This is a genomic window from Streptomyces sp. ADMS (assembly GCF_033441795.1).
In the GTDB taxonomy this organism is placed as follows: Bacteria; Actinomycetota; Actinomycetes; order Streptomycetales; family Streptomycetaceae; genus Streptomyces.
Genome location: NZ_JAVFVX010000065.1, coordinates 1 through 44641, shown reverse-complemented (window position 1 = coordinate 44641; position 44641 = coordinate 1). Strand labels below are relative to the sequence as shown.

Below are 44641 nucleotides of genomic sequence, written 5' to 3'. Positions count from 1 at the left end.
GGTGCCGTTGTCTGACTCATCGAGATCACCGAGTGCCCTTCGCGGCGAACTCGGCGATCTCCTCGACGTTGGACTTGTCGACGAAGGCCGGACCGGTCAGCACGGGCTGCTCACCGCCACCGCTGTAGTTGCCGTTGTTCTTGAAGAGCCACATCGAGTCGACGGCCAGGTAGCCCTGGAGGTAGGGCTGCTGGTCGACCGCGAACTGGATGTCGCCCTTCGTGATGGCGTCGGTCATCTCCTTGTTGAGGTCGAAGGTCGCGACCTTGGCCTTGCTGTTGGCGTCGCCCACCGACTGCACCGCGGTCAGCGCGTAGCTGGCGCCGAGCGCGACCACGTAGTCAATGGCCTTGTCCTGGTTGAGCTTTGCGGTGATCGTCGACTTGACGGACGGCATGTCGGTGCCGTTGACGTTGAGGGTCTCCAGCGTGCCGGTGAACGTCTTCTTCACACCGTCGCAGCGCTGGGTGAGGCCGACGTTGCCCTGTTCCTGGATCACACAGACGGCCTTCTTGGAGCCGAGTTCGTTCAGCTTCTTGCCGAACGCCTCGCCCGCGACGGACTCGTCCTGGCCGAAGAACTGCTGGAGACCCAGCGTCTTCCAGTCACTCAGACCCGAGTTGAGGCCGACTACGGGGATACCCGCCGCCGTCGCCTTGGCCACGACATCCTTCATGGCGTCCGGCTTGGCCAGTGTGATGGCGATGCCGTCGACCTTCTGGTTGATCGCGGTCTGGACGAGGGTGGCCTGGTTGCCCGCGTTCGGGTCGGCCGAGTAGACGAGCTTGATGTTGTCCTTGTCCGCGGCGGCCTGGGCACCCTTGCGGACGATGTCCCAGAAGGTGTCACCGGGCGCCTGGTGGGTGACCAGGGCGACGGTCATCCGAGGGGTGGTGGCCTTGCCCGCGGAAGCGTCGGTGTCACCCTCCTCGGAGTCCTTGCCACCGGAACTGCTGGAACAGCCCGCGAGAACCAGGGCCGTTGCCGCGGCAGCGGCAACAACGGGGGCGATTCTGCGGGAGCGAGAAGAGCGAGCCATCTTTCCTGCACCTCACTGTGCGACCGGGGAGAGGGTGGGGATCTTAGCGATCCCGGGCCCGGGTCCCGGAGGTCCGGGCCGTGTGCCACGAACACGGCAAGTCGTGTTGGGACCGAATCCAAATCCTTGGAACTGTCCGCTGTCAATACTTTGTTAAGACATCATTTCACTAGCAGGTCAGAATGTAAGAACAAACCCTTGACAGCGTCACCCTCCGAGTCCTACACCTGGGAGACGACAGGCCCCTCGGGACCCGCATCCTCCGCAGCTCGAAGGAGCATCGCATGACCGAGTCAGCACCGCTCTTCGACCTGGTCACCAGGGGCCGCAGCGGAGTTGATCTTTCTCCGTCGCGGTCCGGCGCAACGCTGACCCTAGTGCAGACGTTCGGAAAATTTCTCGGTGGGTCGGCTGCCGACGTGGTCGTCTCGGCGGCCCGTACGGGCCACTCCTCGGCCGTGGTCACCCGGACGGGCGCGGATCCTTTCGGCGACTGTCTCCACCATGCGCAGAAGGAACCCGGGGCCGACGACCGCCGGGTGACACCGGTGGAGGGTCCGGCGACCCCGGTCACCTTCTGCGCGCTCCGTTCGCCGGAAGATTTCCCGCTGCCTTCCTGCCGCCGACCGACCGCACCTGGCCTGCGGGTACGCACCGAAGAGCCGGACCTCTCCGGTATCCGGGCCGCCCGCGTCTTCCGGATCACCGGTGCCGGTCCGAGCGAGGAACCGAGCCGCTCGGCCGCGCTCGCCGCCCTCAGGGCCCGCGACCGGACGGGCATCACGGTCCTCGGCCTGGACCGGCGTCCCATGTTCTGGGAAAAAACTGCCGACGCCCGCCCGTACTACGCCGAGAGGCTGCGCCACGCGACCGTGGCGGTGGACACCCCCGACGAGTACGAGATCGCCACCGGTGTGCGTGAACCGCGCGCCTGCGCCGGGGCGTTGCCGGCGGCCGGGGTCGAGCCGGCCGCCGTCAGACAGGGACCCAGGGGCGGATTGGCGGTGCCCCGCGACCGTCCGGGGGCGGGTGAAGCGTCCGGCGGTTTTCCGGGCCACGCCACTGCTGTCCGACCGGGAGCCGGAGCGGACCATGCGGTACGCCCACACGACCGGCGCCCTCGTCGCCTCCCACCCCGCCCGCTCGTCCACGATACCGACCCGGTCCGGGGTCGACGGCTTCCTCATGAGCCTGCCGTGAACAGGAGAGACAGACCATGACCCCCGCCCACCACCTCCCGGCAGGCAAGGCCCTCGGCGGTCCGTACGTCGTCGACGTCAACCCGGAGAAGGCCGGTTGGGGCTACTCCGGCCTCCGGGTGCTGGAACTGCCCCCGGGCGGCTCCCACACCCTCTCCACCGGCGACAGCGAGTGGATCGTGCTGTCCCTGAGCGGCGCCTGCACAGTCGACGCCACGGACGATTTCGGCCACTCCACCTTCGAGCTGCACGGCCGCGACAGCGTGTTCAGCGGCGTCAGCGACTTCGCGTACGTGCCACGGGACGCCCGTACGACCATCACCTCCCCCGCGGGCGGGCGCTTCGCGCTCACCGGCGCCCGCTGCACCCGGCGGCTGCCCGCCCGCTACGGGCCCGCCTCCTCCGTCCCGGTGGAACTGCGCGGCACCGGTAACTCCTCCCGGCAGGTCAACAACTTCGGCGCGGCCGGCGTGTTCGAGTGCGACAGGCTGATCGCCGTAGAGGTGATCACTCCCGGCGGGAACTGGTCGTCCTTCCCGCCGCACAAGCACGACGAGCACCGGCCCGGCGAGGAGTCCGTCCTCGAGGAGATCTACTACTTCGAGTTCGCGGACCACGAGGGAACACCGGGGCTCGGCTACCAGCGGGTCTCCCCGTCCGGCCAGGGCCGGAACACCGATGTGCTGGCCGAGGTGCACGACGGGGACGTCGTCCTCATCCCCGACGGCTGGCACGGGCCCTCCATGGCCGTGCCCGGCCACCACATGTACTACCTCAACGTCATGGCGGGCCCCGAGCCCGACCGTGCCTGGCTGATCTGCGACCACCCCGATCACGCCTGGGTCCGCGGCACCTGGCCCGACCAGCCCGTCGACCCCCGCCTCCCCCTCTACACGGCCCCGGAGAAGTCCTGATGAGCACCACCCCTACCCGCCGTCTGACCGTCGCCCAGGCGCTGGTGCGGTTTCTGTCCGTCCAGTACACCGAGCGCGACGGCGTACGCCACCGGCTGATCTCCGGCACGTGGGGCATTTTCGGCCACGGCAATGTTGCGGGTCTCGGTCAGGCGCTCCTGGAGGCCGGTGAGGACGCGATGCCGTTCCACCAGGGCCGCAACGAGCAGGCGATGGTCCACGCGGCCGTCGGTCACGCCCGCCAGCTGAACCGGCTCTCGACGCAGGCAGTCACCACGTCCATCGGTCCGGGCGCCACCAACCTCGTCACCGGTGCCGCCCTCGCGACGATCAACCGTCTCCCGGTGCTCCTGCTCCCCGGCGATTACTTCGCGACGCGCACCGCCGACCCGCTGCTCCAGCAGCTGGAACACCCGGTCGAGGCGGACCTCTCCGTCAACGACACCCTGCGCCCGGTCTCGCGATACTTCGACCGGGTGACGCGGCCCGAGGCGCTGATCCCGTCCGCGCTGAACGCCGTACGCGTTCTCACGGACCCGGTGGAGACCGGTGCCGTCACGCTCGCGCTGCCGCAGGACGTGCAGGCGGAGGCGTACGACTGGCCGGAGGAGTTCTTCGCCGAGCGCGTCTGGCACATCCGGCGTCCCGCGCCCGACCCGTACGAGCTGGCCGAGGCTGTGCGGGCCGTACGGGCGGCCGAGCGCCCCCTGATCGTCGCGGGCGGCGGGATCCACCACAGCCAGGCCGAGGAGGCGCTGAAGGCCCTGGTGGACGCCACCGGCATCCCCGTGGCCTCCACACAGGCCGGCAAGGGCTCCCTGCGCCACGACCACCCCGCCGACCTGGGCGGCATCGGCCACACCGGCACGGCCGTCAGCGACGACCTGGCCCGCACCGCCGACCTCGTCATCGGCGTCGGCACCCGCTACACGGACTTCACGACCGCCTCGAACACCCTGTTCCAGAACCCCGGCGTACGGTTCCTGAACCTCAACATCGCCGCCTTCGACGCCCACAAACTGGCGGCGCGGACGCTCGTCTGCGACGCCCGCACGGGCCTCACGGCGCTCACCGAGGCGCTGGCGGAGACCGGACACCGGGTGGGGCAGGCGTACGAGGACGAGTACCGGGCGGGCCGGGAGCGCTGGGACTCGGTCGTCGAGGCCGCCTTCCGGGGCGACGACTCGGCCGTGCCCACCCAGACACAGGTACTGGGCGCCCTGGACTCGGTCGTCGGCGACGACGATGTGATCATCAACGCGGCCGGTTCGCTCCCCGGCGATCTGCACAAGCTGTGGCGGGCCCGCAGCCCCCGCCAGTACCACCTGGAGTACGGCTACTCCTGCATGGGTTACGAGATCCCGGCCGGGATCGGCGTCCAGCAGGCCGCTCCGGACACCCCGGTCTGGTCGCTGGTCGGCGACGGCACCTATCTGATGATGCCGACGGAGATCGTCACCGCTGTCCAGGAGGGCCTGCCGGTCAATCTGCTCCTCATCCAGAACCACGGGTACGCCTCCATCGGCGGGCTCTCCGAGTCGGTCGGCGGCGAGCGCTTCGGCACCCCCTACCGCTACCGGGCCGCCGACGGCACCTTCACCGGCGCCCCGCTGCCGGTCGACCTCGCGGCGAACGCGGCCAGCCTCGGCATGGACGTCCTGCGCGCCAAGACCCTCGGCGAGCTGCGCACGGCCCTGGCGGCGGCCCGCGCCTCGGACCGGCCGACCTGCGTGTACGTCGAGACCGACCCGGCGCCGACCGCTCCCCCGGCGGAGGCCTGGTGGGACGTACCGGTCGCCGAGACCGCCACCCGCGAGTCCGCCGTACAGGCCCGCGAGGAGTACGACCGCCAGGTCGCCGACCGCCGCCGGCACCTCTGACTCACCGGGCCCCCTCCCTCCGAGGGGGTCCGCACCCCCTCGAAAGGCCCGCACGATGAAACCCATCACTCACCGGATCGACGGCAAGCCCGTGGAGAGCACGTCCGGCCGGTTCGGCGCCATCCACGACCCGGCCACCGGCGCGCAGGAGAAGCAGGTCGCCTCGGCCTCCGACGGCGGCATCAACCTCGTTCTCCCCAGCCACTCCTGACGCGCCGTCATTCTCTGACGCATCGTCATCATCCGAAGGGAGGTGCCCCGGTGGCGACACCCGGTGATCGTGCCCGTGCGATGTCCGGCTCCCCGCTCGACGCCCTGGACTTCACGCTGGACCGCTCCAGCCCGGTCCCGCTCTACTACCAGCTTGCTCAGCAGCTGGAGGCGGCGATCGAGCACGGGGTCCTGGCGCCGGGCAATCTCCTGGGCAACGAGATCGACCTCTCGGTCCGCCTGGGCCTGTCCAGACCCACGGTCCGCCAGGCGATCCAGTCCCTGGTGGACAAGGGCCTGCTGGTGCGCAGGCGAGGCGTCGGTACGCAGGTGGTGCACAGCCAGGTCAAGCGCCCGCTCGAACTGAGCAGTCTGTACGACGACCTGGAGGCGGCCGGGCAGGGGCCCACCACCCAGGTTCTGCGCAACGAGTGGCAGCCGGCGTCCGCCGAGGTCGCCGCGGCTCTCGGGGTGAGGGAGGGCAGCGAGGTCGCCGTACTGGAGCGGCTGCGCTGCACGCACGGAGAGCCGGTGGCGTTCCTCTGCAACTACCTTCCCTCGGGACTCCTCGAACTCGACGCCGCCCGGCTGGAGTCGACGGGCCTGTACCGGATGCTGCGCGCCACCGGCATCACCCTGCACAGCGCCCGCCAGACCGTGGGCGCCCGCTCGGCCACCGCGGCGGAGGCAAAACGCCTGGAGGAGCAGGAGGGTGCCGCCCTTCTCACCATGCAGCGCACGGCGTACGACGACACCGGACGGGCCGTGGAGTTCGGCACGCACATCTACCGGGCGTCGCGCTACGCCTTCGACTTCCAGTTGCTGATGCGGCCCTGAGTCCCGTCCCCGCCACCTGCGCCCTCTTCTTCCGTCCCCGTCTCCTCCGTGAGGTGGGCGAAGTCGGTGACGACGGGGGCGAGCCGGCCGCTCGTCCACAGGGGAAGCTGGTCGCGGTGGTGGGCGTTGCCGGGGATGCCGTTCGCGCCCAGGGGGACGATCCAGAGGCTGCTGTCACGGTCGGCGAGGTCCCACACGTACCGGGCGGAGGGGCCGCGCGAGCTGACGTCGGTGATGCCGGGGACGCTGGAGGTGGCGAGGACGCAGTCGTGGTCGCCGCCGAGGCCGGGCCACTGCTCCTCGCCGCCGGGGAGGACTCGTAGCGGGGCGAGGCGGTGCAGTTCGCCCCAGGTCACCGGATCCGCTCCGGCGGTCTCCTCCAGCGCCCCGACGAGGATGCCGGAGAGGTCGAGGCCGGGCAGCAGGTCGGTGGTCAGGAGGTTGTCCAGCGCGAACGCGACCTTGCCGGTGAGGTTCAGCCAGGGCTCGAACACCGCCGGATACGGCAACGGCCCGGCGAGGCTCCGCAGTTGCGGGGCCTTGGCGATGCGGCGTACGACGGCTGAGCGCAGGCGTGCGTAGTCGGCGGCGACCGTACTGCCGGCGTCCATGCGGCGGTCCCAGGCGAGGAGGCTCTCGCGCAGGCACGCGGCGGCGGGGGTGCGGGGGACGAGTCGTGCGACCTGTTCCAACAGGGGTGCGGTGAAAGGGAGTTGAGCGTCCATGTGGACGGCTCCCATCTCCGGGGCCGTCCACTCGTGGGACCGGCGGAGCAGTTCGGTGATGCGGTCGGCGCGGTGCGGCGGGGCGAACTCCGTGCCGAGGGGGGTGGCGAGGCCCCGGGCGTTGGCCATGACGGCCAGGTCGTCGACCTCGGCGCGCGGGGTGTCGTGGCGTCCCCGCCAGTCGTGCCCCGGCTGCCGGGCGGGCACGACCCGCAGCGTGTTGTCGCGGTGGCGGACAGGGACGTACCCGGCGACGCGGTGCAGCAGGCCGCCCTCCGTGTCGGCGGCGTGGACGACGTTCACGGGCTCGATCCAGCGGTCGAAGGCCCGGTCGACGTCGGCAACCGTACGGGCGTGCAGGAGGGCCGGGATCGCGGCGAAGCCGAGGTCGGCGGTGACGCGGGGCGGGTAGCGCAGGCTGATGACGGTCGCTTCGGCGCCGCTCGGGCCCGTGAGGTTGCCGGTGTCGCCGATGATCACCGGGCCACGTGCCGTCTCGATCACGTCGACGTCGACCGGGTCGCCGCCCGCGACCTCGACCGTCTCCCGGCGCCGGTGGAGCACGGGTCGCCAGCCGTCCGGGCCCAGCGCTTCGACCCGCCCGTCGTCCGTGCCGCGCAGCTTCTCCTCGTACAGGTCGTGGTAGTCGGCCATGGCATTGGTGATGGCCCAGGCGACCGTGCCGGCGTGGCCGAAGTGAGCGATGCCCGGGACGCCGGGGACCGCGAAACCAACGACGTCGAACTCCGGGCATGACAGGTGGAGTTGCTGATAGAAGCCGGGGTTCTGGAGGGGCCTGTGGGGGTCGCCCGCGATGATCGGGGCACCGTGTGCGGTGCGATGTCCGGGGACGAGCCAGCCGTTGGAGCCGGCGGTGCCCGGGCCGTCCGTGGCGAAGAGTCCGAGGGCGTGGATGCCGAGGCGGCGGGCGACCTCCTCGCGCCACAGCTTGGTCGGGAAGCCCGCGAACAGGATGTGATGGGCGAGCCAGACACCGAGGGGCGTCCACGGCCGCCAGGGCGTCGGCGTGAGCCCGGTCGCCGGGAACTCGGGCGCGGCTGCGGCCCCCTGCTCCAGACCGGCGTTGACACCGTCGACGTACGCCGTGACCCAGGCGGCGGTCGCAGGGTCGAGGGCGTCGAAGCAGCGCCGGGCGGTGTCGTCGAGGCGTGCCCGGCGGGCGAGGAGGTCCCAGGAGAGTGCGGGGGCGCCGAGAATGGCGGCGGCGGTGCCCTGGGAGCGGTGGCGTTCGACCTCGATCTGCCAGGCTCGGTCGCAGGCGGCGTTCCGGCCCTGCCCGTGGGCGAGCTGGAGGGGATCCGCGGCACGGAGGTGCGGGATGCCCCAGGCATCACGGTAGGTACGACTCCTGCTCGGCACTGGCCACCCCTTGACACCCGACACGGTAAGTTAGCTTAGGCTAAGCTAACTTCATGGGAAGCGGCTCGTGCACGCACGCCGTCAGGGGAAGGCACCACGCCATGGGCACACCAGTCGTCGGCTCCTATCCGATGCCCGACACCTCAGCCGTACCGCGCTCGACGCGTCCCTGGACCATCGATCCGGCGCGCGCCGCCCTGCTCGTCCACGACATGCAGAACCCGTTCGTCCAGGCGTTCCCGAAGGACTGCTCCCCCGTCGTGGAACTGGTCGAGAACATCGCCACCCTGCGCGAACTCGCCGGCACGCTGGGCATGCCCGTCGTCTTCAGCGCGGAAACCAACGCGGCCTCGATCGTCCCCCGGCTCGCTCCTCGCGTGGGCGAGCACCTGCTGCTGAACGTGCGCCACAACGCCTTCCTGCGCAGCCATCTCGGCCGGCTGCTGCGGGAGACGGGACGCGACCAGCTCGTCCTGTGCGGAGTCCGCGCCCACCTCGGCATACTGCTGACGGCGGCGGACGCCTTCATGCACGACATCCAGCCGTTCATCGTGGCGGACGCGGTGGCCGACTTCTGCGCGGAGGACCACGCGATGGCCCTCAAGTGGGTGGCGCGCACCGGCATCGTGTGCGCCACCGACCAGTTGCTGCGGGAACTGCTCCATGGAAAGGCCGCCGCACAAGGCTTCTGACGATACGTCAACACCCCAGCACCCTCCCGGCTACTGGGAACAGGGGCGCCCCGGGTACTCGGCGCTCTCCGGTACGCCCGCCGCGCGCATCCGGCGCAGCACCTCGCCTCGGACCGCCTCGTCGTCGATGTGGAAGGGGCAGTTGATGTCCCGGTCGAAGACCAGGACATCGTCGACGGTGTCCCAGAGCACCCACCTGGGTGCGTGGGGCGAGTCCTGCCACAGATGGGCGTAACCGCTGATGCCGTCGTTCGTCGTCGGAGCACTCACAGCGTCTTCTCCTCGGTCTCCCGGCCGTCGACGAGTGTCGCCACGACCTCGATGTCCCCGATGCGCGAGCTGTCGACGCTTCGGGGATCGTCTCCCAGCACGACCAGATCGGCGCGCTTGCCCGGCGTGACACTTCCCGCGCTGTCCTCCCAGTGGCAGGCCCAGGCGCCGTCGACGGTGTACGTACGCAGTGCCTCGTCGACGGTGATGCCCTCGTCCGGCCCGATCGACTGCCCTGACAGCGAGGCCCGTTCCACCATGAACTGCACGGCCCGCAGGGGCGACCCGTCCGCCACCGGCCGGTCGGAACTCCCCACCAGCCGGATGCCGTGTTCCAGGAACCCCCGCCCCCGGTAGAGCCAGGGCGCCCGCTCCTCCCCCATGATCGACGCGTAGTCGTCTCCGAAGTACCGCAGGAAGTTGGGCTGTACGACGGCCGTCGCGCCCAGCCGTGCCAGCCGGGGCAGCTGATCGGGCCGGATCAGCCCGGCGTGCTCGATCCGGTGCCGGGCGCCCGGCCGGGGCCGCAGCCGCTGCGCCTCCTCCAGCGCGTCCAGCGCGACGTCGGCGGCGCGGTCGCCGATGGCGTGCACGGCGAGCTGCCAGCCCGCGAGATGCCCGTCCACGACGGTCCGTGCGAGGTGTTCGGGGGACTCCTGCAACTGCCCTGCGGTGTCGAGTCCTTGATAGGGGCTGCTGAGTGCCGCGGTACGGGCCATCATGCCGCCGTCTGTGTACACCTTCAGCGCGCCGACGGACAGCCAGTCGTCGCCGAAGCCGGTGCGCAGCCCGAGGTCGAGGGCGCGCGGGATGCCGTCGGCCTCGTGCGCGGTGACGGAGTGGAGCCGGTCGGCGGCCACCATCAGCTGGACCCGCAGGGGCAACAGGCCCCGGTCCCGGGCGAGTTGGTAGGCACCCAGCTCGACCGGGCTGTTGCCGAGCAAGGCTCCGCCGATGCCCGCCTCGGCGCACGCCGTGACTCCCTCGGCAAGACAGGACCGGGCGGCCCGTCCGATCGCCTCCGCCAACTCCTCCTGGGAGTGCGGCAGTCGAAGTGCCCGCGCCGCTCCCATGGCCCCCTCGGCGAGGAAGGCGCCCTCGTGCGGGACCACGCCGGGGAGCAGTTCCAGCACCGGGCCGCTGACCGCGCAGCCGTGTCCGGAGTCGTGCATCAGGAGCACCTTGCGCCCGCCGGCGGCCCTGTCCAGCTCGGCGAGGGTCAGATGCCGGCCGAGCCCCCGCTGGTCGTACCCCGCGACGTCCACCCAGCCGCCGGGCGGTACCTGCGCGGCGGCCTCGGCCACGACCGCGAGCACGTCCTCGATCCGGACACACGGCGCCACCGTGGGTGTGGCCGCCTTGAACCCCGTCCAGGCCAGATGCACATGGCTGTCGATGAACCCGGGCAGCACGGTCGCACCCTGGAGGTCGACCACCCGCTGTGCGGGCAGCCCGGTCACCGCGTCGTCCAGGCCCACGATCCGGCCGCGCCAGATGCCCAGGTCGTGGGCGACGGGGTGGCCGGGGTCCATGGTGAGGATCCGGGCGTTGGTCAGTCGCGTGGTGAGCATGGGGAGTCAGTTCCTCGTTCCGGGTCCGAAGCCGATCAGATCCATCCGGTCCGGTCGTGGCTTCAGCCGGTCCGCTCCATGCGTTCCGCCAGGCTCTTGGGCCGCATGTCCGTCCAGTTGGTCTCGATGTGGTCCAGGCACTCCTGGCGGGGCGCCGGACCGTGGACGACGGTCCAGCCGGCCGGTACGTCGACGAAGTCGGGCCACAGGCTGTGCTGGCCCTCCTCGTTGACGAGCACGGAGTAGACGCCGTCGGGGTTCTCGAAGGGGTTGGTGCTGCCGGCGCTCATGGGGGTTCTCCTCGGTCGGGGTGAATGAACGGGGTCAGTGCTGGTCAAGGGTTTCGGCGCGGCCCACCAGGGCCCTGAGCGCCCGGAACCAGGTTTCCGCCAGGTCCCGGACCGCCTCCTCGGACAGGACGGCCGCGGGCCAGGACCAGTGGGCGGCCAGGACCGGGCCGTCGGCGCGGTCCTCGGTCACGACGTTGAGTTCGAGGGCGTGGCCCTCCCGCATCTCCGGCTCGGCTCCGATGTCGGAGACGTCCTCCTCCGGGGCGTACGACCAGTCCGTCGCCTCGGGGATGCCGAAGCGGCCGAGGTAGTTGAACTCGATCGACGGTGTCGCGAAGCCCGCCAGGACCGGGGCCGTACGGGGATTGAGGTGGCGGAGCATGCCGTAGCCGGCGCCGTTCGCGGGCAGCGAGCCGAGGTGGGCTCGCACGCGGGCGAGCGCCTGCTCGATCTCCGGCCCGCCCGCCAGGGCCGCGTCCAGGTCGACGGGACCGGGATCGAGCAGGACCGGGAAGACGCTGGTGAACCAGCCGACCGTACGGGACAGATCGGCGTCCCGCGCCAGTTCCTCGTCGCGGCCGTGGCTTTCGAGGTCGACCAGGACCGGACCGCCCTCGTCGTCGCCGTGGCGCCGCCGCCAGTCGGCGACGGCGAGGCCGAGGCCGGTGAGCAGTACGTCGTTGACGTTCGCGGTGAAGGCGGAAGGCACCGCGGACAGCAGCGGGCCCGTGTGCCCGGCGGGCAGCCGCAGTTCCAGCCGCCGTACCGTGCCGGCCGTGTCGCGGGCCGGGTCGAGCGGCCTGTCGAGCGGGAGGGGCGTGGCTCCTTCGAGTACGCCGGTCCAGAACGGCAGTTCCGCCTCGCGATCCGGGTCCTGGGCCAGCTCTTCGAGCCTCCGCGACCAGGTGCGGAAGGAGGTGTCGACGGGCACGAGCTCCGTCGGCCGTCCCGCCTCGACGTCGGTCCAGGCGGCGGCCAGGTCGGGCAGCAGGACCCGCCAGGACACGCCGTCGGTGACGAGGTGGTGGGCCATCAGGAGCAGCCTCCCGGGCTCCGCGCCCGCGTCGAACCACACGGCCCGCACCATTCCGCCCGTGTCCGGGTCCAGGGCCGCGCGGGCGGCGTGGGCACGGTCCCCGACGACCGCCCGCAGCTCCTCCGCGTCCAGTCCGGCGACGTCGACCCGCTCGATCCACGTCCCGGTGTCCACCGATCCGGCCGCCGGCACCTCAAGGCTCCAGTGACCGGCTTCCGTACGGACGAGGGTGCTGCGCAGCATGGCGTGCCGGTCGGCGAGCGCCAGCAGCACGGCGGCGAGCTTCGGCCGGTCCAGGGCGGCGGGCGTCTGGACGAGGGCCGACTGGTGGTAGCTCCCGAACGGGCCACCCAGTTCGCGCAGCCAGTGCATGACCGGCGTGAGCGGCACGGTGCCGGTCCCGTCGTCCACGGGACGGACGGCGGCGGAGCCGGTGGTGGTCGCGACTTCGGCGAGACCGGCCACCGTACGGTGGCGCAGCACGAGTCGTGGGGTGATCCGCACGCCCGCCGCGCGTGCCCTGCTCACCAGTTGCATCGCCATGATGCTGTCGCCGCCGAGAGCGAAGAAGTCGTCGTCGACGCCGATCTCGTTCAGACCGAGCACACCGGCGAAGACACCGCACAGTGCCTTCTCCAGCTCGGAGCCGGGAGCGCGGCCCGTGGAGAGGGCGGAGAAGTCCGGGGCGGGCAGGGCGGACCGGTCCAGCTTGCCGTTGGCGAGTTCGGGCAGCCGGTCCAGGAGGACGACGACGGCCGGCACCATGTGGTCGGGCAGATGGCGTCCGACATGGCCACGCAGCCGCCCCGGATCGGGCAGTCGGCCCGGGACGGGGACCACGTACGCCACCAGCAGCTTCCGCGCACCTTCCTGACGTACCGTCACCACGGCCTGCGCGACGTCCGGTTCGGCCGCGAGCACGGACTCGATCTCGCCGGGTTCGATACGGAACCCGCGGATCTTGACCTGGTCGTCGGCCCGGCCGAGGTAGTCCAGGTGTCCGGCGGCGGTCCACCGGGCCAGGTCACCGGTCCGGTAGAGCCGGGAGCCCGGCTCGCCGAACAGGTCGGCGACGAACCGCTCCGCGGTCAGCGCGGGGCGGCCCAGATAGCCGCGGGCCAGGCCGCCGCCGGCCAGGTACAGCTCGCCCGTCACACCGGGCGGCACGGGTTGCAGCCGGTCGTCGAGGACATACGCCCGGGTGCCCGCCACGGGGCGGCCGACGAGCGGCCGGTCGCTGTCGCGCACCCGTGCCACGAGGGCGTCGACGGTGGACTCGGTGGGGCCGTACAGGTTGAACGCCTCGGTGCCGGTCAGCCGACCGAGGCGCTCCCACAGAGACGCGGGTACGGCCTCGCCGCCGACACCGACGACGGCGAGGGGGCAGCTCCCGTCCTCCCGGACCAGGCCCGTCTCGGCCATCTGCGCGAAGAACGACGGGGTGACCTCCAGGAAGTCGAAACCGTGCTCGACGACGGCTGCCGCGAGCAGCTCCGGGTCACGGCGGGTCTCGTCCGACACGACGTGCACACAGTGCCCGTCCAGCAGCCACAGCTGCGGCTGCCAGGACGCGTCGAAGGAGAACGCCCAGGCATGGCCGGCCCGTAGGTGACGGCGGCCGGTGGCGGCCTTCGCCGGTGCGTACAGCGTCTCGCGGTGGCTGTGGAAGAGGTTGCCGACGGTCTCGTGGGTGATGACCACGCCCTTGGGGCGGCCGGTGGAGCCGGAGGTGTAGATGACGTATGCCGGGTTGCGCGGGGTGAGGGGCGCGAGGCGGTCGCCGTCGAGGAGATCGGTCACGTCCTCGGCGGCGAGCAGTTCGGCGGTCGCCGGGGCGTCCAGCTCCAGCACCGGCGTCCCGTCCACGGGCAGTTGCCGCGCGATGCCGCGCGTGGTGAGCATCAGCACCGGGCGGGCGTCGTCGAGGGTGTCGCGGAGGTGGCCGGCCGGTGCGTCCGGGTCCAGCGGCAGATAGGCGGCACCGGCCTTCTGTACCGCGAGGATGGCCAGCAGTGTGCGGGCGGTACGGGGCAGGGCGAGCGCCACGAGCCGCTCCGGGCCTGCGCCCCGCGCGACCAGCAGCCGGGCCAGCCGGTTGGCCTCGGCGTTGAGCTGCGCGTACGTCAGCTCGATGCCGTCGGAGGCCACGGCGGGAGCGTCCGGGGACAGTGCGGTCCGGCGCTCGAAGAGGGCCGGCACCGTGGTCGGCCCGGTGAGCAGCGGGCGGGCGTTCCACTCGGTCAGGACGCGGCGGCGTTCCGCGGGGCCGAGGATGTCGATCCGGCCGATCGGGGTGTCGGGGGCGACGACCACGGCCCGCAGGAGGCGGACGAGGCGCTCGCCGATCGCCTCCGCGGTCGCGGGGTCGAAGAGGTCGGTGCTGTACTCCAGCACACCGTCGACGCCGTCTCCGCCGGCGCGTTCCACGAAGTCGAAGGAGAGGTCGAACTTGGCTCCTGGCGCGCCGGCTTCCTCCCGCCGCGACTCCAGCCCCGCGAGGCCGCCTCCGTCGACGCCCGCGGCCAGGTACACGACCATGACCTGGAAGAGCGGGTGCCGGGACAGCGAACGGGCGGGGCTGAGGACGTCCACCACCCGCTCGAACGGCACGTCCTGGTGATCGAAGGCGGCCAGGTCGGTCTCCCGCACCCGGGAGAGCAGTTCGCGGAACGCGGGGTCGCCGGAGGTGTCTGTGCGCAGCACCAGGGTGTTGAGGAAGAAGCCGACCAGATCCTCCAGGACCTCTTCGGTGCGTCCGGCGATCGGGCTGCCGAGCGGGATGTCCGTACCGGCGCCCAGCCGGGTCAGCAGCGCCGCCACCGCCGCCTGGACGACCATGAACATACTGACGTTGCTCGACCGGGCCAGTTCGCGCAGCCCGGCCGCCAGTTCCGTGTCCAGGGCGATGTCCACCGCGCCACCGCGGTAGCTGGCCTCCAGCGGGCGCGGCCGGTCGACGGGCAGCCCGAGTTCCTCGGGGAGCCCGTCCAGGGTGCGCTTCCAGAAGGCGAGCTGACGGAAGGCCAGGCTCTCCGGGGCCTTCTCGTCACCGAGCAGTGCCCGCTGCCACAGGCTGTAGTCGGCGTACTGCACCGGCAGGGCCGCCCGCTCCGGCGCCCGGCCCGCCGCGCGCGCCTCGTAGGCGGCGGCCAGGTCGCGGGTGAGCGGCGCCTCGGACCACTCGTCGCCCGCGATGTGGTGGAGCAGGAGCAGCAGTACGTGCTCGTCGTCGGCGGTGCGGAGGAGGTGCACGCGCAGCGGCATCTCCCGGTCCAGCTCGAATCCGTACGAGGTGGCGTCGGCGAGCCGCTCGGTGAGTTCCTCCTCGTTCCGGACGGTCTCGGCCGCGACCTCCACGCGGGCCTGTCGCGGCTCCAGGATCAGCTGGTACGCCCGCCCGTCCTCCTCGGGGAAGACGGTGCGCAGCGGTTCGTGCCGGGCGACCAGGTCGTCGACGGCCAGTTGCAGCGCGCCGGCGTCGAGCCGTCCGGTGAGCCGCCAGGCGAGCGGAATGTTGTACGTGGGGCTGGGGCCCTCCACCCGGTACAGCACCCACAGGCGCTGCTGGGCGAAGGAGAGCGGCATCCGCCCCGGTCGCTCGGCCGGGGCGAGAACGGGCAGGCCCGCGCCGGTCTCCTCGCCGCCTGCACGGAGCCGCTCGGCGAGCCGGGCGACCGTGGGCGCCTCGAACACCGTACGCAGGGAGACCTCGACGGCGAGCACGGCCCGGATGCGGGCGGCCAGTCGCATCGCGACGAGGGAGTGCCCGCCGAGGGTGAAGAAGTCGTCGTCGACGCCGACGCGTTCGAGGCCGAGGACCTCCGCGAAGAGGCCGCAGAGGATCTCCTCGCGCGGGGTGCGCGGCCGGCTCTCGATCGTCCCGGCCGCCGTGAAGTCGGGGGCGGGCAGGGCCTTGCGGTCGAGCTTGCCGTTGGGCGTGAGCGGCAGCGCGTCGAGGACGACGAAGACCGCGGGGACCATGTGCTCGGGGAGCGCGGCGGCCGTGTGCCGGCGGAGCGCGGCGCTGTCGATGGCGGCGGAGCCGGCGGGGACGACGTACGCGACCAGTCGCTGGTCGTTCGCCACGACGGCGGTGTGGGCGACGGTGTCGTGGCGGCCGAGGACGGACTCGATCTCGCCCAGCTCGATACGGAAGCCGCGGATCTTCACCTGGTCGTCGGTGCGGCCCAGGTATTCGAGCGTTCCCTCGGTTGTCCACCGTGCCAGGTCGCCCGTGCGGTACATGCGTGAACCGAGTTCACCGAACGGGTCTGCTGTGAACCGTTCAGCCGTCAGTCCCGGGCGGCGCAGATAGCCACGGGCAAGCTGGACACCGGCCAGATACAGCTCTCCCGCCACCCCTGGCGGTACGGGCCGCAGGGCGCCATCCAGAACATACGCACGCGTGTTCCACACCGGACGGCCGATCGACACCCGACCGGTCGCCTCCGTCACCTGGCCCGCGGTGACGTCCACCGACGCCTCCGTCGGCCCGTACAGGTTGTGCAGCTCGGCCGGCAGCACGGCACGGAACCGCTGGGCCAGCTCGTCGGGCAACGCCTCCCCGCTGCACATCACCCGCCGCAGCCCCAGGCAGCCCGCCGCTGAGGGCTCCTCCAGGAACATCCGGAGCATCGACGGCACGAAGTGCACGGTCGTGATGCCCTGTTCCTGGATCAGCCCGGCCAGGTAGGCGGGGTCCTTGTGTCCCTCCGGCCTGGCCACCACCAGCGCGGCGCCGGTGATCAGCGGCCAGAAGAACTCCCACACCGACACGTCGAAACTGGACGGCGTCTTCTGCAGAACGCGGTCGTCGCCGGTCAGCCCGTACTCTCCCTGCATCCACAGCAGACGGTTGACGATGCCCTCGTGCGGCACGACGACACCCTTGGGCCGCCCGGTCGAACCGGAGGTGTAGATCACGTACGTGGGACTCGACGGGTCGTAGGACTCGGGGAGTTCGCCCTCCACCGTCCCCTCCGGCAGCGCATCCCGGATCACCGCCACCGGACGGGCGTCGGCCAGCATGAACGCCAGCCGCTCCTCCGGATAGTCGGCGTCCAGCGGCAGATACGCCCCGCCCGCGCGATGCACCGCCAGCAGCGCGACCACCAGGTCCACCGAGCGGGGCAGCGCGACGGCGACCGTTCGCTCCGGGCCCACGCCCATGCCGGCCAGCACGCGCGCCGTCCGCTCGACACGCTCGTCCAACTCGGCGTACGTCAGCCGCTGTTCGCCGAACACCAGCGCCAAGGCGTCCGGCGTACGGGCGGCCTGCGCCCGGAACAGCTGGGGAAGGCCGGCGGACGCGACCTCACGGGCGGTGTCGTTCCAGGCACCCAGAACAACCTGCCGCTCGGACTCCTCCAGCACCTCCAGGTCCCGTACCGGCACGTCGGGTTCACCGGCCACCTGCCCCAGCAGCCGTACCAGCCGCCTCGCCGTCCGGGTGGCCGCGGGTTCGTCGCAGAGGTCGGTCGCGTACTCCAGGAGCAGGGTCAGGCGGTCCGACTCGTCCACGAACGTGAAGTGGAGGTCGAACTTGGCCATGCCGGTGTCCATGTCGAACCACTCGGTCGGCATGCCGAACATGTCGGGGTCGCCGGCGGGGCGGTAGTGGTAGCCCAGCATGACCTGGAAGAGCGGGTTGCGGCCGGGCACGCGGGCCGGGTTGACGGATTCGACGACCTGGTCGAAGGGCAGGTCCTGGTGCTCGAACGCCGCCAGGGAGGACTCCCGTACTCGCGCGAGGAGTTGTCGGAATGTCAGGTCGTCGCCCGATACATCCGTCCTGAGCACGAGCGTGTTGACGAAGAAGCCGACGAGGTCGTCGAGGGCATCGTCCGTGCGGCCCGCGATGGGGGCGCCGAGGGGGATGTCGTCCCCGGCGCCGAGGCGGTGCAGGAGCGCGGCCGTGGCGGCCTGGAACAGCATGAACATGCTGGTGCCGGTGGTGCCGGAGAGGTCGCGCAGGGCCTGGCCGGTGTCGGTGGGCAGTTCGAGCCGGACCTTGGCGCCGCGCCCGGTGGGCTCGGCGGGGCGGGGCCTGTCGAGGGGCAGGCGCAGTTCCTCGGGGAGGTCGCGCAGGGTGTCGGTCCAGTGGGTGAGCTGGGCCGCGCCGACCTGGCCGAGCAGTTCGTCCTGCCAGAGGGTGTAGTCGGCGTACTGGACCGGCAGCGGCGCCCACTCGGGGGCGCGGCCCGCGCGCCGGGTCCGGTAGGCGGCGGTGAGGTCGGCCAGGAACGGGCGGTCGGACCACTCGTCGGTGGTGATGTGGTGGAGGACGACGGCCACGACGTGGTCGGCCGGGCCCACCATCAACACCTCGCAGCGAAGCGGGAGTTCGCCGGTGAGGTCGAAGGGTCGGCGCTGCGCCGCCTCGATCCGGTCGGCCAGTTCCCCTTCCCCGCAGTCAGTCACCGTGAACTCGGGGTCCGCGTCGGCCTCGGGGACGATCAGCTGGTACGGCTCGCCGTCCTGCTCGGGGAACATCGTGCGAAGCGCCTCATGGCGTCCCGCCACGTCCCGTACGGCCGCCCGGAGCGCGTCGAGGTCAAGCTCACCGCAGAGCCGGAAGACCAGGGGGAAGTTGTGGGCAACGCCGCTGCCGGTGATCCGTTCGACCAGCCACAGCCGGCGCTGGGCGGCCGAGAGCGGGATGCGCTCGGGCCGGGCGGCGGGGGTGACGGCCGGGCGGGCAGGGCGTGAGCTGTCGGCGCGGGCTGCCAGCTGCTCGGGCGTGGGCGCCTCGAACAGGTCCCGGATGGCCAGTTCGGCGCCCAGTTCGGTGCGGGCCCGGCTGATCAGACGGGTGGCGAGCAGGGAGTGGCCGCCGAGGTCGAAAAAGCCGTCCTCGGCGCCGACTTCGGGCAGGCCGAGCACCTCGGCGAAGAGCCGGCAGAGCACCTCTTCCCGTGGAGTGCGCGGTCCCCGGCCGGTGCCGAGGGCAACGGCCGGTTCGGCGTCGGGCAGGGCGCGCACATCCAACTTGCCGTTGTCGTTCATGGGCAGCCGGTCGAGGGTGACGAACGCGGCCGGGACCATGTATTCGGGCAGCCGCTGCCTGAGGTCGTCGCGGAGCTGCCGGACGAGGCTGTTGGCGTCGCGGGCGGCCGTCGGGGAGTTTGCGTACGGGTCCGCTCCGCCGCCGGGGAGGTAGAGCCCGGCGGTCAGCGGAGGCACCTCGCCGGTGACGAACACGGCGTCGTACGTGCCGGGTCGGCCGGACCATGTGGTCAGGACACGGTGCCCCGGCCCGGCGGCGAGGTCGCGCAGCGCCTCCGGGTCGACTCCCCCGGCGGCGCCGACACGGGCGTCGGGGATGCCGGTGAGTCGCAGCGGCACGGCGGTCAGCAGAGCCGCCAAGTCACGTCCATCGGCACCGAATTGATCGGGAGTGAAGGGAACGGTCGGGACGTCGGCCAGCTGGAGGCCCGGCTCGTCGGCGTACAGCACGGCGTCGTAGCGGTAGCGGGTGAGTTCGTTGTGGTGGCGGGCCTGCTTGGTGCGGAGGTCGACGCCGTAGCCGAGGGTCGTGAAGTAGTCGGGGTCGACGAGGAGTTCCTTCTCCAGACGCAGCCCGCGTTCGACGGCCCGGACCAGTGCGTCCCCGGTGACGCCCTTCGCCTCCTGGATCTCGGTCTGGAAGGTGCGGGCGAGGCGCAGGTTGCGGACGTCGCCGACGAACAGCGCGCCGCCGGGTGCCAGCAGCTCCATCGCGCCCCGGATCACCGAGGTCAGGTAGTCGATGCTGGGGAAGTACTGGATGACGGAGTTGATGACGATGGTGTCGAAGTAGCCGTCGCCGGGCAGGCCGGTCAGGTCGTCGGCGGGCTGGGCACGGAGCGTGACCCTGGCGGCCAACTCCGGGTCCTGTAGGAGCTCCTGGCCGATCTTACGGATGACAGGGGCGGCGAAGTCGGTGGCCCAGTAGGCCTCGGCGTCCGGGGCGAGCCTGGACAGCAGCAGACCCGAGCCGACGCCGATCTCGAGAATCCTGCGGGGCTTCAGTGAGCGGATGCGCTCCACGGTTGCCTCGCGCCACTCCCGCATGTGGTCGAAGGGGATGGGCTGTCCGTCGTAGGAGGAATCCCAGCCGGCGTACTCCTCGGTGAAGACGGCGGTGCTGATCTCCTCGTACTCGTCGGAGTAGATCTCCTGCCACTCCCCGACCTGGTCCTGCTCGGCGGATTCCCGGTCGGTGCCAATGCGTTGGGCGGGGACGACGTATCCGACGAGGCGTTCGTCGCGGACGATCACGGCGGCGTGGGCGACCCGGTCGTGCTGGGCGAGGGCGGTCTCGATCTCGCCCAGCTCGACGCGGTAGCCGCGGATCTTGACCTGGTCGTCGGTGCGGCCGAGGAAGTCGAGGTGGCCGTCGGGGTTGCGCCGGACCAGGTCACCGGTGCGGTACATGCGCTCACCGGGTTCACCGAACGGGTCGGCGACGAACCGTTCGGCGGTGAGGGCTGGCCGGTTCAGATAGCCGCGGGCCAGGCCGATACCGGCGATGTACAGCTCCCCGGGGACTCCCTCGGGCACCGGACGCAGCCAGGCGTCCAGGATGTGGGCGCGAGTGCCACGGATCGGACGGCCGACGGTCGGCGTCGCACTGTCGAGGGTGCCGCCTCCGAGGGTGTTGATGGTGTACTCGGTGGGCCCGTACAGGTTGTAGCCGTATGTGCCCTCGGTGTCACTCAGCCGGTTCCACACCGTCTCCGACACGGCCTCTCCGCCGAGCAGCACCAGCGGCGGGCGGTGGCCCTCCAACAGGCCCTCCTCGATGAGGAGATGGGCGTAGGTCGGGGTCACGTTGACGACGTCGACGCGGTGACGCTCGCAGTAGGCGACCAGGGCCTCGGCGTCGCGCCTCAACTCCTCGTCACAGATGTGGACTTCATGCCCCTCGACCAGCCACAGCAGTTCCTCCCACGACATGTCGAAGGCGAAGGACACGGTGTGCGCGATGCGCAGCCTGCGCCCGCCCGCCGACGCGATCGCCGGTTCGAAGATCTCCTTCTGGTGGTTCAGCTGCATATTGGTCAGACCCCGGTACGGCGTGACGACGCCCTTGGGGCGGCCGGTGGAACCGGAGGTGTAGATGACGTACGCGGCGTGTTCCAGACTGAAGGTGACGGAAACCAAGTCCCCTGACTTCGCGTCCAGTTCGGCGGCGATCGCCGGGTCGTCGAGCAGCACGCGGGGCGTCTCGCCCACCAGTCGCGCCGACACGGCGGCCGTGGACAGCAGCATCGTCGGCCGGGCGTCGTCGAGCATCGCGGCGAGCCGGTCGTCCGGGTAGTCCAGCTCCAGCGGCAGATAGGCGGCGCCCGTGCGCAGTACGGCGAACAGGGCGACGACCATGTCGAGGGAGCGGGGCAGACCGAGGGCGACGACCCGCTCGGGGGCGGCGCCCCGCGCGATCAGCAGCCGGGCCATCTTGTTGATGCGGGTGTCGAGTTCGGCGTAGGTCAGGGACCGGTCGCCGAAGACGACAGCCGTGGCGTCGGGGGTGGCGGCGGCCTGTGCGGCCAGCAGGTCGGCGATGGTGTCCGTGGGGTCGGGGACCCGTCCGGCGGCCCGCTCGTGCTCCAGCTCGGCGTGTTCGGCGGGGAGCAGCGGGTCGAGGCCGCCCACCGGGGCGTCGAGGTCGCGGGTCAGGCGGTCCAGGAGGAGGGTGAAGCGGTCGAGCAAATCCTGTGCCCGGGGGCGGGCGATGACGTCGGCGCGGTGGGTCAGGGTGACCTGGATGGAGCGGCCCGGGGTGACGACGAGGTTGACCGGGTAGTGGGTCGCGTCGACGTTGGCGACGGCCGTGGCGCCGTGCCGGTCGCTCAGCTCGGCGAGCCGCTCCTCGGTGTCGTTGTTGCGCAGCACGAACAGGGTGTCGAACAGCCGCCGGTGCCCGGTCTCGGCCTGCAGCACACCCAGGCCCAGGTACTCGTACGGCATCACGGCGAGCCGCTCGTCCTGGACGCGGCGCAGCAGCCCGAGCACCGGCTCGGCCGGGTCGTAGGCGATACGGGCGGGGACGGTGTTGAGGAACATGCCGATGACGTTCTCGATGTCCGGCACCTCGCTCGGCCGGCCGGCCACGGTCGTGCCGAAGACGACGTCGGTCCGTCCGGTCGCGCTCGCCAGGGTGAGCCCCCAGGCCGCGTTGAGCGCGGTGTTGAGGGTCAGCCCGTGGAGCCGTCCTACGGCGCGCAGCCGCTCGCCGACCTCGTCCGGGACGAGGACGTCGAGGCTCTCCGGGATCTCCGGTTCCAGGCCCTGGTCGGCGGCGGCCAGCAGCGTGGGCTCGTCGAGTCCGGCGAGGGCGCGGCGCCAGGCGCCGGTGGCGACGGCCGTGTCCTGGACCTCCAGCCAGGTCAGGTAGTCGCGGTAGTTGCCGGGAGCGGGCAGGGCGCTCGCGTCGCCGCCGTTCTCGTACAGAGCGAAGAGCTGGTCGAGAAAGAGCCAGGCCGACCAGCCGTCCCAGAGAAGCAGATGGCGCCCGACGACCAGCCGGTCGCCCCGGTCCGCGCCGAGGCGGACCAGCAGCAGACGGAAGAGCAGCGGCCGGGTGAGGTCGAAGCGGCGGGAGCGCTCGGCGTCGGTCAACTCCCGCAGCCGTACGTTCTGTTCGACTTCCGGCAGCCCGGAGAGGTCGACCTCTTCGAGCGGGATCTCGGGGTCGCGCACGATGAACTGCACCGGCTGGCGCAGGCCTTCGCTGGTGAACCCGGCGCGCAGGCTGGGGTTGCGTGCCAGCAACACCCTCACGGCGGCGCGGAGTCGGTCGGTGTCGAGGGGTTCGGCGAGGTCGAAGGACTCGTGGACGGTGTAGACGTCCAGAGCGCTGTCGTCGTACGTGGAGTGGAAGAACAGGCCTTCCTGGAGGGGGGCCAGGGGCCAGATGTCCTCGACGGGGGCGGGACTGAGCCGGTGGACGCGCTCGGTCTCCTCGGCCGTCAGGGCGAACGAGGAGCGCAGAGCGGCCACTTCGGCCACGGGTGCCGCCGCTGCGGCGAGGGCGGCCGGGGTGCGGTGTTCGAAGACGTCACGCGGGTTGAGGTCCAGGCCCGCCCGGCGGGCGCGGCTGGAGACGCCGATGGAGGTGATGCTGTCGCCGCCGAGCATGAAGAAGTCGTCGTCGACACCGACGTCTTCGAGCTTCAGTACGGCGGCGAAGATCTCGGTGAGGGCGTGTTCACGCTCGTTGCGCGGCGCGCGCGTCTCCGCCCGTACCGCCTGCGGGGCGGGCAGCGCGGCCCGGTCGAGTTTGCCGCTCGGAGTGAGCGGGAGGGCGTCGAGGACGACGTAGGCGGCCGGGATGACGGCGGCGGGCAGCTCCTGGGCGAGCGCGGCCTGGAGTTCGGCGGGCGGCGGGACCCCGGCGCCGCGGGCCGGCACGACGTACGCGACCAGCTGGCCGCCGTTCACCGTGACGGCGGCCTGGGCGACCGCCGGCCGGCGGTTCAAGGCGGCCTCGATCTCGCCGAGTTCGATCCGGTTGCCCCGGATCTTCACCTGCCGGTCGGTGCGGCCGAGGTACTCGATCACACCGTCGGCGCGGCGGCGAACGAGGTCACCGGTGCGGTACATGCGCGCACCCGGCTCCCCGTACGGGTCGGCGACGAACCGCTCGGCGGTCAGCTCCGGCCGCGCGTGATAGCCGCGCGCCAGTTGCACACCCGTCAGATACAGCTCCCCGGGCACTCCTTCGGGCGCCGGACGCAGACAGGAGTCCAGGACGCGCAGGCCCGTGTTCCACACCGGGCGCCCGATGGGCACGGTGGTGCCGGGCGTGCCGTCGTACGGGTGGTACGTCACGTCGACGGCGGCCTCGGTGGGGCCGTACAGGTTGTGCAGGGGTACGCCGGTCAGCTCGCGCCAGCGGGCGGCTGCGGCGCCGGGCAGTGCCTCGCCGCTGCTGAACACATGGCGCAGGGACGCGGCCCAGGTCGGGTCGGCGGTGATCTCGTCGGACTGGAGGAAGGCCTCCAGCATCGACGGCACGAAGTGCAGTGCGGTGACGCCCTGTTCGCGGATCAGCCCGGCGAGGTAGGCGGGGTCGCGGTGTCCGTCCGGGCGGGCCAGGACCACGGCCGCGCCCTCGCACAGCGCCCAGAAGAACTCCCAGACGCTGACGTCGAAGCCGGCCGGGGTCTTCTGCAGCACCCGGTCGCCCGCGGTCAGTCCGTAGGCGCCCTGCATCCACGCCAGCCGGTTGACGATGGCCCGGTGGGTGACGACGACGCCCTTGGGACGGCCGGTGGAACCGGAGGTGTAGATCAGGTAGGCCGGGTCGTCGGGGTGGGCGGGTTGGGGTTCGGGGCCCTTCTCGGAGGGCGCGTCGAGCAGCAGAAGGGCATGCCCGGAAGGGAGTTGAGGAGCGGTCGCCAAGGTGGTCACGATGGTGGCGGCACCGGAGTCGGCGAGCATGTGGGCCACCCGGTCGGCGGGGTAGTCCACGTCGACCGGGAGATAGGCGGCGCCCGACTTCAGCACGCCGAGCAGCGCGACCATCAGCTCGGCGGAGCGCGGAACGGCGACGGCGACGACCGTACCGGGGCCCGCACCCCGGGCGGTCAGCCGACGTGCCAACACCCGCGCTCTGGCGTCTAGTTCACGGTAGGTGAGCATCTCCCCCTCGTACACGACCGCAGTTGCCTGCGGGCTGCGGGTCACCTGCGCCTCGAAAGCCGCCGCGAGGGTCGTGCCGGGGATGTCCCGGTGTTCGCCGGTCGGGTGGGCGTCGAGGAGTTCCTCGGCCGACAGCAGGTCCACGTCGGCGACGGACTGCCCCGGGTCGGCGGCCAGCGCGTGCAGGATGCGGGAGAGACGGTCCGCGATCCGGCGTACGGCGTCGGCGTCGAGTCGCTGGGCGCGGTGCTTGAGCCGCAGGTCGAGCCGCCGGCCCGGCTTGACGATCAGGGCGAGCGGATAGTGGACGGCGTCGTGGAACTCGTGGCCCGTCAGCCGGAGGGTGCCGGTCGGGTCGGCGAGGTCGGTCGCGGCCGGGTAGTTCTCGAAGACGACAAGGGTGTCGAAGAGTTCCCCGGCGCCCGCGAGGCCCGCGACGCGCTGGAGTTCGGCGAGTCCGAGGTGCTGGTGGTCCAGCAACTGGGCCTGTTCGTCCTGGAGACGGCCGAGAAGGTCGGCGAGGGTGTCGGAGGGCTCCCAACGGAAGCGCGTCGGAAGGGTGTTGATGAAGAGGCCGATCATGGACTCGATGCCCTCGACCTCGGCATCACGGCCCGAGACCGTCGTCCCGAACACGATGTCCTGACGTGCCGTGAGCCGCCCGATGAGCAGCCCCCAGGCACCCTGGACGACCGTGCCCAGGGTCACTCCGTGCTCGCGTGCCCGCGCGGCGAGTCGGGCGGTCACCTGCTCGGACAGTTCTAGGCGGATCTGCGCGGGCTCGACGGGCGTACCGTCGGCGGGCGTCTCGACCAGCCGGGTGGGCTCCTCGACCCCGGCGAGGGCCGTACGCCAGGCCGTGCGCGCGGCCTCGTGGTCGGCGGTGGCCAGACTGCGCAGGTAGGCACTGTAGGGCGCCGGCTGCGGCAGTGCGGCCGGGCTGTCCCCGTAGAAGGCCATCAGCTCACGGTGCAGGACCGGCAACGACCAGCCGTCCGCGACGATGTGATGGAACGTCAGCAGCAGCCGGCTGCGGTGCGCTTCGAGGCGGATCAGCGCACAGCGCATGAGGGGCGGGTGAGCGAGGTCGAAGCGGCGGGCGCGTTCGGCGGCGGCGACCGCGTCGGCCAGAGTCGCGCGTGCGGGCCCGTCGTGGACGGTCAGGTCGACTTCGCGCCAGGGCAGGTCCAGGCCTGCGGCGATGATCTGTACGGGCTGCCCGTCCGGGCGGCGTCGGAAGCAGGCGCGCAGCGGGGCGTGCCTGTCCAGGACACGCTGGGCGGCGCGGCGCAGGGCTTCGCCGTCGACCGGTCCGGTCAGTTCGAGTGCCTGCTGGACCACGTACGCGTCGAGATCCGCGCCGTCGACCAGAGAGTGGAAGGAGAAGCCCTCCTGGAGGGGGCTGAGCGGCAGCGACTCCTCGACTGTGACCGGGAAATCGCCCTGCAGCTCGGCGAGTTCTGCCTCGGTGAGAGTGACCAGCGGGGTGTCCGGCTCGGCGCCCTCCCGGACCACTTCGCCGGCCGCGGCCGCGAGCGCGGCGACCGTGCGGTGCTTGAAGACGTCCCGGGAGGTGAGGCGCAGGCCGGCGCGGCGGGCGTGGACGAGGAGCTGGATGGCGGTGATGCTGTCGCCGCCGAGGGCGAAGAAGTCGTCGTCGATGGTGGCCGAGCGCAGGCCGAGGACGTCGGCGTAGGCCGCGCACAGCTGCTCCTCGCGGGCGTCACGCGGTGGGCGGCCGGCGCTGAGGGCGCCGTAGTCGGGGGTCGGCAGCGCGGCGGCGTCGAGCTTGCCGCTGGGGGTGACCGGGAGACGGTCGAGGGGGACGACGGCCGCCGGGACCATGTACTCGGGCAGCTGGTCGGCGGCGTACGAACGCAGCGCACGCATCAGGGCGTTGATGTCCCGGAAGGGCGCCGGACGGTTGGCGTGCGGGGCGGTGCCGGAGGGGCGGTAGAGGCCGGTGAGCGGGGTGTCGCCGAGGGCGAACACGACGTCGAGGCTGCCGTCGTCGGCGGTGCCGTTCCAGGTGACGGCGGTCCGGCGGCCGTGGCGGGCGCCGAGCTCGTGGAAGACCTCGGGGTCCGGGGCGTCCGCCGTTCGGCTGCTGTCGTCCAGGGCGGACAGCGCGGCCAGGTCCCCGGTGAGCCGGGCGTTGGGCACGCCGGTGACCCGGAGCAGTGCGGGCCCTTCGGCGAGGCGGGCTTCGAGTGCCTCCGGCCCGCTCCAGACGATCTCCGCGCCGTCGACCGGCTCCGGAGCGAGGCTCTGCTTGCTGAGCACCACGTCGTAGCGGTATCGCGTGAGTTCGTTGTGGTGGGCGCCGCGCTTGACGTGGATCTCGGCGTCGAAGCCGTCGAGAGCCGCGAAGTAGTCGGGGTCCAGGAGGAGTTCACCCTCCCAGGCGACCGAGCGTTCGACGGCGGCCAGCAGCGCCTGCTTGTCCTCCGTGTCACGGGTGCGGCAGCTCTCGACGGCCGCGCGCAGACAGCGCAGCAGCCGGGCGTTGCGCACGTCGCCGATGAACAGCCGCCCGCCGGGGGCGAGGAGCGTACCGGCCGCCCGGACCACATCGGTCAGATAGTCGGCGCTCGGGAAGTACTGGGCGACGGAGTTGATGACGACGGTGTCGAAATGGGCGACCGGAAGTCCGCTGACGTCATGGGCGGGCCGGGCGGACAGCCTTACCCGGTCGGCGAGTTCGGGTACCGCCTCGACCTGGACGCGCAGGGCGCGTACGGCCTCTTCGGAGAGGTCGGTTCCCCAGTACTCCGCGCAGTCGGGCGCGACGCGGGAGAGGATCAGACCGCTGCCGACGCCGATCTCCAGGACGCGGCGGGGTGCGAGGTCCGCTATGCGGGTGACGGTCGCCGCACGCCACTCGCGCATCTCCCCGACGGGGATGGGCAGCCCGTCGTACATGCTGTTCCAGCCCGCGAAGTTCTCGCGGAGGCCCGCCCCACCGTCGGTCCCGCCCTCCGATCCGGCGGCGGAGTAGAGCAGTTCGTGCAGGTCCTTCCACTCCTGCACCTGGTCGGCGGTGTCGTGGCCGGCGCTCTCGCCGTCAAGCGCGGGCACGACGTACGCGGCGAGGCGCCGGTCGCCGGGCCGGTCCTCGCGCACGACCACGGCGGCCTGGTCGACCGCCGGATGGCCGCGCAGTACGGACTCGATCTCGCCCGGCTCGATGCGGAAGCCGCGGATCTTCACCTGGGAGTCGGCGCGGCCCAGGAACACCAGACGGCCGTCGGCCTGCCAGCGCACCAGGTCGCCGGTGCGGTAGAGGCGTTCACCCGGTGCCCCGAACGGGTCGGCGACGAACCGCTCGGCGGTCAGGTCGGGCCGCCCGAGGTAGCCGCGGGCGAGTCCCGCGCCGCCGAGATACAGCTCGCCCGGCACACCGGCCGGGACGGGCTTCAGACGGGCGTCGAGAACGTAGGCACGGGTGCCCGGGTCCGGGATGCCGATGGGGACGACGGAGCCGGCCGGGATGTCGGGGTCGCACAGGCCGAGGGTGGAGTTGGTGGACGCCTCGGTGGGGCCGTACGCGTTGAACATCATCCTGCCGCGCGCGTACCGTCCGACCAGCTCGGGCGAGACGCGTTCGGTGCCCGCGAGCAGGGTGGCCGGCGGGAGTTCGACGTCCTCGGGCATCGCGGCCAGCAGGGCGGGCGGAAGGATCATGAACGTGATGCCGTGCGCGTGGGCGTAGTCGGCCAGCGCGGGGCCGGGCACCCGGCGCTCGGACGGTACGACGACGAGCCTGCCGCCGGACAGCAGAGCGAGGCACAGGTCCCAGAACGCCACGTCGAAGCTGGGTGAGGCGAACTGGAGCACCCGGCTGTGCGGGCCGATCCCGAACCGTTCGGTCTGCGTGGCGACCAGCTTGGCGACGCCCGAGTGGGTGAGGACGACGCCCTTGGGGCGGCCGGTGGAACCGGAGGTGTAGATGACGTAGGCGGCGTTGGCGATGGTCAGTGCGCTCGGATCGGCGCCCGCCGGCTGATGATCCGTCATTTCCCGTATGGCTTCGGGCGAGTCGAGGACGACGACAGCCATGCCGTCGTTCGCCGGGATGTCCGCGGCGACCTCGGCGGTGGTGACCAGGCAGACGGGGCGGGCGTCGGCGAGCATGTAGGAGATGCGGTCGGCCGGGTAGTCGGTGTCTACCGGAAGGTATGCGGCGCCGGACTTCAGCACCGCGACCTCGGCGACGATCAACTCGGCCGACCGGGGCACCGCCAGGGCGACCACGCGCTCGGGCCCGGCACCGCGTGCGATCAGGGCGGCGGCCAACCGGCCCGCACGGTCGTCGAGTTCGGCGTAGGTGAGCGAGGTGTCCTCGAAGACCAGCGCGATGTCGTCCGGGCGCTGCCGGACCTGGTCGGCGAACATCTCCGGCCAGGTGCGCAGCGGGATGCCGTGGTCGGTGTCGTTCCACCCGCGCAGGACGCGCTGGTGCTCCTCGGCGCCCAGCAGCTCCAACTCGCCGACGGGGGTGTGCGGGTGGGCGAGGGCGCCGGCGAGCAGGGTCGTGTAGTGGTCGGCCATGCGCTCGGCGGTCGCGGCCTCGAAGAGGTCCTGGCGGTACGTCACCCGCAGTTCACCGGCATGGACCTCGAAAGTCAGGTCGAGCCGGTGCTCGTCGGCCGGCGTGTCACCGAACGCGGTGTTGAACAGCAGTCCGCCGCCCCGGGCGGGGTCCGGGCGCAACCAGCCGACCAGCGTGGCGTGTTCGACCCGGTGGGCGTGGGCTTCCCCGCGCGCCTCGGTCACCTGCCGTACGAGGTCGGTGAAGGACGCGCCGCCGTCGACAGCGATCCGGAGCGGCAGACCCTCGTACCCGATGGTGATGTCGCGGCCGCCGCTGTAGCGGTGCAGCAGCGCGGTGTACGCGGCCAGAAGAATCGGTTCGCCTGCTGCCGCCGTCAACGGGCGCCGAAGAGTGTGCCGTTCACCGGTGAAGCGCAGTGGGTACGGGAAGTCGACCGGAAGGGCGGTCTCCTGCGGGAGCGGTGCGAGGCGCCGCCGCCAGAAGGCCGAGAGCGCGCCTTCCGCGTCGTCGTCGATACCGGGCACACGTACTTCGAAACCGGACACAGGCGACCGTGCCTCCAGGGTGTACGGACCGGCTCAGCCGGAGGACCGCAGGCCATACTAAGGTAAGCATTACCTAACCAAAAGACCCCAGTCTCGGCGAACCCGCTTCTCACCACTACTATTAAGGCCTGCCTAACCTAAGGGAGTTACCCGTTGGAGACCGCACGGTGACGCGGGGCAGAAGGGTTCGCCCTCTTCTTCTTGTGGCGGTGCTGGGCGCCGCCCTGCTCGGACTGTGCCTTCTGTCCCTCGCTCTCGGCGCGGCCGGCATTCCGCCCGATCAGGTGGTGCGGGCGCTGTTCGGTGACGCGCCCAGCCGGTTCGTGGACAACGTCATCTGGTCGGCACGGGTACCTCGTACGGCACTCGGGCTGACGGCCGGGGCGGCGCTCGGCCTGTCGGGCGCGCTCATGCAGGCGCTGACCCGCAATCCGCTCGCGGACCCGGGAATCCTCGGGGTGAGCGCCGGTGCCTCGTTCGCGATCGTGGTGGCCGTCGGAGTGCTCGGAATCGGGTCGTTCTACGGATACGTGTGGTTCGCGTTCGCGGGCGCGATGGCAGCCAGCATCCTCGTGTACCTGCTGGGCAGGCTCGGCCGCTCCGGGCTCACACCGGTCAAGCTGGCACTCTCCGGTATCGCCGTGACCTCTCTGCTGTCCTCCCTGACCAGCGCGATCGTGCTGACCGACGCCGACGCGCTCAACCGCTACCGCTTCTGGTCCGCCGGTTCGATGGCCGACCAGGACGGTGACACCGTCCTGCGGATCCTGCCCTTCCTCGCCGTGGGCGCGCTGCTGGCCCTCGCCTCCGCGCCCGCCCTCAACAGCATGGCCCTGGGCGACGACGTCGCGGCCTCTCTCGGCCGCCGGCCGGGTCTGGTCCGGCTCCAGGGCGTCACCGCCGTCACGCTGTTGACCGGGGCCGCTGTCGCGGTCATCGGCCCGGTCGTCTTCATCGGGCTCGTGGTGCCCCATGTCGCCCGCGTGCTGGCCCAGATGGCGGGGATCGGCCCCGACCAGCGGTGGCTGCTGCCGCTGTCCGCCGTGCTGGCGCCGAGCCTGCTGCTCGCTGCGGACATCGTCGGGCGCCTGGTGGCCCGGCCCATCGAGGTCCAGGCCGGGGTGATCGTCGCCTTCATCGGCGGGCCCTTCTTCATCGTCCTGGTGCGGCGCCGGAAACTGGCGGAGGTGTGAGCATGACGAACCCCAGGTCCGCGGACCCCTCTGCCACCCCGGCGCCCGCCCTTGCTGCCGTCCGCGCCCGGCGGACCTACCGCCTGGCCGTTCCCCCGGTCTCCGGGGTGATCCGGCCCCGGCTGGTGGCTGTCTCCGCGCTGCTCGCCGTCAGCACCTTCCTCCTCTTCTGCTGGAGCCTGACGAGCGGCGACTACCCGATCGCCTTCACCGACGTCGTACGCGCCCTGGTCCGCTCCGGCGACCCCGGAACCGTGCTCGTGGTCCAGGAACTGCGGTTGCCGCGCGCCCTGGTGGGGCTGCTGGCAGGGATCGCGTTCGGGGTGTCCGGCGGACTGTTCCAGACGATGACCCGCAATCCGCTGGCCAGCCCCGACATGATCGGCCTCACCCAGGGCGCGGGCACGTTCGTGGTCGCGGGCATCGTCCTGGGCTGGGACGGCGGCCTCGGCACCCAGACGCTCGGTCTGCTCGGCGCGCTGACCACGGCCCTCGTCGTGTACACGCTGGCCTGGCGGCGCGGCACCACCGGCTACCGGATCATCCTGGTCGGGATCGGTGTCGCCTGGATCTGTACGAGCGCCACCGACTACCTGGTCGCCAAGGGCGGCCGGTTCCAGGCGCAGGCCGCGCTGGGCTGGCTCGTCGGCAACCTCAACGGCCGTACGTGGTCGCAGGTCGGGCCGCTCGCGATCGCCGTCGCCGTCCTGCTGCCGACGGCACTGCTGCTCGGCCGGCTGCTGCGCACGCTCCAGCTCGGCGACGATGTGGCCATCGGCCTCGGCACCCGCGTACAGCCCGTGCGCCTCGCCGTCCTCCTCTCCGGCGTCGGGCTGATCGCCTTCGCGACCGCCGCCGCCGGACCGGTGGCCTTCGTGGCGCTGGCCGCTCCGCAGATCGCCCTGCGCCTGGCGCGCACCGCCTGGCCGCCCACGCTCGCCTCGGGACTGACCGGGGCGCTGATGGTCCTCGGCAGCGACCTCATCGCCCGTACGCTGATCTCCGGCACGGAACTGCCGGTCGGAATCGTCACCGGCGTGCTCGGCGCGCCCATCCTGCTCTGGCTGCTCGTCCGCGCCAACCGCGCGGGTTCAGGAGGCTGATCCCATGTCGACGGACCCCACGATGCCGGCTGACGCCCTGGCTTCGGCCGAGGCCACGACCCCCGAGGACGCGATGCCGGCCGATCCCCTGCCCAGCACCACGGAGCCCGCCGCCGACCCGGACCTGAGAGCGACGGGGCTTCGGCTGTCGTACGACAAGCGGGTAGTGGTGGACGGCCTCGACCTGGCGGTACCGCCGGGCCGGATCACGGCCATCGTCGGCGCCAACGCCTGTGGAAAGTCAACGCTGTTGCGCGCCCTGGCCCGGCTGCTGGCGCCTCGCGAGGGCGCCGTGCACCTGGACGGCCGGGCCCTCCAGTCAATCCCCACCAGGGAGTTGGCGCAGCGCCTGGGCATCCTGCCCCAAAGCCCGGTGGCGCCGGAGGGGTTGACGGTCATCGACCTTGTCAACCGGGGCCGTTCACCGCACCAGACGTGGTGGCGGCAGTGGTCGAAGGCAGACGAACAGGCCGTGCACGAGGCGCTCGCCGCGACCGACATGACCGACCTCGCGGACCGCCCGGTGGACGAGTTGTCCGGCGGTCAGCGGCAGCGGGCGTGGATCGCGATGGCGGTCGCCCAGGGCACCCCCGTACTCCTCCTGGACGAGCCGACGACGTATCTCGACCTGGCCCACCAGATCGACGTACTGGACCTCATCACGGACCTCAACCGCCGCGAGAACCGCACCGTCGTGATGGTCCTGCACGACCTCAACCAGGCCTGCCGGTACGCCGATCACGTCGTCGCCATGAAGGGCGGCCGGATCGCTGCGGAGGGCCCGCCGGCGGAGGTCATCACGGCGGAGATCATGGAGGACGTCTTCGACCTGACGTGCCGCATCACCCTCGACCCGGTCAGCGACACCCCCATGGTGATCCCCATGGGCCGCCACCATCAGGACGTGCGTGCCAGGACAGGCTCGTGACCCTGGGAATCGAGGGATCTGACGCACGTACCTGGCCGGTTGAGCGACCGACGAGGGTGAGGTGCCGGTGGCGGCGGGCCGGGGCGTGCCGACCCACCGGGACGGGTAGGTTCCCCGCCCCCGCCGCCCCTACCCGTCCCATCCCTGGGGGCTGCCGGCCCCCAGACCCCCGCTTCGGCCTGACGGCCTCGTCCTCAAACGCCGGACGGCTGGGTATTTCAGCCCCTTGGGGGTCCCCCTCTGGGGGAGTTTGAGGAGCGGGGGTTCGGGGGCGGAGCCCCCGAGGACGGGACGGGTAGGGGCGGCAGGGGCGAACACCTTGGCCGGCCTTGGGCTGCTGCGCGTCGACCGCGCCGCCGACGAGGGCGCGTACCAGGAGCCCAACGCCCGGAGGCCGCACCTCTGACACACACTCATCGGCTACGCCCAGGCACCCGCCCGGATCCCGTACACCACGTTCCGCCGCAGCGGTCCCTCCGGGACGGTCAGGTCGTCGAAGTCCCTCTTCGGGTCGTGGGTCATGCCGAGGCGTCGCATCACCGCCTGCGAGCGGAGGCTGGTGGCCGTCGTGATCGCCAGGACCTCTTCGAGGCCGACACCCTTCTCGTCGAAGGCGTGAGCAAGTACCTCCCTGGCATCCTCGGTTGCGTATCCGTGTCCCCACTCGGAGCGGGCCAGCCGCCATCCCGCCTCGACCCCGTCGAACGCCATGTCGCCTCCACCGGGTCCAGCCCGGCGACCCGACGAACTCACCGGTGCCCGTGACCTCCACCGCCCACCAGCCCCAGCCCCGTTCGTCGGGGCCGGTCTGGGAGCGGGCGGCGGAGGCATCGCTCTGTTCACGGGTGAGCACGTTGCCGAGGTGTTCACGGACCTCCGGGGCGGCGTTCATGGCCGCCCCGGGGACGAGGTCGGAATCTCGCCGGGAGCGGAGGACCAGTCGTTCGGTTCGCAGGTCCGGCATGGCGCAATCCTGACGTGATCACGCATCCGCGTCGAACGGAACAGGTCCGCCCTCGGCCCCTGCCACCCGCGTCAGGGTCGCGCCGTCAGATACCCGCCCATCGTCCGGAAGTACTCCGTCGCCGCGATCTCCGAGCCGTCCTCCGCCCGGACCCGCTTCACCAGCAGGCCCCGCAGCCGCCCGTTCCGCGCCTCCGTACCCGCGACGACGACGATCCCGTCGCCCTCTCGGATGAAGATCCGGCCCGGTGTGCCGCCGTAGCAGCCCTCCGACACCGCGGCCTCGACGATCCGTATCCGCTGCCCCTTGTGATGCGTGAAGGCGTTGGGATACGGGTCCGACTGGGCGCGGATCAGGCGTTCCAGGTCCTCGGCCGGCCAGGTCCAGTCGATGCGGCTGTCCTCCAGGGACCGCTTGTGGAAGAAGCTCGCCCGGCCGCGGTCCTGGGGGATCCATTCCGCGCGGCCGGAGTCGATGAGCGCGAGGGACTCGTGAACGACCGGCGTGATCAAGTCCACAGTGCGGTGGAAGAGGTCGGTCACGGTGTCGCGCGCTCCCACCGGCACCGCCCGCTGCAGCAGCACGTCACCGGCATCGAGTTCGGCGTTCATTCGGTGGGCGGTGACTCCGACCTCCCGCTCGCCGTTGATGAGCGCCCAGATCAGCGGGGAGAAGCCCGCGTACGCCGGCAGCAGCGAGTCGTGGATGTTGAGCGTGCCGTGCGCGGGGAGGTCGAAGATCTCGGGGGGCAGGACCGTGCGCCAGTTGTTGGCGACGATCAGGTCCGGATCCAACTCCCGCAATGCATTGCGGAGTTCGAGGTCGTCCGGGCGGTTGCGCAGCAGGACCGGGATGCCGTGCTTCTCGGCGAGGTCGGCCACCGAGTCGTCCCAGATCTTCTCGTATACGTGGTCGCTCTTGGGGTGGGTGACCGCCATGACCACCTCGTGATCGGAGTCCAGCAGGGCCTGGAGCGTGCGGTGCCCCCAGGTCTGGTAGCCGAACATGACGACCCGCATAGTCGATCCTTCCGTAGGACACACCATTGCAAGGTAAGGCTAACCTTATTTAACATCAGTGGCGCCTAGGGGAAGGGAAGTTGCGGTGAACGCACTGCACGACGAACCGGACGCCATCCATGACGTGCTCGGTATCGGCTTCGGCCCGTCAAATCTGGCGCTGGCCATAGCCATCGCGGAGCACAACGCACAAGCCACGCCCGAGGAGCGGATTCGCGCCGAGTTCCTGGAACGCCAGCCGCGGTTCGGCTGGCACCGCGGCATGCTCATCGACGACGCGACCATGCAGGTGTCCTTTCTCAAGGACCTGGTCACCATGCGCAACCCGACCAGCGATTTCAGCTTCCTGTGCTTCCTGCGGGACCGCGGCCGGCTGGTGGACTTCCTCAACGCGAAGACACTCTTCCCGCTGCGGATCGAGTTCCACGAGTACTTCGAGTGGGCGGCGGCCCGGGTCGCGGACCAGGTCGCGTACGACGCCGAAGTCGTGTCCGTGGAGCCCGTGCTGACCGAGAGCGGCGAGGTCCGCTGGTTCGACGTGATCAGCCGCGCGCCCGGCGACCCGGGCCGTTCGGTGGCCCGGCGGGCCCGCAACATCTCGGTGGCCGTCGGTCTCGAACCGCACGTGCCGCCCGGCACCACCCTGTCGGACCGTATCTGGCACAACAGCGAACTGGTCCCCCGCACCCGTGAGTTGACCGCCACGGGCGCCTCGGTGGACCGCATTCTCGTTCTCGGCGCGGGTCAGAGCGGCGCCGAAGCGGTCGACTACCTGCACCGCTCCTTCCCCGGCACCGAGGTCTGCGCGGTCTTCGCCAAGTACGGCTACACGCCCGCCGACGACAGCCCGTTCGCCAACCGGATCTTCGACCCGGAGGCGGTGGACGTCTACTTCCGGTCCCGGCCGGAGGTGAAACAGTCCCTGTACGACTACCACCGCAGCACCAACTACTCGGTGGTCGACATGGACCTGATCGAGACGCTGTACGCCACCATGTACCGCGAGAAGGTCCAGGGCCACGAGCGGCTGCGGATGCGCAACGTCTCCCGCATCCGGGACGTCGAGCAACTGGACGCCCGGCTGGACGTCACCGTCGAGTATCTCCCCACCGGGGAACGGGAGTTGCTCTCCTGCGACGTGCTCGTGCACGCCACCGGCTACCGCCCCCGGGACCTCGACACCATGCTGGGCAGAGCCGCCAAGCTCTGCCTGCGGGACGACAACGACGCCGTACGGGTCGGCCGCGACCACCGGGTCGAGGCCGCACCCGATGTCACCGCCGGCATCTACCTCCAGGGCGCGACCGAGCACACTCACGGCCTCACCTCGACCCTGCTGTCGACGACCGCCGTCCGCTCGGGAGAGATCCTCGACTCCCTGCTCAGCCGTCGCACGACTGACGTGGGCACGAGCGCTGGGCAACCGTCTTCAACTTAGAGTAGCCTCACCTAAGTTTCGGCCTGCCGAGGCGCACGCATTCGCACTTGGGCAGGCCTTACTGGCCCCAACTGTTGTCCGATCCCGGAGGGGTGCGGGTGAGTAGTCCTTCACAGCTGGCGGGGCGGGACGTCCTGCGCCGGTCGGTCAGAGGGCAGCGGCGTGACGTCGCCCTCGGCGCGCTCCTCGGCTCCGGGCATCAACTGGGCGAAGTGATGGTGCCGGTCCTGATCGGTCTCGTCATCGACCGCGCCGTCACGGGCTCCGACATGGGCTCCCTGCTGAGCTGGCTCGCCGTCCTCGCCGTCGTCTACGTCGGTCTCGCGCTCAGCTGGCGCTTCGGCGCCTGGTCCGCGGAACGTTCCGCCGCTGAGGCCGAACACACCCTCCGTATCACCCTCGTACGCCGGGTGCTGGCGCCCGGGGGCGGCGCGGAGGAGGGCCGGCTGCCCGGTGCCCTCGCCAACATCGCCACCGAGGACGCCAGACGCGTCGGCGCCGTCAACACGGCCGCCATGGCCGGGATTTCGGCCCTCGTGGGCATACTCGTCGGTGCGGTCGTCCTGCTGCGCATGTCCGTCACACTCGGCCTGGTCGTGCTGTTCGGCACGCCGGTGCTGCTGTGGCTGGGCCATCTGCTGAGCAAGCCGCTGGAGTCGCGGAGCGAGGCCGAGCAGGAGCGGGCCGCGCACGCCTCGGCCGTCGCCGCGGACCTGGTGGCGGGCCTGCGCATCCTCAAGGGCATCGGCGGCGAGTCCACCGCCCTCGCCCGCTACCGCACGACCAGCCGCGACTCCCTCCAGGCCACCCTGAAGGCCGCCCGCGCGCAGGCCTTCCAGAGCGGCATGGTGCTCGGCCTCACCGGTTGTCTGATCGCCGCCGTCGCCCTGGTCGGCGGCCGGCTCGCCGCCCAGGGGGACATCAGTCTCGGCCAGTTGGTGTCGGCGGTCGGACTCGCCCTCTTCCTCCTCGGCCCGCTGGAGGTGCTCGCGTGGGTCAACGCAGAGCTCGCCCAGGGCCGGGCCTCGGCCACCCGCATCGCGGAGGTACTGGCCGCCCCGCACACGGTCACCCCGGGCGCGGCGGCCCTGGCCCAGCCGGTGCGCGGCGCGGTCCGTCTGACCGGGGTCAGCCTCGGCGGGCTCCGGGGCCTCGACCTCGACATCGCACCGGGTGAGCTGCTGGGCGTGGTCGCGACAGACCCAGCCCACGCGACCGACCTGCTGCGCTGCCTGGCCCGGCAGAACGACCCGGATAAGGGCACCGTCGAGCTGGACGGCGTTTCCCTGCGGGACCTGGACCCGGCCGAACTGCGTACCGCACTGCTGGTCGCCGAGCACGACGCCGACCTCTTCGCGGGCACCGTGCGCACCAACGTCACGGCGGCCGCCCCCGGCACCGCCGACCCCGAACAGGCGATGAGCGCGGCCGGTGTGACCCAGGTCGCCCAGACCCTCCCGGACGGCGAGGACACCGCGGTCAGTGAGCGGGGCCGCTCTCTTTCCGGCGGGCAGCGTCAACGTGTCGCACTGGCAAGGGCGTTGGCGGCCGAGCGGCCCGTCCTGGTGGTCCACGATCCGACGACCGCCGTCGACACGGTGACCGAGGCGGGCATCGCCACCGGCGTCCGGGAGATCCGCAAGGGCCGTACGACGGTGCTGGTGACCACCAGTCCCGCGCTGCTGTCGGTCACCGACCGGGTCGTCCTGCTGGAGGACGGGCGGGTCACCGACACGGCCCCGCACGTGGACCTGATACACCGTCACGAAAGTTACCGAGCGGCGGTGCTGGCATGAGCGATTCCGAACTACCCGGCGGAGCACGGGAGCTGCTTCCCACCGCGACACCCCGGCGCACCCGGGCCGCGGTCCGCGAGCTGGTCCGCCCGCACCGCCGGCTCGCCCTCGGCGCCTTCGCCGTGATGGTCGCGGCGACCGCTGTCGGGCTGCTCGTCCAGCCGCTCCTCGGCCGCATGGTGGACCTGGTCGCCGAGCACCGCCCGCCCGACGACCTCACCCTCCCCGTCGTCCTCCTCATCCTGGTGGCCGTCGCGCAGGGCGGCGCCACCGCACTCGGGCTGTCCCTGGTGTCCCGGCTCGGCGAGACCGTGCTGGCCCGGTTGCGCGAGCGGTTCGTCGAGCGGGCGCTGCAACTGCCCCTTGAGCAGGTGGAGAAGGCGGGGTCCGGCGACCTCAACGCCCGTGTCACCAGGGACGTTTCGGTGGTCGGGGAGGCGGTGCGCAACGCGCTGCCCGAACTGGCCCGCTCCCTGCTCGCCATCGTGCTGACCTTCGCCGCGCTGGCCGTCCTGGACTGGCGCTTCCTGCTGGCCGCGCTGCTCGCGGTGCCCATCCAGGCGGGGACCGCGCGCTGGTACGTGCGCAACGCGGTGCCCCTGTACGCCGAGCAGCGCATCGCCATGGGTGCCCAGCAGCAGCAGTTGCTGGACACCATCGCGGGCGCCGGCACCGTACGGGCGTTCCGGCTGGAGGAGCCGCACACCGAGTCCGTCACCCGGCGCTCGTCCGCCGCGGTCGCGTTGACGATGCGGGGCGTGCGACTGGTGCTGGACTTCTACAACCGGCTGCACCTCGCCGAGTACACCGGTCTCGCCGCCGTCCTGGTCACCGGGTTCCTGCTGGTGCGCGCCGACTCCGTGTCCATCGGTACGGCCACGGCCGCCGCGCTCTACTTCCACAGCCTCTTCGGCCCCGTCAACCAGGCCCTCGCGCTGCTCGACGACGCCCAGTCGGCGACGGCCGCGCTCGCCCGGCTCGTCGGCGTCGCGGACGTACCGGCCCCCGAGACCACTCCCCCGGCGCCCACGGCACAGCACCGGGTGCCCGGCACGGTCACCGTGACCGGCGTCCACCACGAGTACGTGCCGGGGCGTCCCGTCCTGCGGGACGTCCATCTCACGCTGGCCGCCGGGGAGCGGGTCGCGCTGGTCGGGCCGAGCGGCGCGGGCAAGACGACGCTCGCCAAGCTCATCGCGGGGGTGCACGAGCCGACCTCCGGCACGGTTCACCTCACCGGCGTGTCAACGTCCGCCGACAGTCTGCCGGTTGCCCTGGTCACCCAGGAGACGCATGTCTTCGCGGGGCCGCTCGCCGACGATCTGCGTCTCGCGCGCGCGGACGCGACGGACGAGGCGCTGCACACGGCTCTGACCGAAGTGGACGCGCTGGACTGGGTGTCGGCGCTCCCCGAGGGCCTGGCCACCGTCGTCGGCGAGGGCGGCCACCGGCTCACCGCCGCCCAGGTGCAGCAACTGGCGCTGGCCCGGCTGGTACTGGCCGATCCGCCGGTCGCGGTACTCGACGAGGCGACGGCCGAGGCCGGCAGTACCGGCGCGCGGCTGCTGGAGAAGGCAGCCGACCGGGCGATCGAGGACCGCACCGCGCTCGTGGTCGCCCACCGTCTCACCCAGGCCGCCGACGCGGACCGGATCATCGTCATGGACGGCGGCCGGATCGTGGAGAGCGGCACCCATGACGAGCTGTGCGCGGCGGCCGGAACCTACGCCTCCCTGTGGCAGGCCTGGTCCGGCACCCGTACGACAGCCGAGAAGCCCCCCACGCCCCGTCCCAGCACCGACACCCACACCACCGTGAAGGACCACTGATGCTCGGCTCTCCCAGAGGCACTCGGCTCGCCGCGGCGCTCACCTCCGTCCTGCTCCTCTTCACTGCCGCCACCGCCTGCGGCTCCGACGACGACTCCTCCGACACGGCGGGCTCCGAAGCCACCGCGTCCGGCGGCTCCGCCTTCCCGGTGACCCTTTCGCACAAGTACGGCAGCACCACCATCAAGTCCGAGCCCAAGCGGATCGTCACGGTCGGTCTGACCGACCAGGACGCCGTGCTCGCACTGGGCAAGGTGCCGGTCGGTACGACCGAGTGGCTGGGCGGCTACAAGGGCGCCATCGGCCCGTGGGCGGCGGACAAGCTGGGCAGCGCGGCGGCGCCGACCGTCCTCAAGGACACCGGCACGGGCCCGCAGACCGAGAAGATCGCCGCGCTGCGGCCGGATCTGATCCTCGCGGTCTACAGCGGTCTGACGAAGGCGCAGTACGACACGCTGTCGAAGTTCGCCCCGGTGGTGGCCCAGCCGAAGGAGTACAACGACTACGGCGTGCCGTGGCAGAAGCAGACCGAGACCATCGGCAAGGCGCTCGGTCAGGAGGCCAAGGCGAAGGAGCTGGTCACCGAGGTCGAGACCGACTTCAGCACGGCTGCCTCCGAGCACTCCGAGTTCGCCGGTGCCACCGCTGTGATGGCGACCCCGTACGAGGGCATCTTCGTCTACGGCAGCCAGGACTCGCGCTCGCGCGTCCTCACGGACCTCGGCTTCAGGCTGCCCACCGACCTGGACAAGGTCATCGGTGACGAGTTCGGGGCGAACATCAGCAAGGAGCGCACCGATCTCCTGAACACGGACGCGATCGTGTGGATCGTCTCCGATGTCGCCAAGGACGAGGCCACGCTCAACAAGAACGCGCTGTACGCCGACCTGAAGGTGGCCAAGGAGGACCGCGAGGTCTTCGTCAAGGAGAGCGGCGACTACGGCAACTCGGTGTCGTTCGTGTCGGTGCTGAGCCTGCCGTACATGCTGGAGCGGCTGGTCCCGCAGCTGTCGACGGCCGTAGACGGCAGGACGGACACGAAGGTGACCGAGCCGGCGAACTGACGGACAATCAGACGGGTGTGGCCCGACCGGAGTTCCGGCCGGGCCACACCCGTCTCCACCAGCGGCTCACGTGGTGGGCCTAGCGGCTCACGTGGTGGGCCGGATCTGCCACTGCTGGCAGTTGTTGTTCAGCCAGGACCACTGGCGTACGTCGGCGCCGTTCGCCGTGGAGCAGTTGGCGACGTCGGCAACCTTGCCGGTGGACTCGTTCACGATCCGGACGTAGTCGCCGGTGGCCGTGTACACAAGCCTGAACTTCTGGCAGTTGTTGTTCAGCCAGGACCACTGGCGCAGATCGGTGCCGTCGGCCGTGGCGCAGTCCGCGGTGTCCATCACCTTGCCGGTGGCGACGTTGACCAGGCGGCTGGTGTCGTTGGCCTGGTCCTCGATGCGCCACTTCTGGTTGTTGCCGCCGTTGCAGGTCCACTGGAAGATGTTGGTGCCGTCGGCGGTGTTCCCGCCCTCCACGTCAAGGCACTTGCCGCTGTTGCGGTTGACCAGCGTGTACGCGGTCGGGGTCGTCGCGGTCTCGCCGGACGGGCCGGGCAGCGTCGTGCCGAGTGCGACCGGGGTTCCGAAGTTCGGCGTGCCGTCGGCGTTCCAGGTGAACTTCTGGGCGCGGGTGGTACGGCCGTTGCCGCAGCCGCCGTTCGCGGTGTTGTTGGCGTGGTAGACGATCCAGTTCTCGGTGCCGTCCGGCGAGGTGAAGAAGCCGTTGTGGCCGGGCCCGTACACCCCGGCGGCATCGTCGCGCTGGAAGACGGGCGTCTGCTTCTTCGTCCAGGAGGACGCCAGCAGGGGGTCGGTACCGGTGAGTTCGAGCTGTCCCAGCTTGTAGTCGGCCGTCACGCAGTAGCTCGCGGAGAAGGTGAGGAAGGTCCGGCCGCCGTGGTAGAGCGGTTCGGGTCCCTCGTTGACGGGCGCCCCGGAGGTCTCCCAGCTCAGCGTGGGCTGGGAGATGAGGCTGAACGTGGAGCCGCTGATCGTGTAGGGGTTGGTCATCGGCGCGATGACCAGGCTCTGCTTGCTGCCGCCGATGGAGCCGCTGCCGACCAGGTAGAGCTTGTTGTTGTGCTTCAGCACTGTGGCGTCGATGAGCCAGCCGCCCGGGTCGAGGTTGGACCCGGTGAGCTGGTTCTTGAAGGTGTACGGGCCCATCGGGTCGGTGCCGGCGCTCTCCACGACGTAGGTCCGCTGCTGGTCGCAGCAGGCGGCCCCGCTCGGCGCGCCGGAGTAGTACAGATACCAGTGGCCGTCGAAGAAGTGCAGCTCGGGCGCCCAGAAGTTGTTGTTGCGGGTCGAGGTGGTGTCGCTCCAGACCTGCACGCTGGGGGCGGTCGACAGCCCGGCCAGGGTCGGCGACTTGCGCATGGTCAGGACGCCGGTGAAGGACGTGGTGACCAGGTAGTAGTTGCCGTCGTAGTACTCCAGCCAGGGGTCGGCGCCTTTCTGGGACTTCACCGGGTTCGTGTACGGGCGCCCCTCGGCCGCAGCGGCGGGCTGGATGCCCGCGACGGGCACCAGCAGCGCAAGAAGCGCCGCCAGGAGGGTCAACCAGTGACGGGTACGGAACACAGCAGGTCCCTTCTCATGGTCACATCGTTCGAAATCCCGGACTCCGTACGTAACTTCGACCAGAAGATAGGTACGCGAGGTACGCACGTCAACGCTCGTGACGGGTTCGATTCCGATTGGCGTCCCTCGCATGGAAACAAGTTGTCCGACCTGCCGAACGTTGTTCGAAAACCCTTGACGCCTCTGGTCGCGTCGATTGACACTCTCGCAACGCGCGGACACACAGACGAAATCTGATGTCTCCCGCCACCTCCCCCCGTGTCCGAGCAGAGGAAGCCGAAACGATGCAACTCGCGAGATCACGCGGCCACAGCAGACCCTGGTCGGAAAGGCTCGCCGGACTGACCGCCGCATCGCTTCTCCTCGGACTCGCCGGTCCGTTGGCCATGTCGGCCCCCGCCCACGCCGCCGCGGCGGACATCACCGACGGTCTGGCCCTCTGGTACAAGCTCGACGCGGCCTCCGGCACCTCCGTCGCCGACGCCTCGGGCAACGGCCGTACCGGCACGGTGAACGGGACCGCCGGCTGGTCCAACTCCGGTGACGGGCTTGCCTTCAACGGATCCGACACCTACATCAAGGTGCCGGACAACATCATGAGCGGCATGAGCTCGATCACCGTCTCGATGGACGTGAGGATCGACTCCACCCAGTCCAACCCGTACTTCGTCTACGGCTTCGGCAACACCAGCGGCACGGCCGGCAACGGCTACCTGTTCACCACGGGAAACTCCTACCGGACCTCCATCGCCAGCGGCAACTGGTCGACGGAACAGACGACGCGGTCCGCGGGCACGAACCTCCAGCGGGCGGTCTGGAAACAGATCACCTACACCCAGACCGGCAACACGGGCGTGCTCTACGAGGACGGCGTGGAGGTGGGCCGCAACACGGGAATCACCCTCACGCCCGGCTCCATCGGCTCGGGCACCACCACCGCCAACCACATAGGCAAGTCGGTCTATCCCGGCGACAACCTCTTCAAGGGCAACATCCGTGACTTCCGGGTCTACGACCGGGCGCTGGCCGGCACGGAGGTCGAGGAACTCTCCCTCCCCGTCGCCACGCAGGGCGTCGCCGCCGACACGGCGGCCCTGACCCTGGGCGACACCAGCGCGGTGATCGCCGACCTGACCCTGCCGAGCGCGGGCCCCGCGGGCGGCTCCGCCATCACCTGGGCGACCGACAACGCCTCCGTGGTCTCGTCGACCGGCGCCGTCACCCGCCCGGCCGCCGGTCAACCGGACGGCCACGCCACGCTCACGGCGACCCTGAGGAAGGGCCCGGTCAGCGACACCAGGACCTTCGACATCACGGTCCCGGCCACCTTCGACGACGCGACGGCCACCCAGCGGGCCGCCGAGGCGCTGACCGTCCCGGACATCGACGACGTACGAGGCAACATCACGCTGCCTTCAACCGGCCTCTACGACACCGCTGTTGCCTGGTCCTCGGCGAACCCTGACGTCATCGCGACCGACGGTGTGGTCCACCGCCCCGCGCACGGCGACGGCGGCACGACGGTCGAGCTGACCGCGACGATCGCCAAGGGCACGGCCACGGCAACCCGCGTTCTGACGGCGACGGTCCCCGAACTCCCCGCGAAGGAAGCCTTCAAGGGCTACATGTTCAGCTACTTCACCGGCGAGGGCACCTCGGACGGCGAACAGCTCTACGCGGCCCTCAGCAAGGGCAACGACCCGCTGAAATGGCGGGAGTTGAACGACGGCAAGCCCGTCCTGACCTCCACGCTCGGTGAGAAGGGTCTGCGCGACCCGTTCATCATCCGCTCCCCCGAGGGCGACAAGTTCTACCAGATCGCCACCGACCTGCGGATCTACGGCAACGGCGACTGGGACGCCTCCCAGCGCACCGGCAGCAAGTCCATCATGGTGTGGGAGTCCACCGACCTGGTCCACTGGACCGACCAGCGCCTGGTGAAGGTCTCCCCCGACTCGGCCG

The 44641-nt window shown here is 71.3% G+C and carries 21 protein-coding genes and 2 pseudogenes; 14 read left to right on the top strand and 9 right to left on the bottom strand.

Features of this window, described 5'->3' with window-relative positions:
• Positions 1–25: 25 nt before the first annotated feature.
• Complete coding sequence (locus RB628_RS25830; RefSeq protein ID WP_318322900.1) at positions 26–1039, bottom strand: substrate-binding domain-containing protein; 1014 nt, start codon at positions 1037–1039, stop codon at positions 26–28.
• A gap of 284 nt (positions 1040–1323) precedes the next feature.
• On the opposite strand from RB628_RS25830, the pseudogene RB628_RS25825 reads away from it, so the two are divergent.
• From RB628_RS25825 to RB628_RS25805, 5 genes and pseudogenes are all read left to right on the top strand, one after another.
• A pseudogene (locus RB628_RS25825) lies at positions 1324–2239 on the top strand (PfkB family carbohydrate kinase).
• 16 nt (positions 2240–2255) lie between these two features.
• Positions 2256–3152: a 5-deoxy-glucuronate isomerase gene (iolB, locus tag RB628_RS25820; protein ID WP_318322899.1), complete on the top strand. Its 897-nt coding sequence runs from the start codon at positions 2256–2258 to the stop codon at positions 3150–3152.
• Positions 3152–5032: a 3D-(3,5/4)-trihydroxycyclohexane-1,2-dione acylhydrolase (decyclizing) gene (gene iolD / locus RB628_RS25815; protein ID WP_318322898.1), complete on the top strand. Its 1881-nt coding sequence runs from the start codon at positions 3152–3154 to the stop codon at positions 5030–5032. Before iolB ends, iolD begins: the two co-directional genes overlap by 1 nt.
• 55 nt (positions 5033–5087) lie before the next feature.
• A complete protein-coding gene (locus RB628_RS25810) occupies positions 5088–5243 on the top strand; it encodes a hypothetical protein (RefSeq protein WP_318322897.1) in 156 nt (51 codons plus the stop codon).
• Positions 5244–5293: 50 nt separating this feature from the next.
• On the top strand, positions 5294–6079 hold the full coding sequence (locus RB628_RS25805; RefSeq protein WP_318322896.1) for a GntR family transcriptional regulator: 786 nt from the start codon (positions 5294–5296) through the stop codon (positions 6077–6079).
• Here RB628_RS25805 and RB628_RS25800 read toward each other — a convergent pair.
• Positions 6043–8184: a penicillin acylase family protein gene (locus RB628_RS25800; RefSeq protein ID WP_318322895.1), complete on the bottom strand. Its 2142-nt coding sequence runs from the start codon at positions 8182–8184 to the stop codon at positions 6043–6045. The genes RB628_RS25805 and RB628_RS25800 overlap by 37 nt on opposite strands.
• Before the next feature lie 101 nt (positions 8185–8285).
• Here RB628_RS25800 and RB628_RS25795 point away from each other — a divergent pair, with 101 nt between their 5' ends.
• A complete protein-coding gene (locus tag RB628_RS25795) occupies positions 8286–8876 on the top strand; it encodes an isochorismatase family protein (protein ID WP_318322894.1) in 591 nt (196 codons plus the stop codon).
• Between the two features lie 30 nt (positions 8877–8906).
• Here the strand turns inward: RB628_RS25795 and RB628_RS25790 are convergent, their stop codons facing one another.
• The 4 genes from RB628_RS25790 to RB628_RS25775 form a co-directional block, all read right to left on the bottom strand.
• Positions 8907–9146, bottom strand: coding sequence for a hypothetical protein (locus RB628_RS25790; protein WP_318322893.1), 240 nt, complete (start codon positions 9144–9146; stop codon positions 8907–8909).
• The gene (locus RB628_RS25785; RefSeq protein WP_318322892.1) at positions 9143–10717 is read right to left on the bottom strand and encodes an amidohydrolase; all 1575 of its coding nucleotides are present in this window, start codon (positions 10715–10717) and stop codon (positions 9143–9145) included. The genes RB628_RS25790 and RB628_RS25785 overlap by 4 nt, the downstream gene beginning before the upstream one ends.
• Positions 10718–10779: 62 nt before the next feature.
• Entirely contained in the window at positions 10780–11007 is a 228-nt protein-coding gene (locus RB628_RS25780; RefSeq protein ID WP_318322891.1) for an MbtH family protein, read from the bottom strand.
• Between the two features lie 34 nt (positions 11008–11041).
• Positions 11042–29770, bottom strand: coding sequence for a non-ribosomal peptide synthetase (locus tag RB628_RS25775; RefSeq protein ID WP_318322890.1), 18729 nt, complete (start codon positions 29768–29770; stop codon positions 11042–11044).
• Between the two features lie 167 nt (positions 29771–29937).
• Here RB628_RS25775 and RB628_RS25770 point away from each other — a divergent pair, with 167 nt between their 5' ends.
• The 3 genes from RB628_RS25770 to RB628_RS25760 all read left to right on the top strand — a co-directional run bounded on the left by RB628_RS25770 (position 29938) and on the right by RB628_RS25760 (position 32994).
• A complete protein-coding gene (locus RB628_RS25770; protein ID WP_318322889.1) occupies positions 29938–30963 on the top strand; it encodes a FecCD family ABC transporter permease in 1026 nt (341 codons plus the stop codon).
• 2 nt (positions 30964–30965) lie between these two features.
• A complete protein-coding gene (locus RB628_RS25765) occupies positions 30966–32066 on the top strand; it encodes a FecCD family ABC transporter permease (RefSeq protein WP_318322888.1) in 1101 nt (366 codons plus the stop codon).
• A gap of 73 nt (positions 32067–32139) precedes the next feature.
• Entirely contained in the window at positions 32140–32994 is an 855-nt protein-coding gene (locus RB628_RS25760) for an ABC transporter ATP-binding protein (protein ID WP_318322901.1), read from the top strand.
• Positions 32995–33414: 420 nt separating this feature from the next.
• On the opposite strand, the pseudogene RB628_RS25755 reads toward RB628_RS25760, so the two are convergent.
• Both RB628_RS25755 and RB628_RS25750 read right to left on the bottom strand, forming a co-directional pair.
• A pseudogene (locus tag RB628_RS25755) lies at positions 33415–33958 on the bottom strand (GNAT family N-acetyltransferase).
• Positions 33959–34029: 71 nt separating this feature from the next.
• Positions 34030–34977, bottom strand: coding sequence for a methionyl-tRNA formyltransferase (locus RB628_RS25750; RefSeq protein ID WP_318322887.1), 948 nt, complete (start codon positions 34975–34977; stop codon positions 34030–34032).
• 85 nt (positions 34978–35062) lie between these two features.
• Here RB628_RS25750 and RB628_RS25745 point away from each other — a divergent pair, with 85 nt between their 5' ends.
• The 4 genes from RB628_RS25745 to RB628_RS25730 all read left to right on the top strand — a co-directional run bounded on the left by RB628_RS25745 (position 35063) and on the right by RB628_RS25730 (position 41104).
• A complete protein-coding gene (locus tag RB628_RS25745; protein ID WP_318322886.1) occupies positions 35063–36415 on the top strand; it encodes a lysine N(6)-hydroxylase/L-ornithine N(5)-oxygenase family protein in 1353 nt (450 codons plus the stop codon).
• A 98-nt stretch (positions 36416–36513) separates the two neighbouring features.
• Complete coding sequence (locus tag RB628_RS25740) at positions 36514–38211, top strand: ABC transporter ATP-binding protein (RefSeq protein ID WP_318322885.1); 1698 nt, start codon at positions 36514–36516, stop codon at positions 38209–38211.
• Positions 38208–40040, top strand: a complete 1833-nt coding sequence (locus RB628_RS25735; RefSeq protein WP_318322884.1) for an ABC transporter ATP-binding protein — start codon at positions 38208–38210, stop codon at positions 40038–40040. Before RB628_RS25740 ends, RB628_RS25735 begins: the two co-directional genes overlap by 4 nt.
• Entirely contained in the window at positions 40040–41104 is a 1065-nt protein-coding gene (locus RB628_RS25730; RefSeq protein ID WP_318322883.1) for an iron-siderophore ABC transporter substrate-binding protein, read from the top strand. Before RB628_RS25735 ends, RB628_RS25730 begins: the two co-directional genes overlap by 1 nt.
• 87 nt (positions 41105–41191) lie before the next feature.
• On the opposite strand, the gene RB628_RS25725 is transcribed toward RB628_RS25730, so the two are convergent.
• Positions 41192–42679 carry a family 43 glycosylhydrolase gene (locus RB628_RS25725; protein ID WP_318322882.1) on the bottom strand — a complete coding sequence of 496 codons (1488 nt, stop codon included), beginning with the start codon at positions 42677–42679 and terminating at the stop codon, positions 41192–41194.
• Between the two features lie 284 nt (positions 42680–42963).
• Between RB628_RS25725 and RB628_RS25720 the strand changes: the two genes are divergently transcribed.
• Positions 42964–44641: immunoglobulin-like domain-containing protein (locus RB628_RS25720; protein ID WP_318322881.1), on the top strand; the 1678-nt coding region annotated here is incomplete at its 3' end.

What these genes read in the sequence shown, in the direction of transcription:
- RB628_RS25830 (WP_318322900.1), bottom strand. Translation starts at nt 1,039, where the DNA reads ATGGCTCGCTCTTCTCGCTCCCGCAGAATCGCCCCCGTTGTTGCCGCT.
- iolB (WP_318322899.1), top strand. Translation starts at nt 2,256, where the DNA reads ATGACCCCCGCCCACCACCTCCCGGCAGGCAAGGCCCTCGGCGGTCCG.
- iolD (WP_318322898.1), top strand. Translation starts at nt 3,152, where the DNA reads ATGAGCACCACCCCTACCCGCCGTCTGACCGTCGCCCAGGCGCTGGTG.
- RB628_RS25810 (WP_318322897.1), top strand. Translation starts at nt 5,088, where the DNA reads ATGAAACCCATCACTCACCGGATCGACGGCAAGCCCGTGGAGAGCACG.
- RB628_RS25795 (WP_318322894.1), top strand. Translation starts at nt 8,286, where the DNA reads ATGGGCACACCAGTCGTCGGCTCCTATCCGATGCCCGACACCTCAGCC.
- RB628_RS25785 (WP_318322892.1), bottom strand. Translation starts at nt 10,717, where the DNA reads ATGCTCACCACGCGACTGACCAACGCCCGGATCCTCACCATGGACCCC.
- RB628_RS25780 (WP_318322891.1), bottom strand. Translation starts at nt 11,007, where the DNA reads ATGAGCGCCGGCAGCACCAACCCCTTCGAGAACCCCGACGGCGTCTAC.
- RB628_RS25765 (WP_318322888.1), top strand. Translation starts at nt 30,966, where the DNA reads ATGACGAACCCCAGGTCCGCGGACCCCTCTGCCACCCCGGCGCCCGCC.
- RB628_RS25760 (WP_318322901.1), top strand. Translation starts at nt 32,140, where the DNA reads ATGCCGGCCGATCCCCTGCCCAGCACCACGGAGCCCGCCGCCGACCCG.
- RB628_RS25750 (WP_318322887.1), bottom strand. Translation starts at nt 34,977, where the DNA reads ATGCGGGTCGTCATGTTCGGCTACCAGACCTGGGGGCACCGCACGCTC.
- RB628_RS25735 (WP_318322884.1), top strand. Translation starts at nt 38,208, where the DNA reads ATGAGCGATTCCGAACTACCCGGCGGAGCACGGGAGCTGCTTCCCACC.
- RB628_RS25730 (WP_318322883.1), top strand. Translation starts at nt 40,040, where the DNA reads ATGCTCGGCTCTCCCAGAGGCACTCGGCTCGCCGCGGCGCTCACCTCC.